General features: G+C 69.4%; 37 protein-coding genes, 1 tRNA gene and 1 riboswitch. Of the genes, 21 read left to right on the forward strand and 17 right to left on the reverse strand.

The annotated features are described in order from the left end of the window. Window positions 1-150 precede the first annotated feature (150 nt). A complete protein-coding gene (locus K9U40_RS06665) occupies window positions 151-1,011 on the forward strand; it encodes an NADPH-dependent oxidoreductase (protein WP_282889429.1) in 861 nt (286 codons plus the stop codon). 17 nt (window positions 1,012-1,028) lie between these two features. Here K9U40_RS06665 and K9U40_RS06670 read toward each other — a convergent pair whose 3' ends face one another. After that, the gene (locus tag K9U40_RS06670) at window positions 1,029-1,961 is read right to left on the reverse strand and encodes a LysR family transcriptional regulator (RefSeq protein WP_282889430.1); all 933 of its coding nucleotides are present in this window, start codon (window positions 1,959-1,961) and stop codon (window positions 1,029-1,031) included. A gap of 66 nt (window positions 1,962-2,027) precedes the next feature. Between K9U40_RS06670 and K9U40_RS06675 the strand changes: the two genes are divergently transcribed. The 7 genes from K9U40_RS06675 (at window position 2,028) to K9U40_RS06705 (ending at window position 9,892) form a co-directional block, all read left to right on the forward strand. Further along, complete coding sequence (locus K9U40_RS06675; protein WP_282889431.1) at window positions 2,028-3,218, forward strand: muconate/chloromuconate family cycloisomerase; 1,191 nt, start codon at window positions 2,028-2,030, stop codon at window positions 3,216-3,218. A gap of 217 nt (window positions 3,219-3,435) precedes the next feature. Continuing rightward, window positions 3,436-4,362 (forward strand): catechol 1,2-dioxygenase, encoded by a 927-nt coding sequence (gene catA / locus K9U40_RS06680; RefSeq protein WP_282889432.1) that lies wholly within the window; start codon window positions 3,436-3,438, stop codon window positions 4,360-4,362. Window positions 4,363-4,453: 91 nt separating this feature from the next. Next, on the forward strand, window positions 4,454-5,842 hold the full coding sequence (gene benA / locus K9U40_RS06685) for a benzoate 1,2-dioxygenase large subunit (protein WP_282889433.1): 1,389 nt from the start codon (window positions 4,454-4,456) through the stop codon (window positions 5,840-5,842). A 60-nt stretch (window positions 5,843-5,902) separates the two neighbouring features. After that, window positions 5,903-6,394 (forward strand): benzoate 1,2-dioxygenase small subunit, encoded by a 492-nt coding sequence (gene benB / locus K9U40_RS06690; protein WP_282889434.1) that lies wholly within the window; start codon window positions 5,903-5,905, stop codon window positions 6,392-6,394. Window positions 6,395-6,407: 13 nt separating this feature from the next. Beyond that, a complete protein-coding gene (gene benC, locus K9U40_RS06695; protein WP_282889435.1) occupies window positions 6,408-7,430 on the forward strand; it encodes a benzoate 1,2-dioxygenase electron transfer component BenC in 1,023 nt (340 codons plus the stop codon). Between the two features lie 164 nt (window positions 7,431-7,594). Continuing rightward, window positions 7,595-8,989 (forward strand): MFS transporter, encoded by a 1,395-nt coding sequence (locus tag K9U40_RS06700; protein WP_282889436.1) that lies wholly within the window; start codon window positions 7,595-7,597, stop codon window positions 8,987-8,989. Between the two features lie 135 nt (window positions 8,990-9,124). Beyond that, on the forward strand, window positions 9,125-9,892 hold the full coding sequence (locus K9U40_RS06705; RefSeq protein WP_282889437.1) for an SDR family NAD(P)-dependent oxidoreductase: 768 nt from the start codon (window positions 9,125-9,127) through the stop codon (window positions 9,890-9,892). A 128-nt stretch (window positions 9,893-10,020) separates the two neighbouring features. Here the strand turns inward: K9U40_RS06705 and K9U40_RS06710 are convergent, their stop codons facing one another. The 8 genes from K9U40_RS06710 to K9U40_RS06745 form a co-directional block, all read right to left on the reverse strand. After that, on the reverse strand, window positions 10,021-10,707 hold the full coding sequence (locus K9U40_RS06710; RefSeq protein WP_282889438.1) for a response regulator transcription factor: 687 nt from the start codon (window positions 10,705-10,707) through the stop codon (window positions 10,021-10,023). Between the two features lie 24 nt (window positions 10,708-10,731). Then, the gene (locus K9U40_RS06715; RefSeq protein WP_282889439.1) at window positions 10,732-13,434 is read right to left on the reverse strand and encodes a sensor histidine kinase; all 2,703 of its coding nucleotides are present in this window, start codon (window positions 13,432-13,434) and stop codon (window positions 10,732-10,734) included. A 155-nt stretch (window positions 13,435-13,589) separates the two neighbouring features. After that, window positions 13,590-14,195, reverse strand: a complete 606-nt coding sequence (locus tag K9U40_RS06720) for a K(+)-transporting ATPase subunit C (RefSeq protein WP_282889440.1) — start codon at window positions 14,193-14,195, stop codon at window positions 13,590-13,592. A gap of 12 nt (window positions 14,196-14,207) precedes the next feature. Then, complete coding sequence (kdpB, locus tag K9U40_RS06725) at window positions 14,208-16,301, reverse strand: potassium-transporting ATPase subunit KdpB (protein ID WP_282889441.1); 2,094 nt, start codon at window positions 16,299-16,301, stop codon at window positions 14,208-14,210. Window positions 16,302-16,325: 24 nt separating this feature from the next. Continuing rightward, entirely contained in the window at window positions 16,326-16,496 is a 171-nt protein-coding gene (locus K9U40_RS06730) for a hypothetical protein (RefSeq protein WP_282889442.1), read from the reverse strand. 1 nt (window position 16,497) lies between these two features. Continuing rightward, complete coding sequence (gene kdpA, locus K9U40_RS06735) at window positions 16,498-18,213, reverse strand: potassium-transporting ATPase subunit KdpA (protein WP_282889443.1); 1,716 nt, start codon at window positions 18,211-18,213, stop codon at window positions 16,498-16,500. A gap of 12 nt (window positions 18,214-18,225) precedes the next feature. Continuing rightward, window positions 18,226-18,315, reverse strand: a complete 90-nt coding sequence (locus tag K9U40_RS06740) for a K(+)-transporting ATPase subunit F (protein ID WP_041575709.1) — start codon at window positions 18,313-18,315, stop codon at window positions 18,226-18,228. Between the two features lie 524 nt (window positions 18,316-18,839). Further along, window positions 18,840-19,886 (reverse strand): threonine aldolase family protein, encoded by a 1,047-nt coding sequence (locus K9U40_RS06745; RefSeq protein WP_282889444.1) that lies wholly within the window; start codon window positions 19,884-19,886, stop codon window positions 18,840-18,842. A gap of 49 nt (window positions 19,887-19,935) precedes the next feature. Continuing rightward, window positions 19,936-20,042, reverse strand: a riboswitch (SAM-I-IV-variant riboswitch). Between the two features lie 119 nt (window positions 20,043-20,161). Here K9U40_RS06745 and K9U40_RS06750 point away from each other — a divergent pair. Beyond that, a complete protein-coding gene (locus K9U40_RS06750) occupies window positions 20,162-21,703 on the forward strand; it encodes an acyl-CoA synthetase (RefSeq protein WP_282889445.1) in 1,542 nt (513 codons plus the stop codon). Between the two features lie 7 nt (window positions 21,704-21,710). Here the strand turns inward: K9U40_RS06750 and K9U40_RS06755 are convergent, their stop codons facing one another. Further along, the gene (locus tag K9U40_RS06755) at window positions 21,711-23,381 is read right to left on the reverse strand and encodes a GMC family oxidoreductase (RefSeq protein ID WP_282889446.1); all 1,671 of its coding nucleotides are present in this window, start codon (window positions 23,379-23,381) and stop codon (window positions 21,711-21,713) included. A gap of 119 nt (window positions 23,382-23,500) precedes the next feature. Between K9U40_RS06755 and K9U40_RS06760 the strand changes: the two genes are divergently transcribed. Beyond that, a complete protein-coding gene (locus K9U40_RS06760; protein WP_282889447.1) occupies window positions 23,501-24,394 on the forward strand; it encodes a LysR family transcriptional regulator in 894 nt (297 codons plus the stop codon). Here K9U40_RS06760 and K9U40_RS06765 read toward each other — a convergent pair. Further along, the gene (locus tag K9U40_RS06765) at window positions 24,381-25,286 is read right to left on the reverse strand and encodes a LysR family transcriptional regulator (protein ID WP_282889448.1); all 906 of its coding nucleotides are present in this window, start codon (window positions 25,284-25,286) and stop codon (window positions 24,381-24,383) included. The genes K9U40_RS06760 and K9U40_RS06765 overlap by 14 nt on opposite strands. Window positions 25,287-25,387: 101 nt before the next feature. Here K9U40_RS06765 and K9U40_RS06770 point away from each other — a divergent pair, with 101 nt between their 5' ends. The 10 genes from K9U40_RS06770 to pbpC all read left to right on the forward strand — a co-directional run bounded on the left by K9U40_RS06770 (window position 25,388) and on the right by pbpC (window position 43,619). Then, the gene (locus tag K9U40_RS06770; protein WP_282889449.1) at window positions 25,388-26,920 is read left to right on the forward strand and encodes a CoA-acylating methylmalonate-semialdehyde dehydrogenase; all 1,533 of its coding nucleotides are present in this window, start codon (window positions 25,388-25,390) and stop codon (window positions 26,918-26,920) included. A gap of 536 nt (window positions 26,921-27,456) precedes the next feature. After that, entirely contained in the window at window positions 27,457-29,175 is a 1,719-nt protein-coding gene (locus K9U40_RS06775) for a SulP family inorganic anion transporter (RefSeq protein WP_282889450.1), read from the forward strand. A gap of 177 nt (window positions 29,176-29,352) precedes the next feature. Continuing rightward, on the forward strand, window positions 29,353-30,336 hold the full coding sequence (locus K9U40_RS06780; protein ID WP_282889451.1) for a phosphate acetyltransferase: 984 nt from the start codon (window positions 29,353-29,355) through the stop codon (window positions 30,334-30,336). Between the two features lie 2 nt (window positions 30,337-30,338). Further along, on the forward strand, window positions 30,339-31,550 hold the full coding sequence (locus tag K9U40_RS06785) for an acetate/propionate family kinase (protein WP_282889452.1): 1,212 nt from the start codon (window positions 30,339-30,341) through the stop codon (window positions 31,548-31,550). Between the two features lie 88 nt (window positions 31,551-31,638). Beyond that, window positions 31,639-33,909, forward strand: a complete 2,271-nt coding sequence (locus tag K9U40_RS06790) for a DUF3141 domain-containing protein (RefSeq protein WP_282889453.1) — start codon at window positions 31,639-31,641, stop codon at window positions 33,907-33,909. Between the two features lie 29 nt (window positions 33,910-33,938). Then, window positions 33,939-34,730, forward strand: coding sequence for an enoyl-ACP reductase FabI (gene fabI, locus K9U40_RS06795; protein WP_282889463.1), 792 nt, complete (start codon window positions 33,939-33,941; stop codon window positions 34,728-34,730). Between the two features lie 127 nt (window positions 34,731-34,857). Next, a complete protein-coding gene (locus tag K9U40_RS06800) occupies window positions 34,858-35,046 on the forward strand; it encodes a hypothetical protein (protein ID WP_282889454.1) in 189 nt (62 codons plus the stop codon). A gap of 179 nt (window positions 35,047-35,225) precedes the next feature. Beyond that, window positions 35,226-35,831 (forward strand): glycosyltransferase, encoded by a 606-nt coding sequence (locus tag K9U40_RS06805; protein WP_282889455.1) that lies wholly within the window; start codon window positions 35,226-35,228, stop codon window positions 35,829-35,831. A gap of 385 nt (window positions 35,832-36,216) precedes the next feature. Continuing rightward, entirely contained in the window at window positions 36,217-41,532 is a 5,316-nt protein-coding gene (locus tag K9U40_RS06810) for an alpha-2-macroglobulin family protein (protein WP_282889456.1), read from the forward strand. Further along, a complete protein-coding gene (pbpC, locus tag K9U40_RS06815; protein ID WP_282889457.1) occupies window positions 41,529-43,619 on the forward strand; it encodes a penicillin-binding protein 1C in 2,091 nt (696 codons plus the stop codon). Before K9U40_RS06810 ends, pbpC begins: the two co-directional genes overlap by 4 nt. 122 nt (window positions 43,620-43,741) lie before the next feature. Here pbpC and K9U40_RS06820 read toward each other — a convergent pair whose 3' ends face one another. Further along, the gene (locus K9U40_RS06820) at window positions 43,742-43,948 is read right to left on the reverse strand and encodes a hypothetical protein (protein ID WP_282889458.1); all 207 of its coding nucleotides are present in this window, start codon (window positions 43,946-43,948) and stop codon (window positions 43,742-43,744) included. A gap of 361 nt (window positions 43,949-44,309) precedes the next feature. Between K9U40_RS06820 and K9U40_RS06825 the strand changes: the two genes are divergently transcribed. Beyond that, window positions 44,310-44,383: transfer RNA gene (locus K9U40_RS06825), tRNA-Gln, on the forward strand. A gap of 59 nt (window positions 44,384-44,442) precedes the next feature. Here K9U40_RS06825 and K9U40_RS06830 read toward each other — a convergent pair. From K9U40_RS06830 to K9U40_RS06850, 5 genes are all read right to left on the reverse strand, one after another. Next, the gene (locus K9U40_RS06830; protein ID WP_282889459.1) at window positions 44,443-45,348 is read right to left on the reverse strand and encodes a tyrosine-type recombinase/integrase; all 906 of its coding nucleotides are present in this window, start codon (window positions 45,346-45,348) and stop codon (window positions 44,443-44,445) included. Between the two features lie 115 nt (window positions 45,349-45,463). After that, window positions 45,464-45,658, reverse strand: coding sequence for a hypothetical protein (locus tag K9U40_RS06835; RefSeq protein WP_282889460.1), 195 nt, complete (start codon window positions 45,656-45,658; stop codon window positions 45,464-45,466). A gap of 10 nt (window positions 45,659-45,668) precedes the next feature. Continuing rightward, a complete protein-coding gene (locus K9U40_RS06840) occupies window positions 45,669-46,004 on the reverse strand; it encodes a DUF2190 family protein (protein WP_282889461.1) in 336 nt (111 codons plus the stop codon). Between the two features lie 2 nt (window positions 46,005-46,006). Next, window positions 46,007-46,219: a phage head-tail joining protein gene (locus K9U40_RS06845; RefSeq protein ID WP_282889462.1), complete on the reverse strand. Its 213-nt coding sequence runs from the start codon at window positions 46,217-46,219 to the stop codon at window positions 46,007-46,009. Between the two features lie 2 nt (window positions 46,220-46,221). Further along, on the reverse strand, window positions 46,222-47,497 hold a 1,276-nt coding region (locus tag K9U40_RS06850; RefSeq protein WP_349239416.1), incomplete at its 5' end, for a Mu-like prophage major head subunit gpT family protein.

The following is a 47,497-nucleotide window of genomic DNA, read 5'->3' on the forward strand; positions in this document are numbered from 1 at the left end:
GCCGGTGGCGGCCGGGGCCTGAGTGTCGGAAGACCGATGCTATCGGTCAAACGGTCTTGCTGCTTACGGTCTGTTGGTTGAAGTCCGGGGCGGGAACGGTTCAGCTTGCAGCACGCTGAACCGTTCCCGCCTCCGCATCATGGAGCTTTCATGTCTGCCACCTTGTCAGAGGTCCGCCCCGCGCCGGCCCCGTCCGCCGATGCCCGCGCTGTGCTGGAAGCCCGCTACGGCGCCGCCGAGGCGCCCGCGCACATCCTCCTCAATGACACCATCGCCGCGCTGCTCGCCCACCGCTCGGTGCGCGCCTTCTCCGACCGCGCCCTGCCGGAGGGGCTGATCGAGACGCTGGCGGCGGCGGCCCAGTCGGCGCCGTCCTCCTCCAACCTCCAGACCTTCAGCGTGGTGGCGGTGGAGAACCCCGCCACCAAGGCGCGCCTTGCCGAGGTGGCGGGCGGGCAGAAGCATGTGGTGGAAGCCCCCCTGGTGCTGGTCTGGCTCGCCGACCTCTCCCGCCTCGAGGAGATCGGCCGCCGCGCCGGGGCACCCACCGATGCCCTGTCCTTCCTCGAAACCCTGTTCGTGGGCATCATTGATGCCGCGCTGGCGGCGCAGAACGCGCTGGTGGCGCTGGAATCCCTCGGGCTGGGCGGAGTCTATCTCGGCGCCCTGCGCAACCGGCCGGAGGTGGTGGCCGAGCTTCTGGGCCTGCCGCCCAACGTGGTCGGTGTGTTCGGCCTCGCCATCGGCTATCCCGACCCGGAGCGCACGGCGGATGTGAAGCCGCGCATGGCCCAGCGCCTTGTGCTGCACCGCGAGCGCTACGACGCCAGCCTGCCCCAGGCGGCGCTGGACCATTACGAGGAGGCGATGAAGGCGTTCCAGCGGGGCCAGAATCTGCCCGAGGTGGGCTGGACCAGCGCCGCCCTCGCCCGCGTGCGCGGGGCTGAGTCCCTGAGCGGGCGCGATCGGATTCCCGAGGTCCTCAAGGCGCTCGGCTTCGGCCTGCGCTGAAGGCGGGCCGGCCCCACTCACGGCGGCAAAAGCCGGTTCTCCGACAGCTGGAGCCAGTCGGGGCGGTCGGCATACATCTCGCGGATCAGCTGCTTGATGGCCTCGATGCGCCCCGACGCGTCATTGGCGCGATAGCTCATGATGATGGGAGAGACCAGCTTCGGGTCGTCGAAATGGCGATAGGCCACGTCGTAGCTGCGCAGCCTTTGGGCGGCGGCGGGCACGATGGTGACGCCGTCGTCCGCCGCCACCAGGCCCAGCGCCATCTGCAGCTCCCGCACCTCGCGGATGGCGCGCGGGCGCACGTTGCGGTCGCCCAGCAGCACCAGCACCTCGTCGGCGAAGCTCGGGCGCGGCTCGGAGGGGTAGAGGACGAGCATCTCGTCCTCGAGCGTCGAGAGCGGCAGCGGGCCCTTCTGTGCAAGCTTGGGATGATCGAGGGGCAGCGCCAGCACCAGGCGTTCCTCGCGCAGGGTGATCCGCTCGATGGCCGGATCGGTGACGCGGACACGTCCGAAGCCCAGGTCGATGCGCCCCTCCTTCAGGGCGGCCACCTGCTGGGTGGAACTCATCTCCTTCAGCTCGATCTCCATGTCCGGCCACAGCCGCCGCATGCGCCGGGTAAGGTCCGGCATGCCGCCATAGAGGGTGGAGGCCACGCACCCCACCACGAACAGGCTGCGGCCGGAACGGCCGAGCTGGCGCGTGGTGTTGCGGATCTGGTCCATGCGGCCGATCATCTGCAACGCCTGCTCGTAGAAGAAGCGCCCCGCCTCGGTGAGCTTCAGCGGCCGCTCCGAGCGGTCGATCAGCTGCACCCCCAGCTCGTCCTCCAGCCCCTGGATCTGCCGGCTCAAGGGCGGCTGGGCGATGTTGAGCCGCTCCGCCGCGCGGGTGAAATTGCGCTCCTGCGCCACGGCCACGAAATAGCGGAGCTGGCGGACGTCCATGATACCCTCGAAGTATAATAGTTGACCAACTCGGTTTTGGATCTGCGCCGTCGCGCGCCGTAGAAAATGGGCATGACGATCCATGCCCCCCTGTCCAGACAAGCCCCGACGATCGAGCGAGTCGAGACATTTCTCGTCGATCTGCCAACGATCCGGCCCCATAAACTGTCGGTGGCGACCATGGAGGGGCAGACCCTGATGCTGGTCCGCCTCCACATGTCCGACGGCATCGTGGGGGTGGGCGAGGGCACCACCATCGCCGGCCTGGCCTACGGCCCGGAAAGCCCTGAAGGTATGAAATTGACGATCGACGCCTATATGGCGCCGGTCCTGCTCGCCGCCGATCCCACGCGGATCCAGGCCACCATGGCCGCCATCGGCCAGGTGGTGAAGGGCAACAACTTCGCCAAGTCGGCGGTGGAGACCGCCCTGTTCGACGCCCAGGGCAAGAGGAGCGGCCTGCCCCTTTCCGAGCTCTTGGGCGGGCGGGTGCGCGAGCGCCTGCCGGTGGCCTGGACGCTGGCCTCCGGCGACACCGCCCGCGACATCGCCGAGGCCGAGGAGATGCTGGCGCGCCGCCGCCACCGCATCTTCAAGCTGAAGATCGGCCGCCACGAGGTGCGCGCGGACGTGGACCACGTGGCCGCCATCAAGGCGGCGCTGGGCGAGCGCGCCAGCGTGCGCGTGGACGTGAACATGGCCTGGAGCGAGAGCGAGGCGGCCTATGGCCTCAAGGCCCTCGCCGACGCCGGCTGCGATCTGGTGGAGCAGCCGGTGGCTTCCGCCGCCGCCCTCGCCCGGCTCACGGCGCGGGGCCTCGTGCCGGTGATGGCGGACGAGATCCTGCAAGGTCCCGCCAGCGCGTTCGAGCTGGCCCGCATGCGCGCCGCCGATGTGTTCGCGGTGAAGATCGAGCAGTCGGGCGGCCTCATCGCCGCCGCGGGCGTGGGCGCCATCGCCGATGCGGCGGGCATCGAGCTTTATGGCGGCACCATGCTGGAGGGCGCAGTGTCCACCATCGCCGCCGCCCACCTGTTTTCCGCCTTCCCCCGCCTCGGCTTCGGCACCGAACTGTTCGGCCCGCTCCTCATCACCGAGGAGATCCTGACCGAGCCCCTCGACTACAGCGACTTCTCGCTGGCGGTGCCCAGGGGGCCGGGCCTCGGCATCACGCTGGACGAGGAGCGCATCGCCCGCTTCCGCCGCGACGGGGCGCGCCGGACCCTTGTGCTCGCCGCAACGAAGACCGGGAGCTGAGCCATGGGCCGCTTCCTTAGAGCGCGATCCGAGCAAATTGAATCAATTTGCTCGGTGAATCGCCCTCTCAATTCAAGAAAGAGAACGCGTTGTCCGATCAGCTTGCGATGCAAGCAGATCGGCGCGTGCTCTAGACCCCCTGCCTGCCCACCCGCCGGCCCGCACGCGCGGGATCGCCAGATCTGACCCAATCCCGAAGAAAATCAGGAGGAAACCCATGAGCAAGACCATCATGAGCCCGGCCCTCATCGACCAGCTCGCCGACCGTGCGGCCGGGCTCGACGTGGCCGGCGGAAACGCCCGGCTGAAGGAAATCGTGCGCCGCCTCACCCGCGACCTCATGGTCGCCATCGACGATCTCGACATCTCCATGGACGAGTTCTGGGCGGGGGTCGCCTATGTCTCCGCCGCCGGCCAGTCCAACGAGCTGGGCCTTATCGTGCCCGGCATCGCGGTGGAGCACTATCTCGACCTGCGCCTCGACGAGGCCGAGCGCCTCGCCGGCCTTGCCAGCGGCACCCAGCGCACCATCGAGGGGCCGCTCTATGTGGCCGGCGCCCCGCTCTCCAAAGGCACCGCGCGCCTCGACGACGGCTCGGACGATGGCGAGGTGCTGTTCGTGCAGGGCCGCGTCACCGGCATCGACGGCAAGCCGGTGGAAGGCGCCATCGTGGACGTGTGGCACGCGAACACCATGGGCAACTATTCCCACTTCGATCCCACCCAGCCGGCCTTCAACCTGCGCCGCCGCATCGAGACCCTGGCGGACGGCACCTACAGCTTCCGCACCATCATGCCCGCGGGCTATGGCTGCCCGCCCGGCTCGGCGAGCCGCCAGCTGATGGAAGGCCTCGGCCGCCATGCGGAGCGCCCGGCGCACGTGCATTTCTTCGTCACCGCGCCCGGCTATCGCAAGCTCACCACCCAGATCAACATCGAGGGTGACCAGTATCTGCACACCGACTTCGCCTTCGGCACCCGCGAGGGGCTGATCCCGGCGGTGCGGCGGGTGTCGGATGCCGCCGAGATCCATGCGCGCGGGCTGAACAAGCCGTTCGCCACCATCGACTTCGACTTCTCCATCGCCCCCGAGGCCCAGGGCGTCGTCGGCACCGAAGTGAGCCGCCCCCGCGCCGCCGCCTGAGGCGCGGATCGTTCAGACCATCCATCGCAACGAATCCCGCAAGGCCCGCCGCGTGGAAGACGGCGGGCCGGTCCGGGAGGGAGAGAACGCCATGAACGCCCATGCCCCGGTCCCCGACAGTGCCGCGCTCGCCGCCCGCCTCGAAGGCGCGGTGGTGGAAGATCCGGCCAAGGGCCTCTATCGCTGCCGCCGCGACATCTTCACCGACCCCGACCTGTTCGAGCTGGAGATGACGCACATCTTCGAGGGCAACTGGATTTACCTCGCCCACGAGAGCCAGATCCCCAATCCGAACGACTATTTCACCACCTTCATCGGCCGCCAGCCCATCGTCATCACCCGCGACCGCAAGGGCGAATTGCACGCTTTGGTCAACGCCTGCTCCCATCGCGGGGCCATGCTGTGCCGGCACAAGCGCGGCAACAAGGCGACCTATACCTGCCCGTTCCACGGCTGGACCTTCTCCAACACCGGCAAGCTCCTGAAGACCAAGGAGCCGGACGGCGCGGGCTATCCCGAGGGCTTCAACACCGAGGGCTCCCACGACCTCACCAAGGTGGCGCGGTTCGAGAATTATCGCGGCTTCCTGTTCGGCTCGCTGAAGGAGGACGTGTTGCCCCTGACGGAGCATCTGGGCGAGGCGGCCAAGATCATCGACATGATCGTGGACCAGTCGCCGGAGGGCCTGGAGGTGCTGCGCGGCAACTCCACCTATGTCTATGACGGCAACTGGAAGGTGCAGGCCGAGAACGGCGCCGACGGCTATCACGTCACCTCCGTGCACTGGAACTATGCGGCCACCGTGAACCAGCGCAAGGCGGCCGCCGCCGCCGCGGCGGGCAAGGACGATGTGCGCGCCATGGATGCGGGCAGCTGGGCCAAGCAGGGCGGTGGCTTCTACTCCTTCGAGCATGGCCACCTGCTGCTGTGGACCCGCTGGGCCAACCCCGAGGACCGGCCGCTCTACGAGCGCCGCGCGGAACTCGCGGAGACGTTCGGCGACGCCATGGCCGACTGGATGATCAGCCGCTCGCGCAATCTGTGCCTCTACCCCAACGTCTATCTGATGGACCAGTTCTCCTCGCAGATCCGGGTATTCCGCCCCATCAGCGTGGATAAGACCGAGGTCACCATCTACTGCATCGCCCCCAGGGGCGAGAGCGCCGAGGCGCGGGCCCGCCGCATCCGCCAGTATGAAGACTTCTTCAACGCCTCCGGCATGGCGACGCCCGACGACCTGGAGGAATTCCGCTCCTGCCAGATGGGCTTCATGGCCACCTCCGCGCCGTGGAACGACCTGTCGCGCGGCGCCGCCCACTGGATCGAGGGGGCGGACGAAGGCGCCGCCGCCATCGGCCTGAAGCCCCTGCTCTCCGGTGCCAAGACCGAGGACGAGGGCCTGTTCGTGGTCCAGCACCGCTACTGGAAGGACACGCTGGCCCGCGCCGTCGCCGCCGCGGATGCCGCCGAGGCACCCTGACAGGCCAATGACTTAACCAGAGACGGCGCGCTTCCAGGAGCCGCCGTCCGGGAGGAACAAATGAACGTGACCCACGAGGCCGTGGCGGCCTTCCTGTATCGCGAAGCCCGCCTGCTCGACGACAAGGACTGGGAGGGCTGGCTCTCCCTCTACGCCCCCGAGGCCGTCTTCTGGATGCCCTCCTGGGACGACAATGACGAGCTGGTGGAAAACCCCCAGACCGAAATCTCGCTCATCTATTACGGGCAGAAGCAGGGGCTCGAGGACCGGGTGTTCCGCATCCGCACCGAGCGCTCGTCCGCCACCAGCCTGCCGGAGCCGCGCACCTCGCACAATCTCACGAACATCGAGATCCTGGAGGAGACCGGCGCCAGCGTGAGCGTGCGCTTCAACTGGTTCACCCTGAGCTTCCGCTACAAGACCACCGACACCTATTTCGGCTCGTCCTTCTACACGCTCGACACCACGGGGAACGACTTCAGGATCACCAACAAAAAGGTGGTCCTGAAGAACGATTACATCCACCAGGTGGTCGATATCTACCACATCTGAGCGGGAGGCGGCGGTGAGCCACAAGATCGCGCTGAGCTTCGAGGACGGGGTCACCCGCTTCATCACCTGCGGCACCGGGGAAACGGTGGCGGACGCCGCCTATCGCTCCGGCATCAACGTGCCGTTCGACTGCCGCGACGGTGCCTGCGGCACCTGCAAAAGCCATTGCGAAAGCGGTGCCTACGACAAGGGCGACTACATCGAGGACGCCCTCACCGAGGACGAGGCAGCGGAGGGCTACGTGCTCACCTGCCAGATGCGGCCGAAGAGCGATTGCGTGGTGAAGATCGCCGCCACCTCCGCCCTGTGCAAGGCGGGCGCCTCCCCCTTCTCCGCGCGCCTGTCCCGGCTGGAGCGGCTTTCGCCCACCACGCTTTCCTTCGCGCTGAAGATCGAGGCGGGGGGTGAATTGTCCTTCCTGCCGGGGCAATATGCCAATCTCGCCCTGCCCGGCACGCGGGAGGTGCGCGCCTATTCCTTCTCCAGCCTGCCGCGGGATGGCGAGGTGGAGTTCCTGGTGCGCAACATTCCCGGCGGGCGCATGTCGTCCTTTCTCGCCGAGCGGGCAAAGGTGGGCGACGCGCTGAGCTTCACCGCGCCCATGGGGTCCTTCTATCTGCGGCCGGTGACGCGGCCGCTGCTGTTCCTGGCCGGCGGCACCGGGCTCGCGCCCTTCCTCGCCATGCTGGACCTCTTGGCGCGCGACGGCCTGAGCGTGCCCGCGCACCTCGTCTATGGCGTCACCTCAGACGCCGACCTGGTGCTGGTGGACCGGCTGGAGGCGTTCGCCGCGCGCCTTGAGGGCTTCACCTTCGCCACCGTCGTCGCCGATGCGGCAAGCGCCCATCCGCGCAAGGGCTATGTGACCCATCACCTTGCGCCCGAGCACCTCAACGGCGGCAATGTGGATGCCTATCTGTGCGGCCCGCCGGCCATGGTGGATGCGGTGCGGCACCATTTCCAGGCTGCGGGGGTGACCCCGGCCGCGTTCCACTACGAGAAATTCTCCCCCGGCGCCGAGGCCAAGGCCGCCTGAGAGGCGCGGCCCGGCGGCGTCCGACTCCGAATGCATGGTCCAGACCCGGCGCCGCGCCTGCGGCACCGGGGCGGGCGCATGCGTGCCATTCGTACCGGCCGCACCGCGGTCCAAAAGCAACACGGCGAAGCCGGCAGCCCCTTGAAACCAGAGAGGAAACAGACATGTCTGCCCCGAGCCACCCCTCCCCAAGCCAAGCTGGCCCAACTCCGGCGGGTCCAAGGTCCGTCAACATCCAGCAGCTCATCGACCAGAGTCCGGTCTCGCGGTTCCAGCTGCTCATCATCGTGCTGTGCTTCATCATCGTCGCCGTGGACGGCTTCGACACGGCGGCGGCGGCCTTCATCGCGCCGGCCATCCGCGCCGAATGGCAGCTCACCCCGGCCATGCTCGGCCCCATGTTCGGCGCCGGCCTGTTCGGCCTCATGGTGGGGGCCCTCGTCATCGGCCCCTTCGCCGACCGGTTCGGGCGCAAGCCGCTGCTGATCTTCTCGGTGTTCTTCTTCGGCCTCGCCTCGCTGGGGGCGGCCTTCTCCCACTCCATCACCGAATTGACCTGGTGGCGGTTCGTCACCGGCCTCGGGCTCGGCGCCGCCATGCCCAGCGCCATCACGCTCACCTCGGAATACTGCCCCGAGCGCAAGCGTTCCTTCCTCGTCACCATCATGTTCTGCGGCTTTACTCTGGGCTCGGCCATGGGCGGCCTGCTCGCGGCGCAGCTGGTGGCGGAACACGGCTGGCGCTCGGTGCTGGTGGTGGGCGGCGTGGTGCCTCTCGTGGTGGCGGTGCTGCTGTGGGTGCTGTTGCCGGAATCCATCCGCTTCCTGGTGCTGAAGGATCCCCGCTCGCCCGCCGCCGCGCGCAACCTCGCCCGCATCGCCCCCGAGGCGAACCTCGCCGGCGCGGTGTTCGTGGGGCCCAAGAAGGCCAAGGGACTGCCGGTGCAGCAATTGTTCTCGCGCAACCTCGTGGGCGGCACGCTCTTGTTGTGGCTCGCCTTCTTCATGAGCCTGCTGGTCTATTATCTGCTCACCAACTGGCTGCCCACCTTCATCAACTCCGGCGGCGCCTCGATCCAGCAGGCGGCGCTGATCACCATGATGCTCCAGCTCGGCGGCACCCTCGGCGGCGTGGTGCTGGGCCTGTTCATGGACAAGGTGAACCCCCATACGCTGCTCGCCAGCGCCTATGTGGGCGGGGGCCTGTGCGTCACGGCCATCGGCAATTCCACCGGGGTGCCGGGTCTGTTGCCGGTGGCGGTGTTCGGCGCCGGCTTCTGCATCGCCGGCTCGCAGATCGGCATCAACGCGCTGGCGGCGGCCTATTATCCCACCGCGAGCCGGGCCACCGGCGTCAGCTGGGCCAACGGCATCGGCCGGTCCGGCTCGGTGGTGGGCTCCATGGTGGGCGGCCTGCTGCTGTCCTTCCACTGGGGTTTCGAGACCATCTTCGCCATCGCCGCGGCGCCCGCGCTGGTGGCGGGCCTCGCCATCTTCCTGAAGGGCCGGCTCCAGTCCGGGGGCGCGCTGGAAGCGGCGCCCGTGGCCCAGGAGGGCTGACCTCTCGATCCTCTCACGGTCGGCCGGGCGGCTACGCTCTCACGGGCGGGGCCGCCCGGTGCCGTTCCGGGAGGGCGCGCGATCCGTGCGCATGTGGGATGATCCGCCGCGCGAATCGCGGGGAGGAACGCGGGAATGGCGGCGGATCTCGATCTGTCCGGGAAAGTGGCCCTGGTGACGGGGGCGGCCAGTGGCATCGGCCTTGCGGCGGCCCAGGCCCTGGCGCGGCAGGGCGCCCATGTGGTGCTGGCCGACCGCGACGGCGCCGCGGCTGAGGCGGCGGCACAGATGCTGAGGACACAGGACGCGGGCGCCTCCGGCCTGCCCTGCGACGTGACCGACGAGGCGGCGGTGGCGGACGCGGTGGCATCGGTCCTCGCCGCCCATGGCCGCGTGGACATCCTCGTCAACAATGCCGGCCTCTCCATCCGCAAGGGTATCGCCGAGCTGGCCCTGGCGGACTGGGAGCGCGTGTTCGCGGTGAATGTCACCGGTGCCTTTCTCAGCACCCGTGCGGTGGTGCCGGCCATGCGGGCGCAGGGTGCGGGCGCCATCGTCAACATCGCCTCCATCATGGGGCTGTCGGGCGGCGGGCCCTATCCCAACCCGGCCTATCAGGCCAGCAAGGGCGCCATCGTGAACCTCACCCGCGCGCTGGCGGTGGAACTGGCCCCGGCGGGAATCCGGGTGAATGCGGTGGCGCCCACCTGGGTGCGCACGCCCTTCATCGAGCCCTTGATGAACGATCCGGCGAAGCTCGCCGAAATCGAGGCGCTGATGCCCATGGGCCGCATCGCCGAGCCGGAGGAGGTGGCCGACGCGGTGCTGTTCCTCGCGAGCCCCATGGCGTCCATGATCACCGGCCACATCCTGCCGGTGGACGGCGGCTTCCTCTGCCAGTAGGCCGGTCAGTCCGCGCGGCCATCCCGCTCCGCCTTCGCCCGCCGGGCGGCGGCGAGGGCGTTGGAACAGACCCGAAGCACGTTCAGTATGCGATGCGGCAGCGCGGTTCGGCAAAGGCGCGGAGCGGGTCAATCGGGCTCGGCGAGACGGTAGCCGACGCCGGTCTCGGTGCGGATGTAGCGCGGCTGCTCCGGGTTGTCCTCCAGCTTCTGCCGCAGCTGGCGCACATAGACCCGCAGATACTGCACGTCATAGGCCTGCCCCCAGACCCGTTGCAGGATGAAGGCGTGGGTGAGCACCCGTCCTGCATGCTGCACCAGAAGCCGCAGGATCTCGTATTCCTTGGGTGAGAGCTTCACCTCCCGGTCCTTGAGCCGGACGATGCGGCGCACCAGGTCCACGCAGAGGTCGCCCACCTTGAACAGGGGCTTTTCCCCCTGCTGCTGAAGACGGTGGCGCAGCGCGACGCGCAGGCGCGCGATCAGCTCGTTCATGCCGAAGGGCTTGGTCACGTAGTCGTCGGCCCCGCCCTCCAGCGCCTCGACGATGCCGGCCTCGTCGGTGCGGCTCGACAGGATCACCACGGGGACATCCAGGCCCTCGGCGCGCCAGCGCGCCAGCAGGTCGCGGCCGGGCATGTCGGGCAGGCCGAGGTCGAGGATGACGAGGTCTGGCCGGGCCTCGGCGGCGCGGGCGATGGCTTCGGCGGCGGTGGCCGCGCTGGTCACGTCGTAGCCCTGGGTGGACAGCCCGGCATTGAGCAGCTTGCGGATGGCCGGTTCGTCATCCACCACGAGGAGTTTCACGCCGTTCATTTCGGGTCTCTCATCGTGCGCGCTTCATGGTAGCGCCTTCGGCTCGCTGGCCTGAAGCGGCACCGGCATGCGGATGGTGAAGGCGGCGCCGGTGCAGCCGGGGCGCGGTTCGGCGGTGAGGGTGCCCCCCATGGCCTCGAGGAAGCCGCGGCTGATGCCGAGCCCGAGGCCGGTGCCGGCCCGCACCTGGTCGCCCTTGCGGACGCGATAGAATTTGTCGAACACGCGCTCGCGGTCCTCCTCGGCGATGCCCGGCCCCTCATCCATCACGCGGAGCGTGACGAAGGCGCCGTCGGACCAGCTCTCGATGCGCACCAGCGAACCCTCCGGCGCATATTTGGCCGCGTTGTCGAGGAGGTTGAACAGGGCCTGCTCGAACAGCACGGGATCAATGCACAGCATGGGCAGGTCCGGGGCGAGGTCGATCTCCATCCGGTGATGCCGGAGGATGGATTGCGCCCGGGTGAGCGCGCTGCCCACCACCTCGCTGATGTCGCACAGGCCGGCATTGGGCATGATGGCCCCGGACTCGAGCCGCGTCATGTCCAGGAGGTTGGCGATGAAGCGATTGAGCCGCTCCGACTCTTCCTCGATGGTGGAGAGCAGCTCGGAGCGCGCCTCCTCGGTGAGCGCGAGGGAGAAGCTGCGCAGCGTGCCCGCCGCGCCCATGATGGAGGCGAGCGGCGTCTTCAGGTCGTGGGAGATGGAGGTGAGCAGCGCCGTGCGCAGCCGGTCGGTGGCGGCATCCAGCCGGGCTTTCTCCACGTCCGCCACGAGGTTCACCCGCTCGACGGCGAGGGCGGCCTGGTCCGCCAGCGCATCCACGAGGCGCCGCTGCTCGGGCGTGAGCAGCGGTCCCTCCTTGTCGCGGTCGATGCCGATGACGCCCACGGCGCCGCGCCCGGTCTGCATGGGCATGAACAGGCGTTTCGCCCCCGGCAGGGTGTCGGCGCCGCGTCCGGCCCAGCGGTTGTGCTCGAAGGCCCAGCGGGCGGCGGCAAGATCGGCGGCGTCGATGGCATCTTCCGGCGGGTAGGCGGCCTTGACCGCCAGCGTGTCGCCGTCCGGCAGCACGATCACCACCCGCACGTTCAGCATGGAGGCGATCTGGAAGGCGGTGGCCCACAGCAGGTCGTCGAGGGTGCCCGCGCCCGCGAGCTTCCGGGAGAAGAGGTAGAGATCCTCCGCCGTCTTCGCCCGCGCCCGCGCGGCCAGCGCCTGGGCGCGCACCCGCGCCGTGAGGTTCGAGGCGATGATGGCGACCACCAGGAAGAAGAACAGCGCGACCACGTTCTCCGGATCGGTGATGGTGAAGGTATAGAGCGGCGGGATGAAGAAGAAATTGAACGCCAGCATGCCGGTGACGGAGGCGACCAGCGCCGGCGCCAGCCCGTGGCGTACCGCGCTCACCAGCACGGCGGTGAGGAAGACCAGGGCGATGTTCTGGAGCGCGAGGATCTTCTGGAGGCCGAAGCCCACCAGCGTCGCGAGCGTGACGATCAGGAGGCTGGCGAGATAGGGCCGCGCATCCAGTCGGCTGCCTGATGGTGTGGTGGTGGCGCGGCTCGCCGGCGGCGTCTCCTTCTCTCCGGCGATGACATGGACCGAGATGTTGCCGGAGCGGCGCACCAGGTCGTGCACCACCGAGCCGTGGAGGATCTCGAACCAGCGCGAGCGGTCCGACTTGCCGATGACGATATGGGTCACGTTGGCGGAGCGGGCATAGGCGAGCACGTCGTCGGCGATGCGGGTGCCGCCGGGGATGGTCACGGCCTCTCCGCCCATGCGCTCCGCCAGCCTCAGGAAGTCGGCGACGCGGTCGCGCTCGGCGGTGTCGAGCCTCAGCGCACGCGCGCTCTCCACGTAGAGCGCCACCCAGGGCGCCCGCAGCCGGTCGGCGAGGCGCTTGGCGTAGCGCACCAGCGCGGCGCTGCGCGGGTCCTCGCTGAGGCAGACCAGCACCCGCTCCCCCGCCGCCCACGGGCCCGATATGGCATGGGCGCGCATGTGGGAGAGCAATTGCTCGTCCACCCGCTCGGCGGTGCGGCGCAGGGCCAGTTCGCGCAGGGCGGTGAGGTTGCCGGGGGAGAAATAGTTGTCCACCGCCCGCCGCGCCGTCTCGGGCACGTAGACCTTGCCCTCCTTCAGGCGCTGGAGGAGGTCGCCGGGCGTGATGTCGATGACCTCGATGTCGTCGGCGCGGTCGATGATGGCGTCGGGCACCGTCTCGCGCACCCGCACGCGGGTGATCTGCGCCACCACGTCGTTGAGGCTCTCCACATGCTGGATGTTGAGCGTGGTGTAGACGTCGATGCCCGCCGCCAGCAATTCCTCCACGTCCATGTAGCGCTTGGCGTGGCGGCTCTCGGGGGCGTTGGTGTGGGCCAACTCGTCCACCAGCACGAGCGACGGACGGCGGGCCAGGATGGCGTCGAGGTCCATTTCCTCGATCATCCGCCCCTTGTAGGCGACGCGCCGGCGCGGGATCACCTCGAGGTCGGCGACCAGCGCCTCGGTCTCGCGCCGGCCGTGGGTCTCGACGATGCCCACCACCACGTCCGTGCCCTCGTTCCGGCGCGCATGGCCGGAGGCGAGCATCTCGTAGGTCTTGCCGACGCCCGGCGCGGCCCCGAGGAAAACCTTCAGGCGGCCGCGCGTTTCCCGCTCGGCCGCCGCGAGCAGGGCATCGGGCGAAGGCCGCAGGTCTGCGGCACGGTCGTCGGGCATGGCCTCCTCCTGGATCCGGGCGGCATCCGCCCGGATCCGTTGCCTATACCATCGGCCCCGGTTGTCGGCCGGTGCCGAGCGGGTTCGCTCAAGCGCCGCGCGGGCTTGGCCAAAGGCCCGTGAGCCAAACTCACGGGCCTTTGGCTACCGGTCTGTCACTGCGGGGGCGCCTTGTCGAGCGCGAGGTTCAGGGCCAGCACGTTCACACGCGGTTCGCCGAGGAGGCCGAGGGTGCGGTCCTCCATGGTCTCCACCACCAGCCGGCGCACCACGCCCTCGTTGAGGCCGCGCGCCTTGGCGACGCGCGGCACCTGGAACAGGGCCGCCTCGGGCGAGATGTGGGGGTCGAGACCGCTGCCGGAGGTGGTGACCAGGTCCACGGGCACCGGGTCGCGGGGATTTTCGGTCCGGAGGGCGTCGAGGTCCGCCTTCACCCGGTCGGCCAGGGCCGGATTGGTGGGGCCGAGGTTCGAGCCCATGGAGTTCGCCGCATTGTAGGGCAGGGCCACGGTCTTGGTGGCGTCGGCAGGATCGGCGCCGGTGGTGGCGGAGGGCCGGCCGTGGAAATAGCGCTCCGAGGCGAAGTTCTGGCCGATGAGCGCCGATCCGATCACGGTCCCGTCGCGGGTGATGAGGCTGCCGGCGGCCTGCCGCGGGAAGAGAGCCTGCGCCGCCCCGGTCATGGCGAGCGGGTAGGCGAGGCCGGTGAGCGCCGTCAGGGCGATGAGCACGACGAACGCGGGGCGAAGTTCCTTCAGCATGATGGTGTGTCCTCAGACGAGGTGAAGGGCCGTGACCGCAAGGTCGATGGCCTTGATGCCGACGAACGGCACCAGGATGCCGCCGAGGCCGTAGATCAGGAGATTGCGCTTCAGCAGCGCCGCCGCCCCGATGGGCCGGAAGGCGACGCCCTTCAGCGCCAGAGGGATGAGGGCGATGATGATGAGCGCGTTGAAGATGATGGCGGAGAGGATGGCGCTCTGGGGCGAGGCGAGCTCCATCACGTTCAGCGCGCCGAGCTGCGGATAGAAGGCCACGAACATGGCGGGGATGATGGCGAAATATTTCGCCACGTCGTTGGCGATGGAGAAGGTGGTGAGGGAGCCGCGCGTCATCAGCAGCGCCTTGCCGATCTCCACGATCTCGATGAGCTTGGTGGGGTCGCTGTCGAGGTCCACCATGTTGCCGGCCTCGCGGGCGGCCACCGTGCCGGTGTTCATGGCCACCCCCACGTCGGCCTGGGCCAGCGCCGGGGCGTCGTTGGTGCCGTCGCCGCACATGGCCACCAGCTTGCCCTTGGCCTGCTCGTCGCGGATCAGCTGCAGCTTGGCCTCCGGGGTCGCCTCGGCGAGGAAGTCGTCCACGCCCGCCTCGGCGGCGATGGCCGCGGCGGTGAGCGGGTTGTCGCCGGTGATCATCACCGTGCGGATGCCCATGCGCCGGAGCTCCGCGAAGCGCTCGCGGATGCCGCCCTTCACGATGTCCTTCAGGTGGATGACGCCGAGCAGGCGCCCGTCGCGGGCCACGGCCAGCGGCGTGCCGCCCGCCTTGGCGATCTCCTCCGACAGGACGGTGATCTCGCGGATGGACTCCTGGCTCACCAGCGTCCGCACGTTCTGCACCGCCCCCGAGGCCGTCACCGTGCTGCCGCCGGCCTGCACGTGAGCGAGGATCGCGTCCACCGCGCCCTTGCGGATGGACGAGCCGTCCACGTCCACGCCGCTCATGCGGGTGTGGGCGGTGAAGGGGACGAAATGGGCGTGCAGCATGCCCATGTCGCGGCCCCTGATGCCGTATTTCTCCTTGGCCAGCACCACGATGGAGCGGCCTTCCGGGGTCTCGTCGGCCAGCGAGGCGAGCTGGGCGGCATCCGCCAGCTCCTGCTCGCCCACCCCGCGCACCGGGCGGAAGGCCGCGGCCTGCCGGTTGCCGAGCGTGATGGTCCCGGTCTTGTCGAGGAGCAGGGTGTCCACGTCGCCCGCCGCCTCCACCGCCCGGCCCGACATGGCGAGCACATTGAAGCGCACCAGGCGGTCCATGCCGGCGATGCCGATGGCCGAGAGCAGCGCGCCGATGGTGGTGGGGATGAGGGTGACGAACAGCGCCACCAGCACCACCACGGAGATGGTCCCGCCCGCATAGAACGCAAAGCTGGGGATCGTCGCGGTGGCGAAGATGAAGATGAGCGTCATGCCCGCCAGCAGGATGTTGAGGGCGATCTCGTTGGGCGTCTTCTGCCGCTCGGCGCCTTCCACCAGGGCGATCATGCGGTCGAGGAAGGTCGCGCCCGCCGCCGCCGTGATGCGCACCTTGAGGTGATCGGAGACCACGGTGGTGCCGCCGGTGACGGCGGAGCGGTCCCCGCCGGATTCGCGGATCACCGGGGCGCTCTCGCCGGTGATGGCGGCCTCGTTCACCGAGGCGACGCCTTCCACCACCTCGCCGTCGGAGGGGATGACGTCGCCGGCCTCCACCAGCACCACGTCGCCCACCTTCAGCGAGGTGCCGGGCACGCTGCGCCACGCCTCTCCGTCGCCGGTGAGGAGCTTGGCCTGGGTCTCGGTGCGGGTGCGGCGGAGCGATTCCGCCTGCGCCTTGCCGCGCCCTTCCGCCACCGCCTCGGCGAAGTTGGCGAACAGCACGGTGAACCACAGCCACAGGATGATCTGGAAGGTGAAGCCGAGGCCGGCGTCGCCCGCCGCGAGGTCGCGCATGAACAGCACGGTGGTGAGCAGCGCCACCACCTCCACCACGAACATCACCGGGTTCCTCACCATCGCGCGCGGGTCGAGCTTGCGGAAGGAGGCGCCGATGGCGGGCACGAGGATGGCGGGGTCGAGAAGGCTCTGCGAATGGGATCTGGCCATGGAGGCACTCCCGGGAAAAAGGTGTCAGTGGGTTGCGATGTTCAGCGCCAGCGCGATGACGGCCTGGATGGCGGCCGCAAGCACGAGGGCGGCGACGGACGCGATCAGGATGAGCTCGGAGGCCGAGAACGGCAGGCGGCGCTCCTTGGGCTCCCGCCCGGCGCGCGGCCGGGCGGGGGAGGGGCGGTTTTCCATGTCAGCCTCCCGCGCCGAAGCTCTGCCCGGCCGCCGCCGCGAGATGCTCGACGATGGGGCCCAGCGACAAAGCCGGGAAGAAGGTGAGCCCGCCCACGATCAGGATGACGCCCACCAGAAGGCCCACGAACAGGCCGCCGGTGGTGGGGAAGGTGCCCGCCGAGGCCGGCACGGTCTTCTTCGCCGCCAGCGCCCCCGCCAGCGCCATGGCCGGCACGATCATGAGGAAGCGGCCGACGAACATGGAGGAGGCGAGCGTCAGGTTGTAGAAGAAGGTGTTGCCGGTGAGCCCGCCGAAGGCCGAGCCGTTGTTCGCGGTGGCCGAGGTGAAGGCGTAGAGGATCTCCGAGAAGCCGTGTGGCCCCGGATTGGCGATGGAGGCCACCGCCGAGGGCAGCACCGTGGCCACCGCCGTCCAGCCCAGCATCATCAGGGGCAGGATGAGGATGGCGAGCATGGCCATCTTGACTTCCTTGGCCTCGATCTTCTTGCCCACATATTCCGGCGTGCGGCCCACCATGAGGCCGGCCACGAACATGGTGATCACTACGAACAGCAGCATGCCGTACATGCCCGCGCCCACGCCGCCGACGATGATCTCGCCGAGCTCCATGTTGATGAGCGGGATCATGCCGCCGAGCGCGGTGAAGCTGTCGTGCATGGCGTTCACCGCCCCGCAGGACGCCGCGGTGGTGATGACGGCGAACAAAGCGGAGGCGACGATGCCGAAGCGCACCTCCTTGCCCTCCATGTTGCCGCCGGAGAGGCCCAGCGCGTTGAGCGCCGGCGTGCCGGCAGCCTCGGCCCAGTAGGTCACGCCGACGCCGGCGACGAACAGGACGCCCATGGCGGCGAGGATCGCCCAGCCCTGCTTCTCGTTGCCCACCATGCGGCCGAACACGTTGGTGAGCGCCGCGCCCAGCGCGAAGATGGCGACCATCTGCGCGAAGTTGGAGAGCGCGGTGGGGTTCTCGAACGGATGGGTGGCATTGGCATTGAAGAAGCCGCCGCCATTGGTGCCGAGCATCTTGATGGCCACCTGCGAGGCCACGGGGCCCAGCGCAAGGGTCTGCTTGCCGCCTTCCAGGGTGGTGGCATCCACATAGGGGCCGAGGGTCTGGGGCATGCCCTGCCACACCAGGAACAGGGTCAGGACCACGCAGATGGGCAGCAGCACGTAGAGGGTGCAGCGGGTGATATCCACCCAGAAATTGCCCACCGTCTGCGCCGAGGCGCGGGAGAAGCCGCGGATCAGCGCCATGGCCAGCACGATGCCGGTGGCGGCGGAGAGGAAGTTCTGGTGGGTGAGGCCCAGCATCTGCACGAGGTAGCTCATCGTGCTTTCACCACCGTAATTCTGCCAGTTGGTGTTGGTGATGAAGCTGATGGACGTGTTGAAGGCGAGGTCCGGCGCCACCGCCGCCATGCCCTGCGGATTGAAGGGCAGGAGATCCTGCATCCGCATGAGGGCGTAGAGCAGGAGGAAGCCGCCGGCGTGAAACAGTAGCATGGCGATCGTATAGGTGAGCCAGTGCTGTTCCCGTGTCGCGTCCACGCCGCCGAGGCGGTAGACGAGCCGCTCCACGGGCGCGAGGACGGGGGAGAGCAAAGTGCGTTCGCCCGCGAACACGCGGGTCATGTAGCCGCCGAGCGGCCGCGCCAGCACGAGCACGACGAGGCAGAACAGGGCGATCTGGATCAGGCCGTTGGGTGTCATGGGAAGATGTCCTCAGAACCGCTCGGGATTGAGGAGCGCGAAGGTGAGGTAGAAGAGCAGGCCCGCGGTCACAAGGCCGCCGAGCGCATAGTCAAAGACCATGGAATGTCTCCCTGGGGCGCGCGATTGCCCCGGATTTCGGCGCGATCAGAGCCGCTCGCAGAGGTGGCCGTAGCCGATGGCGACGGCGAAGAAGCCGAGGCCGAGGGCAAGCATCAGAAGGTCCAGCATGACTTTGGTTTTCCGGTCCGTTCCATGTTTCGGGGAGGGCGCGGCGCCAGTCGGCGCAGCGCTCGCCTCACGGGCCTGAAGCTGGCGTGATCGGGATCAAGATTCGAGAGGGATGCCGCAGGGGCGGCATAGGAATCTCATAAAGATCGCGGGGCGCGGTCCGCCTTCTCCGCGCCGGCCGCAGCCTCTGCACGCGTCGGCGCATCCTGCCTTCCCCAAGCGCCGTCGCGCCCGTCACGGGCCGCCCCTCGGGCCCCGTCCCCCGACCGCGGACGACGGCGTTCCGCTCACGCAGGCGGAGGCGCGGGCCGTCGCCGTGCCCTCGATGCCGCGCGGTGGAGCTTCTCGACCGCCAGCGTGACGCGCGAACGGCTCGCCGCCGCCATGGAGATGCTCTATGCGCCCCCGGCTGCCGCGCTCGCCGCCTTCAGGTCGGCGACGAGGCGAGCGATGTGCGCGGGGTCGGCGTCCCAGCCGAACATGAAGCGGGCGGCGCCGCCAATGAAGGTGTAGAAGCGCCAGCCCCGCGACCTCAGGTCCGCCAGCACCTCGGCGGGAGCGCGCACGAAGACCGCGTTGGCCTCCACCTCGAACAGCACCTCAACCCCCGGCACGCCGGCGATGTCGGCGGCGAAGGCCCGGGCGCAGGCATTGCCGTGGCGCGCATTCCTCAGCCACGCCCCGCTTTCGATCAGCCCCGCCCAGGGCGCGGAGATGAAACGCATCTTGGAGGCGAGCTGGCCGGCCTGCTTGCAGCGATAGTCGAAATCCCGCGCCAAAGCAGGATCGAAGAACACGATGGCCTCGCCCACCGCCATGCCGTTCTTGGTGCCGCCGAAGCACAGCACATCCACGCCCGCCTGCCAGGTGATCTCGGCCGGGCTCGCATCCAGCGCCGCGCAGGCATTGGCGAAGCGCGCGCCGTCCATGTGCAGCCTCAGCCCCAGTTCGCGGCAGGCGGCGGAGATGGCCCTGATTTCCTCGATCGCATAGACCAGCCCGGTCTCGGTGGATTGGGTGATGGTGACGGCGCCGGGCTTGGGAAAATGAAGGTCCGAGCGGGATGTGGCGAGGGCGCGGATGGCGTCGGGCGTCAGCTTGCCGTCGGGTGCCGGCGCGGTGAGCAGCTTCGAGCCGTTGGAGAAGAATTCGGGCGCGCCGCATTCGTCGGTCTCCACATGGGCCGAGGCCGAGCAGATGACGCTGTGATAGGACTGGCACAGGCTTGCCAGCGCCAGCGCGTTGGCCGCCGTGCCGTTGAAGACGAAGAACACCTCGCAGGCCGTCCCGAACAGGGTGCGCAGGGCCTTTGAGGCGCGCTCGGTCCACGGGTCGTCGCCATAGGCCGGCACATGGCCGCGATTGGCCTCGTCCAGGGCGGCCCAGGCTTCCGGGCAGATGCCGGCATAATTGTCGCTGGCGAAGTGCTGGGGATTGGTCACGCGGCAATGTCCTTTTCCTGAACCAACGGGCAGGAGCGGAGCGACGCGTGGCTTCATCCCGTGTTGCCGGCAAGGCCACATCCCCCCTTCCGGGAGCCACCACCTTGCCCGGGAGCAGGTTGGTGCCGGGCGCCGCCCGAACTCTTGATGCTGGGACATGGGGTATCGCGGGCGGTGGTAAAATTCAAGCACCCTTGCTCGGGCCGGCGCTGTCTGGCCATTCAGGCTCAAGCTGGTCCATCATCGGCGCCATGAAATCGAGCCTGAGCGAAGCCATGTCCGATGCCTCCGGTGCTGCCCTTCACCGCGGCGCCCCGTGTCCCTTCAACCTTGCCCGCTACTGCCTCGACCAGGGCGCCGAAGCGGACAAGCCCGCCTTGCTGGTGGCCGACGGGCCGAAGGGGCGCATCGTCGAGACCTTCACCTATGGCGAAATGCGCGCGGCCGTGGCGCGCATGGCCGGCGGCTTTAATGGCTATGGCCTGCCGCGCGGGGCGCGGGTGCTGCTGCGGGTCGGCAACACCTCCCAGTTCCCCCTGCTGTTCTTCGGCGCCATCGCGGCGGGGCTCGCGCCCATCCCCACCTCCACCATGCTCACGGAGCACGAGGTGGACCTGATCCTCGCCGATTCCGGCGCGCTTCTGGTGGTGGGTGACGGCTCCGGCGCCATGCCCACCCATCCCGGCGCGGCGCGGGTGCTCGGGCCGGCCGAGATCGCCGAACTTGAACGTGCCGATCCTGCCGAAGTTTCCGATACAAAGGCGGAAGATCTCGCCTTCCTCGTCTACACCTCGGGCACCAGCGGGCGGCCGAAGGGCGTCGCCCATGCCCAGCGCGTGGTGCTGGGCCGAAGGCCCATGCGGGAGGGCTGGCTCGGGCTTGCGGCGACAGACCTGCTGTTTCACGCCGGCGCCTTCAACTGGACCTACACGCTGGGCGCCGGGCTCATGGACCCGTGGTCGGCGGGCGCCACCAGCATCGTCCATCTCGGCGAGCGGCCGCCCGAGGCGTGGCCGGAGCTTCTGGAGGCCACCGGCGCCACCCTGTTCGCCGCCGTGCCCGGTCTCTACCGGCGCATCCTGAAATACGGCGCCGTCACGCCCCGCCGCTTCCCGTCGCTGCGCCACGGTCTGACGGCAGGCGAAGCGCTGAAGCCGACGCTCCATCGCGCCTGGATCAAGGCCACAGGACGCCCGCTCTACGAGGCGCTCGGGATGAGCGAGATTTCCACCTACATCTCCTCCGGCCCGCTCGTGCCCACGCGCCCCGGCAGCCCCGGCAAGCCGCAGGCGGGCCGGCGCGTGTGCGCGCTGCCACCGGATGCGGCGGCGGATGCGGCCGACCAGCCCCTGCCGGCGGGGGAGACAGGCATCCTCGCGGTCCATCGCTCCGATCCCGGCCTGATGCTCGGCTATTGGGGGCTGCCTGAGGAGACCGCGGCGGCGATGCGCGGGGACTGGTTCCTCACCGGCGACCTCGCCCGCTTCGATGACGATGGCTACCTTTGGTACGAGGGCCGCGCCGACGACCAGATGAACGCCTTCGGCTACCGCGTGGCGCCGGAGGAGGTGGAGCGGGCGCTCGCCGACCATCCGTCCGTCGCCGAGGTGGCGGTGGTGGAGGCGAAGTCGGGCGACGTCTCGGTCATCACCGCCTTTGTCGTGCTCAACGAGGGAGCGACCGGCGATCCCGACGCGCTCGGCCGGCACGCGGCCTGCGATCTTGCCGAATACAAGCGCCCGCGCGCCTATGTCTTCGTGCCGGAGCTGCCGCACACGCCCTCTGGCAAGGTGCTGCGCCGTGCGCTCAGGACGTGAGGGAGGCTTACGCCGCCGCGGTGGCGGTCGACGCGCCCAGAGCGGCATCCTCGATGGCGAGGCGGGCGCCCTTCTCCGCGATCATGGCGGTGGGGGTGTTGGTGTTGCCGGAGGTGATGGTGGGCATCACCGAGGCGTCGATGACGCGCAGCCCCTCGATGCCGTAGAAGCGCAACCGCTCGTCCACCACCGCCATGGGATCGTCCGGGCGGCCCATCTTGGCCGTGCCCACGGGGTGGAAGATGGTGGTGCCGATGTCGCCCGCCGCCCTGGCCAGCGCGGCGTCGTCCTCGCCCACCGAGGGGCCGGGCAGGTATTCCTCCGGCCGGTAGGGGGCGAGGGCCTGCTGGCGCATGAGGCGGCGGGTGACGCGGATGGCGTCCGCCGCCACCTGCCGGTCCTCGTCGGTGGAGAGATAGTTGGGAGCGATCTGCGGCGCGGCGTCCAGCGCCGGGGAGGTGAGGCGCACCACGCCGCGTGAGGTTGGCCTGAGGTTGCAGGCCGCCACCGTGATGGCCGGGAAGCGGTGCAGCGGCTCGCCGAACTTGTCGAGGGAGAGCGGCTGCACGTGGAACTGGATGTTGGCCCGCTCCTGGCGCGGGTCGGAGCGGGTGAAGATGCCGAGCTGGGACGGCGCCATGGTGAGCGGCCCGCGCCGGCGCAGGGCATAGTCCACGCCCATCAGCGCGCGGCGGGGCAGGGAATAATAGGTTTCGTTCAGGGTGCGGATGCCGGAGACCTTGTAGATGGCCCGCTGCTGCAGGTGATCCTGAAGGTTTCGGCCCACCCCCGGCCGGTCGCGCACGGTCTCGATGCCGAGCGCGGAGAGCCATTCGCCGGGGCCGATGCCGGAGCGGTGCAGCACCTGCGTGGAGCCGATGGAGCCGGCGGAAAGGATGACCTCGCCGCGGGTGCGGGCCTCCACCAAGCGGCCGTTCTGCATGTAGCGCACGCCCACCGCCCGGCCGTTCTCGATGACGAGCCGGTCCACCAGCACCCCGGTTTCCAGCCGCAGGTTGGGGCGGGACAAAGCGGGTTTCAGGAAGCCGCGGGCCGAGGACCAGCGCCGGCCGCGCTTCTGGTTCACGTGGAAATAGCCGACGCCCTCATTGTCGCCGGTGTTGAAATCGGGCACCGAGCGAATGCCCATCTCCCCCGCCGCCTGCGCCACCTTGTCGAGCACGTCCCAGGCGATGCGCGGCGCCTCGATGCGCCAGCCGCCGCCGCTGCCGTGGATGTCGCTGGCGCCGAGGAAATGATCTTCCAGCGACTTGAAGGCGGGCAGCACATCGTCCCAGCCCCAGCCGGCAAGGCCCAGCTGGCGCCAGTGGTTGTAGTCCGCCGCCTGGCCGCGCATGGAGATCATGGCGTTGATGGCGGAGCAGCCGCCGATGACCTTGCCGCGCGGATAGGCGAGCGAGCGCCCGTTCAGCCCCGGCTCGGGGTCGGTCCGGAACATCCAGTCCGCGCGCGGATTGCCGATGGCGAACAGGTAGCCCACCGGAATGTGGAACCAGATCCAGTTGTCGTGCCCGCCGGCTTCCAGGATCAGCACGCGCCTCTTCGCATCCGCCGACAGCCGGTTGGCGACGATGCAGCCGGCGGTGCCGGCGCCCACGACGATATAGTCGTAATCCCCCTCCAGCCGTTCGGCGGCCTTTTCGGTCTGGCGCTGCATCTGGCGTTCCTCCTCGCGCTGGGTTTTGCCTTGATCCCAGCTTGCAGATTTGCACTCAAGGCCGATAAAATCGGATCCATTCTGCAAAATTGCAGCAATTGGTGACGGATCTCGCGGCCATGGATTGGGACGACCTGCGCATCTTCCTCCAGCTGGCGCGCACCGGCCGGATGGCGGGGGCGGGGCGCGCTCTGGGACTCGACGATACCACGGTGGGCCGCCGCGTCGCGCGGCTGGAAAGGCAAGTGGGCGCGGCGCTCGTCGCCCGTGCCGGCCGCCGCACCGTCATCACCGAGCAGGGCCAGAAGCTGGCCCAGGCGGCGGAGGAGATGGAATCCATCGTCCTGCGCAAGATCGTCGGTCTGGGCGAGGCTGGCATGCAGGTCGCGGGGCGGGTGCGCATCGGCGCGCCGGAGGGGCTGGGCGTGGGCTATCTCGCCTCTCGCCTCGCGGCACTATCGGCGGAAAATCCGAAGCTGGAGACGGAGCTGGTCGCCCTGCCGCGCGCCTATTCGCTGGCGAGCCGCGAGGTGGACATCGCCATCACCCTCGACCGGCCCATCGCCGGGCAGCTGAGCGTGAAGAAGCTCACGGATTACACCCTCGAACTCTATGGCACGCAGGCCTATTTCGACCGCAGGGGCCGGCCCGGCACGGCGGCGGAGCTTCAGGGCCATGTCTTCGCCGGCTACATCCCGGAACTGCTCTTCACCCGCGCGCTGGATTTTTCCACCCTGGAGGCGGGGGTGGAGGTGACGCCCGTGATCCGCTCCACCAGCGTCATCGCGCAGGTGAATGCGGTGCTGAGCGGGGCGGCACTGGGCGTGCTGCCGGCTTTTCTCGCCGCCGCCCATCCCGAGCTTCAGGTGCTGCTGAAGGGCGCTTTCCGCCTCACCCGCAGCTATTGGGTTTCGGTGCATGACGATCTCAAGCACCTCAACCGGGTGCGGGCGGTGCTGGAAGCGATCACTACCACCATCCGCGCCGACCGCGCCGTCTTCATGGGACGATGAAGCGGTGGCGCTCCTCGCGGAAGCGCCGGGTGAGGACCTCCCGCAGCACCGCGATGCGTCGCACCTGCGCCGTATCCGGATGGGCGAGGAGAAAATAGGAGCGGCGAAAGCCGATGCCGGGCAGGACCCGCACCAGCGCATCCGGGCCTTGCGCCTCCAGATGCCGGCCGGCGGCGAAATCGTGCAGCACGCCGATGCCGGCCCCCGCGCGCACCGCCTCCATCTGGCCCATGACGCTGGCGCAGCGGAACCGGCTGCGCCCGTGCTTCTCCAGAACGCCCGAATAATCCAGCGCCGAGGCGTAGGCGAGGTCCTCCACCCCCGTCACCACCACATGGCCGGCGAGGTCTTCCACCGTGGCCGGGGTGCCGTGGCGCTCCAGATAGGCGCGGGCGGCGTAGACGGAGAGCGTGTAGTCGATGAGCCGGGACACCAGCAGCCGGCCTTCGGTCGGCCGGTCGAGCACGATGGCAAGGTCCGCCTCCCGCCGCGACAAAGAGAAGGTGCGCGGCAGGGGCACCAGCTCCACCACCAGATCCGGATAAAGGGCCGCCAGCGCCCCCAGCTCCGCGGCGAGGAAATAATTGCCGAGGCCATCCGGCGCACCGATGCGCACGGTGCCGGAGACATCCGCCGCTGCCTCGCGGAAGCCTTCCGCGATGCCGAGCATCTCCGCTTCCACCCGCTCCGCCGCCGGCAAGAGCCGCTCGCCGGCCTGCGTGGGCACGCAGCCGGCGGGGCGGCGGTCGAACAGGGGGGCGCTGAGAGCCTCTTCCAACGCATCGAGCCGGCGGGCCACGGTGGCATGGTTGAGCCCCAGCCGCCGCCCCGCCGCCAGAAGCTGCCCATGCCGCGCCACGGCGAGGAAGACCCGCAGATGGTCCCAATCCATGCTTCAAAATCCGCACAATAGATATTAAAATGATAGCATTGATGAGCGTCTTTTGAAGTGGGAAGACGAGGTATCCCTGCCGCTTCAAGAGGCCCAGACCTATGCCGCTCGCCGCCGTCGCCCAGCCTGTTTCAGGCCCCGTCGCCATCCCGCATTTCATTGCCGGTCGTCAGGTGCCCGGCACCAGCGGCTGCACCGCGCCGGTGTTCAATCCGGCCACGGGCGTGCAGTCGGGCGAGGTGGCGCTGGCCTCCGAGGCGGAGGTGCGCGCGGCGGTGGAGGCGGCCAATGCCGCCGCGCCCGGCTGGGCGGCCACCACGCCGCTGCGCCGCGCCCGTATCCTGAACGCCTTCCTGCGCATCCTCGAAGAGCGCATCGACACCTTGGCGGAAGTCATCTCCGCCGAGCATGGCAAGGTGTTCTCCGACGCCAAAGGCGAGATCCAGCGCGGCATGGAGGTGGTGGAATTCGCCACCGGCGCGCCGCAGTTGCTCAAGGGCGAGATCACCGAGGACGTGGGCACCCGCGTGGACAGCCACGCCGTGCGCCAGCCGCTGGGGGTGGTGGCCGGCATCACCCCGTTCAACTTCCCGGCCATGGTGCCCATGTGGATGTTCCCGGTGGCGCTGGCCTGCGGCAACTGCTTCATTCTGAAGCCGTCCGAGCGCGATCCCTCGGCCTCCCTGCTGCTCGCCGAATGGCTGAAGGAAGCCGGCCTGCCGGACGGCGTCTTCACCGTGGTGCAGGGCGACAAGGTGGCCGTGGACGCGCTGTTGCACGATCCGGGCGTGGAGGCCATCAGCTTCGTCGGCTCCACCCCCATCGCCCGCTATATCTACGAGACGGCGGCGCGCACCGGAAAGCGCTGCCAGGCGCTGGGCGGCGCCAAGAACCACATGATCATCATGCCCGACGCGGACATGGACCAGGCCGTGGACGCGCTCATGGGCGCCGCCTATGGCTCGGCCGGCGAGCGCTGCATGGCGGTCTCGGTGGCCGTGCCGGTGGGCGAGGGCACCGCCGAGGCGCTGATGGAGAAACTGGAGCCGCGGGTGCGCGCGCTCAAGGTGGGTCCCGGCACCGATCCCGAGGCGGAGATGGGCCCGCTGGTGACGAAGCAGCACCTCGACAAGGTGTCCGGTTATGTGGATCAGGGCGTCGCGGAAGGCGCGAAGCTGGTGGTGGACGGGCGCGGCCTCAAGCTCCAGGGCTATGAGGGCGGCTACTTCATCGGCGGCACCCTGTTCGACCATGTCACGCCGGAAATGCGCATCTACAGGGAGGAGATCTTCGGACCCGTCCTCGCCGTGGTGCGCGCCGACAGCTACGCCACGGCGGCGCGCCTCATCAACACCCACGAGTTCGGCAACGGCACCGCCATCTTCACCCGCGACGGCGATGCCGCCCGCGAGTTCGCGCATCAGATCAAGGTGGGCATGGTGGGCATCAATGTGCCGATCCCGGTGCCCATGGCGTTCCACTCCTTCGGCGGCTGGAAGGCCTCCCTGTTCGGCGACCACCACATGCACGGGCCGGAGGGCGTGCGCTTCTATACGCGCCTGAAGACCATCACCACCCGTTGGCCCACTGGCATCCGCGCCGGCGCGGACTTCGTGATGCCCACCATGAAGTGAGCGGACGGGACGAGCCGCGCGCGGCCCCTCCCGCATTCCATCCGGCCTCGGGCCGGGCCTTTTCCCTTGCCGGTGGTCTTGCCCGAGCCGAGGAAGCCCGGCCGCCAGGGAAATCCGGAGCGTCCTCAGTTTGGGGGATGCGGCGGCTTCGGCTCTGGCGAAAGATGATCCCGCGCTGCACGAGACCTTCCGGGCAGCGTCGGCCGGGCCGCTTTCCCCGCACGCGGTCCGGCCGGGATTTTCCTCCAGGTTGCCTTATGCCCTGCGCGTCAGCGCGGGGCGCTCCTTTTGGAACAGCGCCCTCTAAACCAATGGAAGAGAACACGTTATCCGATCGGATTGCGATGCAACCTGATCGGCGCGTGCTCTCGTGGATCCACGAATTGTGGTTGGATCTGCTCGGAACCGATGCGTTCCACCGGTCTCGGTCAAACCGATAGCCGGCTATCAGGCCCGGCGATTCTGGTCTAATTTTTGACGGTATATGCCCGCCCCGAATCCCGGAGCGTGCGCGGTTTAAGGCGAGGAGCGGGATCGTGCGTGAAGGCCTCAGGCGCTGGGCCCCCGGGCTTGCCGCCCTCCTCGCCTATCGCCGGGGGGATCTCGGCCCCGACCTCCGAGCGGGGCTCGCGGTGGCGGCGGTGGCGATACCGGTCGGCATCGCCTATGCCGAGCTTGCCGGCTTCCCTCCGGAGGTTGGGCTTTATTCCTCCGTCTTCCCCCTTGTTGCCTATGCCATCTTCGGCTCGTCGCGCCAGCTGGTGCTGGGACCCGATGCGGCCACCTGCGCCGTCATCGCCGCCGCCGTGGCGCCGCTGGCGGCCGGCGACGGGGCGGCCTATGCGGCGCTGTCGGCCCAATTGGCCCTGCTCACCGGCATCTTCTGCATCCTCGCGCGGTTCCTGCGCCTCGGCGTGCTGGCCGATTTCCTCTCCAGGCCCATCCTCGTCGGCTTCATGAACGGCATCGCCATCACCATCGTGCTGGGCCAGCTTGCCAAGATCACGGGGATCGAGGGCACGGGCGGTCATGTCCTGCATGCAACCTTCAACCTTGTCCTGCGTCTCGGCGAGACCCATCCACCGACCTTGCTCATTGCACTTGGCGCGTTCGGCCTCATGATCGCGGGTGGGCGGCTTATCCCGGTCTTTCCGGCGGCGGTGCTGGCCATGGCCGGCGCTGCGCTGGCGGTGTTCCTGCTCGGTCTCGACCTCTTTGGGGTGAAGACGCTGGGCGTGGTGCCGGCGGGACTCCCCGGCGTCATGCTGGTGCAGCTTGATCCGGAGGCGCTGGCCGCCCTGTTGCCGGCCGCAGGCGGCCTTGCCCTGGTGAGCTTCACCAGCATGATGCTCGCGTCCCGCTCCTTCGCCTCGAAGAACGGCTACGAGGTGGACCCGGACAAGGACTTCGCCGCGCTCGGCGCCGCCAACGTGATCTCGGCCCTGACCCACGGCTTCGCCATCAGCGGTGCGGACTCGCGCACCGCCATGGCGGACGCCGCCGGAGGGCGCACCCACGCCACCGCCCTGTTCGCGGCCCTCGCGGTGGCGCTGGTGCTGCTCTTCCTGACCGCGCCGCTGCGCTACGTGCCGGTGGCGGCGTTGGGCGCGGTGCTGGTGATGGCGGGCCTCTCGCTGGTGGACCTTTCAACCCTGCGTCTCATCGCCCGGGCCGACCGGGCCGAGGCGGCGATCTCCATTCTCGCCACGCTGGGGGTGGTGATGCTGGGGGCGACGCAAGGCATTCTCGTCGCCGTGGTGCTGGCCCTGCTGCGATTCCTGCACATCAGCGCCCGGCCGCGGGTGGAAATTCTCGGCCGGGTGGCCGGCATGCCCGGCTTCCATTCCCTGTCGCGGCACCAGAGCGCGACGGCGCCTCACGGCCTTGTCATCTTCCGCTTCAACGGCCCGCTCGTGTTCTTCAATGCCGGCCATTTCCGCCATGCGCTCCTGGCCGCGACCAGCGCTGAAGCGGGGGCGCCGAAAGCGGTCATCCTCGATCTGCTGCCGGTGACGGAGGTGGACGTGACGGGCCTTTTCACCCTCAAGGAGGTATCCGACACTCTGCGTCAGCACGGCATCGCCTTCGTCGGCGCGGGCCGGCAGACCGAATGGCGCAACTGGATGGTCGCCCACGGTTTCAGCCCCGATGTCATGGCGATCCACCCCACCTTGCGCCATGCCGTCGAGGCGCTCGCTGCGGCCGATACGGATGGCACGGCTTTTGGTGAACAGCACACTTCGCAAGTGTCATAAATCGGATGATTGATTTGTGTCATGGAAGACGAGAGCCTGAATTCGGCATAGCCTTCGACACGAAATCGGCCTGAACTTATCCCGGTAGGGGCCTTCTCCTCCGCGTGTGGCGCGATGATCGCCGGGGGAGGAGAGATTGAGCCGCGGGCACCGGTGGGACGAGAGGGAGAAACCTTGATGCCGGCCTCCATCACCCTCGAGCCTTTGATGCCTCACGCCCAGGCGCCGCGCCATGAAAAGTACGAGCGCCTGATCGCGGCGGCCCAGGCCCTGCCGAGGCTGAGGGTCGCGGTGGCCCATCCGTGCGACGGCGTCTCCCTGGGCGCGGCGGTGGAAGCGGCGGAGCTTGGCCTCATCGAGCCCATCTTCGTCGGTCCCCCGGCCAAGATCGCGGCCGCGGCGGACGCCGCCAGGCTGGACATTTCCGCCGTGCGGCAGGTGAACGCCGCCCACAGCCATGACGCTGCCGCCAAGGCCGTGGAACTGGTGCGCTGCGGCGAGGCTGACGCCCTGATGAAGGGGAGCCTTCATACCGACGAGCTGATGGGGGCCGTGGTGGCCCGCGACACCGGCCTGCGCACCGCGCGGCGCATCAGCCACTGTTTTGTCATGGATGTGCCCAGCCATCCGGACGCGCTGATCATCACCGATGCGGCCATCAACATCGCGCCGTCGCTGGACGACAAGTGTCACATTGTCCAGAACGCCATTGATCTGGCCCGCGCGCTCAAGTTCGAGGAGCCGCGTGTCGCCGTGCTTTCGGCCATGGAGACGGTGAACCCCAACGTGCCCTCCACCATCGAGGCGGCGGCCCTCTGCAAGATGGCGGACCGGGGCCAGATCACCGGCGGCATCGTGGATGGGCCGCTGGCCCTCGACAATGCCATCGACCTCGGCTCGGCGGCCATCAAGCACATCACCTCGCCGGTGGCGGGCCGCGCCAACATCCTGGTGGTGCCGGACCTGGAGGCCGGCAACATGCTGGCGAAAAGCCTCACCTTCCTGGCCGGCGCCGATGCCGCCGGCATCGTGCTCGGGGCGCGCGTTCCCATCATCCTGACCAGCCGGGCGGATTCCAAGACCACGCGGCTCGCCTCCTGCGCGGTGGCCGCATTGCTCGCCGATGCCCAGCGGGCGGCGGCCAAGGCGGTGGAGGTCTGAGCGTGGCGAAGGTGCAGCTTGTCCTCAATGCCGGCTCCTCCAGCCTCAAGTTCCAGGTCTTCCTGGACGATGGCGCGGATGTGCCCAACCGCCTCTATCGCGGACTGTTCGAGGGGCTCGGCACGGATCCGCATTTCAAGGTGAAGGATCATGACGGGGCGGTGGTCGGCGAGCAGCGCTGGCCTCACGATGCCGCCTACGGCTTCGAGGAGGCGCTGGCCTACCTCTCCGACTGGCTCGCCGCCCATCGCGGCGGTCATCAGCTGGCCGCCGTGGGCCATCGCGTGGTCCATGGCGGGCCGAACTACACCCATGCGGTGCGCCTGACGCCGGCGATCATCGCCGAGCTGGACACCCTCTCCCCGCTCGCGCCGCTGCACCAGCCGCGCAGCCTTGAGCCCATCCGCATCATTGCAAGGCGGGTGCCGGGCCTGCCGCAGGTGGCGGCCTTCGACACCGCCTTCCACCGCACCCAGCCGGAGATTGCCCAGCTCTTCGCCATTCCCCAGTCGCTGACGGATGCGGGGGTGAAGCGCTACGGCTTCCACGGCCTGTCCTATGCCTATCTCGCGACCCAGTTTCCGAAGGTTGACGAGCGCCTGGTCCACGGCAGGGTGGTGGCCGCTCATCTCGGCTCGGGCGCGAGCCTCGGCGCCTATGCGGCCTCGAAGAGCGTCGCCACCACCATGGGGTTTTCAGCCCTCGACGGGCTGGTGATGGGCACGCGCTGCGGCACCATCGACGCGGGGGTGGTGTTCTATCTCCAGCGTGAACTGGGCATGAGCGCGCCGGAGGCCGAGCATTTCCTCTATACGAAATGCGGCCTGCTCGGCGTCTCCGGCATCTCCAACGACATGCGCGACCTGCGCGAGAAGGCCGGGGCGGAGCCGGGGGCGCAGCGCGCCATCGACCTGTTCGTCTATCGCATCAACCGGGAGTTCGGCTCCCTGGTGGCGGCGCTGGGCGGTATCGACGCCCTGGTCTTCACCGCCGGCATCGGCGAGAACGATGCCGCCACCCGCGCCGAGGTGATCGAGGCCGCCCGCTGGGCCGGGTTCGAGCTGGACCCGGAAGCCAACCGCTCGGGCGCGGCACGCATTACCACGGGCAGTGGACCGCAGGCCTATGTGATCCCCACCGATGAGGAATGGACCATCGTGCGCGAGATGCGCGCGGTGCTGGCATCGGAACAGGACCGCCTGCCCGCCCTCTGAACTTTGAAGAACGAGCCCCGCGTGAACTTGTGACCGGAAGTGCCCCGGCGGTTTCGATGACACGCGGCGACGCTGGAAGGAGGCGCACATGCATCCGATGGACATGATGAAGGTGTACGGCCGGATGGCGGAGATCTACCGCCTGCGCCTTGGCGAGGCGGTCTCGGCCTATGGCGAGGCCATGCGGGGCGCAGCGAGCGCGTTCGCGGCCGCCGGCCGGCCTCAGGATCCCGTTTCGGCGTGGCGCGACACGGTCTCCTACACCTTCGACGCGGCCCAGCGCTCCCTCATCTTCTGGGACACCATGCGCCAGCGCGGCAACAACTGGATTGCCCACGAGAAGGCCGGCAAGCCGCCGCTGCTCGCCTTCGACTATGAGACGATCGCCGATGCGCGCACCTTCGCGCGCCCCGCCAACTATGCCCTGGTGCGCATCCTGCCCCCGGAGGGGGTGACGCTTGATCCCGACAAGCGGCCGTTCCTGATCATAGATCCGCGCGCCGGCCACGGGCCGGGCATCGGCGGCTTCAAGGCGGATTCGGAGGTCGGCTTCGCGCTGAAGGCCGGACACCCGGTCTATATGGTCATCTTCTTCCCCGAGCCCATGCCGGGGCAGACGCTGGCGGACGTGTCGCTGGCGGAGGCCGAGTTCGTGCGCATCGTGTGCGAGCGCCATCCCACCCGCGGCAAGCCGGTGGTGATGGGCAATTGCCAGGGCGGCTGGGCCGCCATGCTGGTGGCCTCCCTCGATCCGGACAATGTGGGTCCCATCGTGGTGAATGGCGCGCCCATGTCCTACTGGGCCGGCAACGACGCCGAGAACCCCATGCGCTATGCCGGCGGCGTGCTCGGCGGCGCGTGGACGGCTTCGCTCGCCGCGGACCTCGGCGGCGGCCTCTTCGACGGCGCCTATCTGGTGGACAATTTCGAGTATCTGAACCCGGCCAACACCTATTTCGGCAAGTATTACAACCTCTATTCCCGCATTGATACGGAGCCGCCGCGCTTCCTGGAGTTCGAGCGCTGGTGGGGCGGTTACTTCCTGATGAACCGGGAAGAGATCAAGTGGATCGTCGAGAACCTGTTCGTCGGCAACAGGCTGGCCGCCGGCAAGGCGGAGTGGGCGCCGGGCAAGACCTTCGACCTGAGGGCGGTGCGCTCGCCCATCATCGTCTTCGCCTCGCTGGGCGACAACATCACCCCGCCGCAGCAGGCCATCAACTGGGTGGCCGACCTCTATCCTACCACCCAGGCCCTCAAGGATGCCGGGCAGGTGGTGGTGGGCCTGATGCACCAGAGCGTCGGCCATCTCGGCATCTTCGTGTCCGGCGCGGTGGCCAAGCGCGAGCATGCGCAGATCGTGGACCTCATCGAATATGTGGAGGCGCTGTCCCCCGGCCTTTATGGCATGACCATCGAGGAGGATCATTCCGGCGGCGTGGTGAAGTATGACGTGACGCTCACCGAGCGCCGGGTGGAAGACCTCGCCATCCTGCAGAAGTACAGCCGCAAGGACGAGATCCCCTTCGAGGCGGTGGCGAACGTCTCCGAGGTCAATGCACGAGCCTATGAGAGCTTCGTCCATCCCGTCATCTCCGCCGTGGTGACGCCGGAGATGGGGCGGACGATGCGGGCCTTGCACCCGCTGCGGGCGGTGCGCTGGGGGCTTTCCGATCTCAATCCGGTCCTTGCCGCCCTGGCTCCGCTCGCCGAATTTGCCCGCGGCCAGCGCACGCCGCGCAATGAGGATGGCCCGCACGTTGCCGCCGAGCGCTTCATGGCCACCGCCATCACCGCCGGCTTCGACCTTTACCGGCAGCTGCGCGACGCGACGGTGGAGACGGAGTTCTTCCGCCTCTACGGCACCCTCGCCATGGTGGACCCGGACCTCACCGCTCCGGCGACGCCCGCCATCGTGGAGCAGTCGCCGGTGGAAGTGGCCGCAGCGCTCGCCGCCATGCGCGAGGGCGGCTTCACCGACGCGGCGGTGCGCGTGGCGCTGCTCGCGCAGAAGCGCGGCGGCGGGCGCCAGCGCCTCTCCACCCTGAAGCAGATCCGCGAACTGGTCGGGCGGGAGGTGGGGCTCCTCGCTCTGCCGGCCGACGATGCCCAGGCGGTGATCCGGCGGCAGTCCATCATCGTCGAGCATGCGCCCGACGAGGCGCTCGCCACCCTGCCGGCGCTGCTTCCGACGCCCGAGGCGCGCGCCCACCTCCTGACTCTGCTCGACCGGCTGCTGGCGAACATCGCCTTCGGGCCGCAGGTGACCGATTTCATGGCCGACGTGAAGCGCGTGGTGGCCGAGGGTGATGAGGTCCGGATCATTCCTTTTCCTTCCTATGCGGGGCAGGCTGTATGAGCGCGCAGGACACGGTGACCGGTCAGACCATGCCGCAGGCCGACTGGGACCTGCTCGGCACGGCGTTGAAGGGCCGCAAGGCGCTGGTGCTGGGCATCGCCAATGAGCATTCCATCGCCTATGGCTGCGCGCGGGTGTTCCGCCGGCTCGGCGCGGAGCTGGCGGTGACCTATCTCAACGAGAAGGCGCGGCCCCATGTGGAGCCGCTGGCGCAGGAGCTGGGCGCCAGCATCTTCGCCCCCTGCGACGTGAGCCGCGAGGGCGAGCTTGAAGCCGTCTTCGCCCGTATTGCTCAGGAGTGGGGCGGCCTCGACACCGCGCTGCATTCCATCGCCTTCGCGCCCAAGGATGACCTTCAGGGCCGGCTGGTGGATTCATCGGCCGAAGGCTTCAAGGTGGCCATGGACATTTCCTGCCACTCCTTCATCCGCATGGCGCGGCTCGCCGAGCCGCTGATGACGGGCGGGGGCACGCTCATGGCCATGAGCTATCACGGCGCCGACAAGGTGGTGCCGAACTACAATCTCATGGGTCCGGTAAAGGCGGCGCTGGAGAGCACGGTGCGCTATCTCGCCTATGAACTGGGCCAGAAGGACATCCGCGTCCATGCCGTCTCGCCCGGTCCGCTGAAGACCCGCGCCGCCTCGGGCCTGAAGGATTTCGACGTTCTCCTGTCGGAAGCGACCCAGCGCGCGCCCATCGGCGAGCTGGTGGACATCGACGACGTGGGCCTCACCACGGCCTTCCTCGCCACCCCCTTCGCGCGCCGGCTGACCGGCATGACCGTCTATGTGGACGGCGGCCTCTCCATCATGGCGTGATATGGCTGGGCTGGCCTGCACCGGTTCCGGGCGGCCTGCCGCGCTGCGGCGCCTCGTCTTGATCACCGTCCCCAAGACGCTCATAATGACCTGATTGCTCAGGCCATTTTGCGTTGGGGTCGTTACCATGCCTTTGAGGGAAGAGGATATTCAGCCCGGCAAGTGCTACAAGACGAAGGGCATCGAGAACTACAAGGTGATCGCGATGACCCGCGGCATCGTCACCTACCAGACCTGGACCTCGCCGCTGCGGATCAATGTGGGCGTCAAGCAATTCGCGGACGCGGTCTACAAGGAAGTGCCCTGCCCGAAATAGCGCGGGCTTAAGCGAGGCACCGTCGCCGGGCCCCGGCCTGCGCGCTTCAGGTGTCCGGACGTGGTGTCCGAGGGAGGCGCGTCAATCCGCATAGCGTTCGTCCGCAACAAGCGCCGCTTTAGGTGCATTGCGGCATCGACGGCGCGCGGATGCGGCGGTATAGCTGGCGGGAACGCTCAATGAGAACGTTTCCCGTGCTGTCCGTCGTCATTGCAACGCACAATTCCGAGCGCCAGCTCGTTCCGGTCCTGTCGGCGCTCGTCCAGGGGGTGACGGCGGGCGTGCTGCGTGATGTCACGCTGGTGGATTGCGGTTCCACGGACGGAACCGCCACCATCGCCGATGCCGCCGGCTGCGCCTTCATCAGTTCCGTGACCGACGTGGGCGTTCGGCTGCGACAGGGCGCCGCCCAGTCGCGCGGGCGCTGGCTGCTGTTCCTGTCGGACTGCTCCATTCTGGAGGAGGGCTGGGCGCGGGAGGTGATGACCTTCACCGAGACCTGCGAGCGCCGCGGGCAGGCCGAGCGCATCGCCGCCACCTTCCGCCTTGCGGTGGACGGTTACGGGATTGGCCCGCGTCTCGGCGAGGCCATGGCGGTGGCCCGGCTCGCGCTGTTCGGGCTGCCGACGCCCGGCCAGGGGCTTCTCATCTCCCGCAAATACTACGAGCGGCTCGGCGGCCATCCTGCCGGCGTCAGGGCGGAGCGGCGTCTGATGGCGCGGATCGGCCGGCGCCGCATCCATCTGCTGCGCCCCCACGTGCTGATGCCGGCGAAGGACGCCTGAGCCCCTCGGCCCCGCTGCCGCGGAAATAACCTGGCGTTCTTCAAACACCCCCTTGGCGAGGCGTCCGGGTTGCGCATAGATGGCGATGCGGGGTCGGGCCAGCTTCTCTTGGGGAAGCGGGCACCGGTCGGTCATTTCTCGTAAGGGGGCCGGTCGAACGATCAGCGGGCTTCGGAGCCGGATCCGTCGAGGTCGAACAGGCCTGCACGGTGGATCCGTCTCCCACTTCAGGACAGGGCCGGGTTTGCCGATCGGGTTGCCGTGCAATCCGCGGCGACCGTGCTTCGGCGACCGACCGGGCGCGACGCCTGATCGGTCTCCCGCCTGAGGGCCGCGGCGCACGCCTCGCCTCCCACAACGGTGCTGCGCACCGAGGGAGCGGTCCATGGACCTTCGCCGTCTTTTCCTGCGCCGGGATTCTTTGCGCCGTCGCCTGGTGACATTCAGCCGCATCGCCTGCCTTGCCGTCGCGGTTTCGAGCCCGGCGACGCTGGCCTTCGGGCAGGTGACGCGCCCGCCGGCTCCGGTGCAGGGTGGCGCGCCTTCGGCCCAGCCGCAGCCGCCCGTGCCGCCGCGCCCCGCCAGCCTCAAGACGTTCCAGCGTTCCGACCTCGTCAGCGCCGCCCGCCGCTATGAGCGCGTGCTGCGCCGCGAGGGCACCTTACCCACCCAGCCCCTCGACAGGGTGCGCCGCGACGCCGCCCAGGCGTTCCAGCGCAACGACGCTCGCGCCGCCGCCGATCTCTATGCGGGCCTCGCGCTCGCCCAGGCGCAGGATGCGGGGGTGTGGCTGCGCCTCGCCCGCTCGCTGGCTGCCATCAAGCCGAATGACGACGAGGACGCCTCCGCCTTCATCGACAATGCCATGGGCGCCGCCTTCATCGCCTATCGCCGGGCGCAGACCCGCGCGGAGGAGGGCGAGGCGCTGTCCTTCATCGGCCATATCTATGCCGATCGGCGCCTGTGGAATGCCGCCATCGACACCATGAAGACGGCCATCGACCTGCGCGACAACCCCGCCGACCGCAGCTTCCTCGACAAGCTGAAGGAGGAGCACGGCTTCCGGCTGGTGGACTATTCGGTGGAATCCGACGCCGCCGCCCCGCGCGCCTGCGTGCAGTTCTCCGAGGATCTGGTCGCGGGCACCGATTTCGCCGCCTTCGTGCAGGTGGGGGGGCTCGACAAGCCGGCCATCACCGGCGAGGCGCGGCAGATCTGCGTCGAGGGACTGAAGCACGGCGAGCGCTACACGCTGGCGGTGCGGCCCGGCATTCCGTCCGTCACCGGCGAGCGTCTGCGCAAGGCCACCGAACTCACCCTCTATGTGCGCGACCGGTCGCCCACGGTGCGCTTCACCGGCCGCAACTACGTGCTGCCGCGCACCGGCCAGAAGGGCATTCCGCTGGTTTCGGTGAACACCAGCGCGGTGAAGGTGGACATCCTGCGCATCGGCGACCGGGGGCTCGTGCCCACCGCCATCCAGGGCGAGTTCCGGCAGGGCATCGAGGCCTATGCCCGCGAGCAGCTCGCCGACGGCAGCGCCATCGCCGTCTATTCCGGCGTGCTGGAGGTGGACAACCCGCTGAATGCCGATGTCACCACCGCCGTGCCGATCACCGAGGCGGTGGGGCGGCTCGAGCCCGGCGTCTATGTGATGACCGCCGAGCCGGAGAAGACCGCGGACGACGACTATTCCACCCGGGCGACCCAGTGGTTCATCGTGTCCGACCTCGGCCTCACCGCCCTGTCGGGGCAGGACGGCGTGCACGTGCTCCTGCGCTCGCTCGGCAGCGCGGAGCCGGTGACGGGGGCGGAGGTGCGCCTCGTCGCCCGCTCCAACGAGGTGCTGGGCACCGCGAAGAGCGACGCCAACGGCTATGTGCGCTTCGATGCCGGTCTCTCCCGCGGGCCCGCCGGCCTCGGCCCGGAAGTGGTGACCGCGCGCACGGAGGGCGGCGACTACGCCTTCCTGTCGCTGAAGGAGACCGCCTTCGACCTCACCGACCGCGGCGTGTCCGGCCGCGACGCGCCGGAAGGGCTCGACGCCTTCCTCGCCACCGAGCGCGGCGTCTATCGCTCCGGCGAGACGGTGCACCTCACCGTGCTGCTGCGGGACGCGCAGGGCAATGCCGCCACCGGTGTGCCCCTGACCCTCCAGCTCTACCGGCCCGACGGCGTCGCCGACCGCCGCCTCGTGGTGGCGGACCAGGGCGCGGGCGGGCGCACGGCGGACTTCGCGCTGCTGACGGGCGCCATGACCGGCACCTGGCGGGCCAAGGCGCTGACCGACCCCAAGGCGCCGGCCGTGGGCGAGGTGACCTTCCTGGTGGAAGACTACGTGCCCGATCGGGTGGAGTTCGACCTCTCCGCCCGCGAGACGCGCCTGCCGCGCAACAAGCCGGCCGAGGTGCTGGTGGACGGGCGCTTCCTGTTCGGCGCCCCCGCGTCCGGCCTCGACGTGGAGGCGGAGAGCGAGCTACGCGCCGCCGCCGAGCGCCCCGGCTTTGCCGGCTATCGCTTCGGCAATGGGGATGACCAGGTGCTGGCCGAGCGTCAGCCTCTGGCGGATGCGCCCCAGACCGACGCGCGCGGTCGCGCCAGCCTGCGCCTGGTCGCCTCCGAGTTGCCGCGCACGGCGCGGCCGCTGGAGATTGAAGCCTTCGTGCGCCTCGTGGAGGCGGGCGGCCGCGCGGTCCAGCGCACCATCGTGCTGCCGGTGGCGCCGGCGGGCAGCCAGATCGGCGTGAAGCCGCTGTTCGCCGACCGGGTGCGGGAAGGGGAGGTGGCCAATTTCGACGTGGTGGTCGCCGGCACCGACGACAAGCTCCTCGCCGCCCCCGGCCTCTCCTGGAAACTGTCGCGCATCGAGACGCGCTACCAGTGGTATCGCGTCAGCGGCTCGTGGGACTATGAGCCGGTGAAGACCGTGACCCGCGTGGCGGAAGGCCGGCTCGACACCAGGACGGATGGGCCGGCGCGTCTCTCCATGCCCACCGAGTATGGCCGCTACCGCCTCGACATCATCGGCGACGGCCTGCCGCTCACGAGCCTTGGCTTCGAGGCGGGCTTTGCCGGCGAGGGCAGTGCCGACACCCCCGACCGGCTGGAACTGACGCTGGACCGCTCCGCCTACGCCACCGGCGATACGCTGGATGCCACGATCACCGCCCGCGCCGCCGGCACCGCAAGCGTGCTGGTGCTCAACGAGGGCCTTCTGGAGCAGAAATTCCTGAAGGTTTCCCCCGGCGCCAACAAGGTGAGCTTCAAGGTGGGGGCGGGCTGGGGGCCGGGGGCCTATGTGGTGGCGTTCATGCATCGCCCCCTCGACGTTGCGGCGAGCCGCATGCCCGGCCGCGCCATCGGCCTCTCCTGGTTCTCGGTGAACAAGGAGGCGCGCACCCTGAAGGTGGAGCTCTCCCCGCCTGCCGAGATGCGCCCCAGCACCACCCTCTCCGTGCCGGTGCGCGTCGGCGGCCTCGCGGCGGGCGAGAAGGCCTATGTGACGGTGGCGGCGGTGGATGTGGGCATCCTCAACCTCACCGGCTACAAGCCGCCGGCGCCGGAGGCGGTGGTGTTCGGCCAGCGCCGGCTGGCGTCCGATATCCGCGATTTCTACGGCGCGCTCATCGACGGCATGCAGGGCGCCGCCGGCCGCCTGCGCTCGGGCGGCGACGGCGGCGAGGAGGGGCTGCTGGCGAGCCCGCCGAACGGCCCGCCGCTGGCGCTGTTCTCCGGCCTCGTGGAGGTGGGGGCGGACGGCACCGCCACCGTCGCCTTCCCCATCCCCGCCTTCGACGGCACCGCGCGGGTGATGGCCATCGCCTGGAGCGCGGGCAAGCTCGGCCACGCCTCGGCCGACGTGGTGGTGCGCGACAAGGTGGTGATGCTCGCCACCCTGCCGCGCTTCCTAGCCTCGGGCGACCGCTCCAGCCTGAACCTCGACCTTACCAATGTGGAGGCGCCGGAGGGCGAGTATCGCCTTGATGTCGCCGCCACCGGTGCCGCCGCCGTCACCCAGCCCCCAGGGCCGGTGACGCTGGCGGCGAAGCAGCGCCAGTCCCTGCGGCTCGCGCTGGAGGGCAGGGCGGTGGGGCCCGCCACCGTCACCGCGCGGTTGACGGGGCAGGGGCTCGACATCACCCGCAGCTTCGAGATGAACGTGCGCCCGGCCTATCCGGACATCGAGCGGCGCACCGTGCGCACCCTCGCGCCAGGGGAGAGCATCACGCTTTCGCGCGACCTTCTCGCCGACCTCCTGCCCGGAACGGGGAGCGTGGCGGTGAGCGTGACGCCCTCCAGCACCATCGACGTGCCGGCCCTGCTCGCCGCCCTCGACCGCTATCCCTATGGCTGCACCGAGCAGATCACCAGCCGGGCGCTGCCGCTTTTGTCCTACAACGAACTGAGCGTGCTGGCGGGGCGTGCGACCGATCCGGAGGCGGACCAGCGCATCCGCGACGCCATCGTGCGGGTGATGGCACGGCAGGGTTCGGACGGCTCCTTCGGCCTGTGGTCGGCGGGTGGCTCCGACACCTGGCTCGATGCCTATGTGGTGGATTTCCTCAGCCGCGCCAAGGAGAAGGGCTTCGCCGTGCCGGACGTGGCTTTCTCGATGGCCCTCGACCGGTTGCGCAACGTGGTCAACCTCGCCGGCGCCGACATGCGCGCGGAGACGGAGAACCTCGCTTACGCGCTCTATGTGCTGGCCCGCAACGGCCGCGCGCCGCTGGGCGACCTGCGCTATCTCGCCGACACAAGGCTGAAGGACCTCGGCACTCCGCTCGCCAAGGGGCAGGTGGGCGCGGCGCTGGCGCTGCTCGGCGATCGGACCCGGGCGGAACGGGCCTTCAACGTGGCCATAGAGGGTCTGCCGGCCAATCCGGGGGCTCCGGTGGCGGGCCGGGCCGATTTCGGCTCGGTGCTGCGCGATGCGGCGGCCCTCACCGTGCTCGCCCGCGAGGCGGGGCTGGAGAAGCTGGCCGACGTGGCCCTCGCCCGCGTGGACGCGGCGCGGGTGCGCACCGAGCGCACCTCCACGCAGGAAAACGCCTGGCTGCTGCTGGCCGCCCGCACGCTCGCGGCCAGCGCCGCCAATATGGGGCTGGAGGTGGATGGCGCCCTGGTGCGCGGCCCGTTCGGCCGCAAGCTCTCCCGCGCCGACCTGGAGCGCGGGCCTGTGACCTTGCGCAATGCCGGCGCCGAGGCGGTGAAGGTGGTGATCGGCATCAATGGCGCGCCGGTTGCGCCGGAGCCGCCGGTGGCGAAGGGCTTCACCCTTGAGCGACGCTACTTCACCCTCGACGGCAAGGCTGCCGATCCCTCCAGGGCGGTGCAGAACCAGCGCTTCGCGGTGGTGCTCTCGTTCAGCGAGACCCAGAGCGCGCTGGCCGACGTGCTGCTGGTGGACTATCTGCCCGCCGGCTTCGAGATCGAGAATCCGAGCCTCGTCCAGGGCGGCGACGGCGGCTTCACCTGGCTCGACGAGACCAGCGAGGCGGGCCATGTGGAGTTCCGCGACGACCGTTTCGTCGCTTCGGTCACCCGGCAGGAGGGCGACGGCGCCTTCGTGGTCGCCTACACGGTGCGGGCGGTGTCGCCGGGGCGCTATGCCCATCCGCCCGCGATGGTGGAGGACATGTACCGTCCCGACCGCTTCGCCCGCACCGCCGCCGGCACCCTGGAGGTGTTGCCCGCCCGATGAACGCGACCGGACCATCCGAGCCATTGCCCGCCGCCCCCGCCCGCCGCCGGCTGCGGCGGGTGGCGGCCGGCCTTGCGCTGGGGGTGGGGCTGCTGGCGGGTGGCGCGGTGACGGGGCTGCATCATCTGCGCGCCAACGCTCCGCCTGCGCCGCAGGTGAAGGTCTCCGCCGAGGTGGTGGATCGCGAGGGCCGGCTGCTGCGGCCCTTCGCGCTGCCCGATGGCCGCTGGCGCCTCGCCGCCACGGTTGAGGACGTGGACCCGCGCCTCATCACCATGATCCTCGGCTATGAAGACCGCCGGTTCGAGCAACACGGCGGCGTTGATGCCCTGGCGCTGCTGCGGGCGGCGGGGCAAGCGGCGGGATCGCGGCGGGTGGTCTCCGGCGGCTCGACGCTCACCATGCAGGTGGCGCGCCTCACCCTGCCGCCGCGCCCGCGCACGCTTGCCGCCAAGCTCGCCCAGATGCGCCGGGCGCTGGAGCTGGAGGCGCATCTGTCCAAGCCCGAGATCCTCGGCCTCTACCTGACGCTTGCGCCCTATGGCGGTAATATCGAAGGGGTGCGGGCCGCGGCGCTGACCTATTTCGGCAAGGAGCCGCGCCGGCTCACCCTTGGCGAGGCGGCGCTGCTGGTGGCCCTGCCGCAGGCGCCTGAACTGCGCCGGCCCGACCGCTCCCCCGCCCGGGCCCGGGCGGCGCGCGATCGGGTGCTGGACCGGCTCCTGTCCCAGGGCGTGCTGGCCGCCGACGAGGTGCGGGTGGCCAAGGCCGAGCCGGTGCCCACGGCGCGTCGCGCCTTGCCCCAGCTGGCGCCGCATCTTGCCGAGCAGATGGTGGCGGAGCGGCCCGACCTCTCGCGCCACCTCTCCACCCTCGACGCGCCCCTGCAGGAGAAGCTGGAAGACCTGGTGCGCGAGCGCACGCGGGCGCTGGGCCGCGGGCTGTCATCGGCCATGGTGGTGATGGACAATGCGAGCGCCGAGGTGCGGGCCTATGTGGCCTCGGCGGATTTCCTCGACAGGGAGCGCGCCGGCGCGGTGGACCTCGCCCGCGCCGTGCGCTCGCCGGGCTCGACCCTGAAGCCCTTCATCTACGCCCTCGCCTTCGAGGACGGCATCGCCCATCCCGAAACGCTGATCGAGGATCGGCCCGCCCGCTTCGGCGGCTGGCGGCCGGAGAATTTCGACCGCGGCTTCCAGGGCACGTTGTCGGTACGCAAGGCACTGCAACTGTCGCTGAACGTGCCGGCGGTGCGGCTGCTGGATGCGGTGGGGCCGCAGCGCCTCGCCACCCGCCTTCAGCAGGCCGGGGCACGGCTTGAGCTGCCGCCGGGCGCGGCGCCGGCCCTGCCCATGGGGCTTGGCGGCGTGGGCATCCGCCTCGTGGACCTCACCATGCTCTATGGCGCGCTGGCGCGGGGCGGCGAGGCGCATCCCCTGGTGTTCCGCCGCGACGGCGGCGCGGTGGCGGCGCCGCGCCGGTCCCTGCTCGTGGATCAGGTGGCGGCCTGGTATGTGGGCCAGTGCCTGCTGGGAACCCCTGCACCGGAAAATGCGCTGACCGGGCGCATCGCCTTCAAGACCGGCACCTCCTACGGCTATCGCGACAGCTGGGCCATGGGCTTCGACGGGCGGCGCACCGTGGGCGTCTGGGTGGGGCGGCCGGACGGGCAGGCGGTGCCCGACCTCACCGGCCGTGCGGCGGCGGCGCCGCTTTTGTTCGATGCCTTTGCCCGCATCGTCCGGACCCCGGCGGGGCTTGGCCCGGCGCCGCGCGGCGCGCTCATGGCGGGCAATGCGCGATTGCCGCCACCACAGCGCCATTTCGGCCGGACCCGGCAGGAGCAGCCGTTGCAGGTGGTCTATCCGCCGGACGGCGCGCGGGTTTCCGGCGCCGAGGCGGAGACGCTCGCGCTCAAGGTGGATGGCGGGTCTTTCCCGCTCACCCTGCTGATGGACGGCCGCCCGGTGGCGCGGGTGGAGGACCGGCGCACCCTGTTCTGGACGCCGCAGGGCCGCGGCTTTGCCCGCCTCACCGTGATCGACGCGGACGGGCTTTCCGACAGCGTGACGGTGCGGGTCGAATAGGGCGAGGCTGTTGAAAAAGAAAGTCCCGCGCCACCTTGCGGTGGGCGGGACAGGCACTGGGAGGAAACGCGGAAGATGTCACGCTCCGGGCAAATAAGCCCGGAAACCAGAAGCGGAAAAGTTCAGAGGCCGCGCACGACCAGCTGGGCGATCTCGTCGCGCGTGCAGCCGAGCTTCGCCAGCTCGCTGTTGGACATGCGGCGCAGCTGCTCGTAGCGCGCGGCCATCTGGCGGGCTTCGACGATGGCGGCTCCAACCTTGGAAACAGCGGCGCCCATGCGCCCGAACAGCCCGAATTCACGGGTAGGAGTGGCAGTGATCGTGGCCATTTTCGCCTCCGCTTGGAGAGTGGCTCCAAATTCAATGCCCACAACATAATCGAGGCGCGTGCATTGCAATAGAGCGGATTGTGCATGGCACCAATGCGGATACCGTATACCATGCGGGTCGCAGGCCCAGTGGATGAACCGAAACGGATGGTACCCATCCGTTTCGAAAAGTTGACCCACCAGATCAAAGAGTTGTGGTTCGGCCTGCGCGCGACAGATGGGTTCCATCTGTCGCGGTCGAACCGCTAGGCTGTGGACGACGCAAAAGCCTATTGAACCGGGGCGGAGAATTGCGTATAGACCCCACCTGCCTTTCGGGGCACGCATCCTCCGTCGCCCCGGCGACCTATGGAGGACGCGTTGGGGGATAGTTCAACGGTAGAACCGCGGACTCTGACTCCGTTAATCTAGGTTCGAATCCTAGTCCCCCAGCCACTTGATATTGCTTCGCTTTTCCCACTTTCTGAGCAGAACAAAGAGCGCCGGTCGGGCGCTCAGTCGGGAAGTTTTGTTCTCGTTTCGAGCTTCCGGATCGCGCTCTCGGCCAAGGCCGGATCGCGGGCGAGGTAGTTCGCATCGAGGATTGAACGCGCGTCTCGGAGGCTGTGGCCGGTGAGCGTCGCGATCTGCGCCTCGGTGCAGCCGGCGAGCGCCAGCCGCGTCACGGCGGTGCCACGGAGGTCGTTGAATGTGAGGCCGGTGATGCCGGCCCTGGCGACGGCTTTGCGCCACGAGACGCGGAAGCCGTCCGGTGTCCATGGCTTGCCCTCAAGGGTCACCAGCACGATGGGGCTGCGCCGCTCGGTGGTGTCGAGGAGCTTCTTGAGGGGCGCGCCGACGGGGATCACGACTCGCGTTCCGGTCTTCTGCTGTCGGAGGCGGATCTTCTCGCCGTCATAGGCGGACCATGGCAGCGCGAGCAGGTCGCCCTGCCGCTGCCCCGTCCATAGGGCGAGCATGAATGCTAAGCGCAGGTGCGCGGGCGCTTGTTTCAGGAACTGCGCCTCGTCATCCGGCGTCCATACGTTCTCGGCACGGGAGCCTCGGTAGAGGCGCCCGCCTCGGGTGCAGGGGTTGGCAACCACGAGCCCGCGGTCGTGGGCCCAGGACAGAACGCGCGCGAGAACGGACCAAGCATAGTCGGCCTGCCGGCGGGATTGCAGGGCCATGCGGTCGCGCCATTCTAAGAAGATCGCGCGCGTGCGCCGGTCGTCGAGGGCGGCGAGGGGAAAGTCGATGAACTCCGCCTCGATTTTCTTGATCTGTTTCACGTAATCGGCGCGAGTGCGCGCTGCGAGTTGGCGAAAATCGTCGCTTTGCTGGTAGCCCGACAGAACCGAAAGCATCACCCCTGCCGGCGCTGGCCGCTTGGCGGTGACGGCTTCGTTATAGGCGGCCATGAATTCCGCATCGCCCGGTTTGCCTGGCAGACGGGGGCCGCCCTTCCAGGCGTACCAATAGGTTTTCGGCGTCCCGTCGGCGAGACGCTTGGTCTTGGAGTTGATGCCCTTCAGCCTAACGCGAGCCACGGCGCGCCATCCAGTTATCGAGAGGTGAGGCCGCCGGGGGCGCTGCGTCCTCGGCGGTCACGACAGTGATTTTTCCGTTGGGATCGATCTCGACGCGCATCACCTTCACGCCAGCCGAAGCCACGCCTTTGACGGCTCGGGCGATATCGGCCTGCTTGAAGGTGAGGGCGCGCCGGGCCATGTCTTCCCCCTCAGATCGCCACGCCGTTGAGGCGCACGCGGACGGTGGCGGCGGGGATGGCGGTGGCGCGGGTCGCCACGCCGATGAGGGTGTTGCCGGCGGCCACGTCGGTCACGGCCTTGGCGGCGGTGGACCAATAGGCCTTATCGCCAGCCGCGAAGTCGATGCCGGCGGCCTTGGGCAGGTCGAAGACGCCGCGGGTCACCAGTTCGACATCTGCGCCGGCTGCGGCGCTGGCGGCGGCCACGCCGAACAGGCTGCCGATGAGGGTGCCGTCGCCGGAGGCGAGGCCCCCGGCCGGCGCGGTGAAGGTGACGGTGTTACCGAGCTGCACGAAATTGCGCATGGTCAGACGCCTTTCGAGGAGAAGATGCGGACGGTGTGGACACGGCCCGTGGTGAGGGCCGCGATCTGGCGTTCGAGGTCGGCGATGGCGCCGGCGAGCTCGGAGTCCGAGCGAAAGGTAACCTCGCGTTCGCCCTCGCGGATCTTGAGGGCACCCCCCGCGCGCGTGGCGCGGAGGGCCTCGAGGCGGGTCTGCAGGTCGGAGAGGCTGGCCATGGTCAGGCTGCTCCGGCGTTGCGATACCAGCCGCGCCAGTCGATGAAGGCGCAACCGAAGTCGAGGCGCACGCGGGTCTCGACACCGTCCACGTCGAAGCCGGCGCGGCTTTCGATCTGCGGCCCGCCCTCTCCCGCGAGATGCGCGTAGACCAGGCCGTCGACGGTCGGGTCCACCACGTACCATGCATTGCCAGCGAGCCGGGGCTCGACCACCAGCGTGAGCCGGATGGGCTGCACGTCCGACACTTGCGTGGGCTGGATCGCGGCGAGCAGCTTCTCGGCCGCGGTCTCCAGCGCCGGCCCGACGACGAGGTACTTCGGCACGACGCTGATGAGGAAGCCCGCGTCGTCAGTCTGAGCCCGCATGGCGAGGCGCGCCTCGCTGAGGGTCGCCTCGTCCGGGGCCTCGCCGCTGCCGCTGGCGAAGTTGTCGTGCATGGTGTGGAACAGCGCGACGGCATCGGCCATCGTCGGCCCCGCGCCGGCATTGGACACCAGCAGGGTTCCGAGCTGATCGGCCTCGAAGCGCGCCGCGGCGGCGCCGAGCTTGGCGGGGATGTCCGCCAGCGCGCCGATGTCGTCGTTGACCAACGCCTGGCGGGAGATGCCGAACACCTTGCCGTAGGTCGCGAGCGTCACGCTCTCGCCCGCGTGGTCGAAGGAGCCTCGCTTGAACTCGCCGCTCTCGTTGACCTTCTCGAGGTCCGAAATCCCGGACGTGCGGATGAAGGTGCGGGCCCGGAAGTCCGGCAAAGATACCTCGCGCGCCAGGGGCTTGAGGCCGGAGGCCGCAGCCTTGTAGGAGGCCGTGAGCACGCGGCCCTGAGTGTCCGACAGCGCAAGGGCGAAGTCGGAGGTGGAGTGCAGGGCGCGCGTCACCACCGCGCTGGCGCCCAGGCCGGTGACGGGGAGGCCGGCATTTCGCAGGCAGTCGCGTGCCATTTCGGGCAGCGAAAGGCCGACGAACGCGCGGGCAGGGGCGGAGGGCTGGTGCGCTGGGTCGATCCGGCACAGCAGAGCTTCGCCCATCGCCGCGGCGCGCACGGCGGGATCGTCGAGGGTCGGCGCCGTGGTGGTGCGGATCTGCCCCGTCGGAGCGGAGCGGGCACGCATGGCGTCGAAGGCGGCAGCGCGCGCCGCCTCGGTGGTCGCGTTGGCGTCGATCTGGCTGTCGATCCAGCCCTGATCAAGGCCGGCCACCGTGGCGATGGAACGGATCTCCAAATTGACGGCGGCCCGGTCCGCGGACGCCGTGGGGGTGGGGGCCGCCGCGGCG

The sequence above is a fragment of the Xanthobacter autotrophicus genome, from assembly GCF_030015065.1.
Lineage (GTDB): Bacteria > Pseudomonadota > Alphaproteobacteria > Rhizobiales > Xanthobacteraceae > Xanthobacter > Xanthobacter autotrophicus_D.

Coding starts and splice junctions, on each gene's coding strand:
- K9U40_RS06770 (WP_282889449.1), top strand. CDS start 25,388: ATGCCGCTCGCCGCCGTCGCCCAGCCTGTTTCAGGCCCCGTCGCCATC.
- catA (WP_282889432.1), top strand. CDS start 3,436: ATGAGCAAGACCATCATGAGCCCGGCCCTCATCGACCAGCTCGCCGAC.
- K9U40_RS06790 (WP_282889453.1), top strand. CDS start 31,639: ATGCATCCGATGGACATGATGAAGGTGTACGGCCGGATGGCGGAGATC.
- K9U40_RS06715 (WP_282889439.1), bottom strand. CDS start 13,434: ATGCCCGACGACCGTGCCGCAGACCTGCGGCCTTCGCCCGATGCCCTG.
- kdpB (WP_282889441.1), bottom strand. CDS start 16,301: ATGGCCAGATCCCATTCGCAGAGCCTTCTCGACCCCGCCATCCTCGTG.
- K9U40_RS06800 (WP_282889454.1), top strand. CDS start 34,858: ATGCCTTTGAGGGAAGAGGATATTCAGCCCGGCAAGTGCTACAAGACG.
- K9U40_RS06710 (WP_282889438.1), bottom strand. CDS start 10,707: ATGAACGGCGTGAAACTCCTCGTGGTGGATGACGAACCGGCCATCCGC.
- K9U40_RS06700 (WP_282889436.1), top strand. CDS start 7,595: ATGTCTGCCCCGAGCCACCCCTCCCCAAGCCAAGCTGGCCCAACTCCG.
- K9U40_RS06755 (WP_282889446.1), bottom strand. CDS start 23,381: ATGCAGCGCCAGACCGAAAAGGCCGCCGAACGGCTGGAGGGGGATTAC.
- benB (WP_282889434.1), top strand. CDS start 5,903: ATGAACGTGACCCACGAGGCCGTGGCGGCCTTCCTGTATCGCGAAGCC.
- K9U40_RS06750 (WP_282889445.1), top strand. CDS start 20,162: ATGTCCGATGCCTCCGGTGCTGCCCTTCACCGCGGCGCCCCGTGTCCC.
- K9U40_RS06740 (WP_041575709.1), bottom strand. CDS start 18,315: ATGGTCTTTGACTATGCGCTCGGCGGCCTTGTGACCGCGGGCCTGCTC.
- K9U40_RS06845 (WP_282889462.1), bottom strand. CDS start 46,219: ATGGCCAGCCTCTCCGACCTGCAGACCCGCCTCGAGGCCCTCCGCGCC.
- benA (WP_282889433.1), top strand. CDS start 4,454: ATGAACGCCCATGCCCCGGTCCCCGACAGTGCCGCGCTCGCCGCCCGC.
- K9U40_RS06665 (WP_282889429.1), top strand. CDS start 151: ATGTCTGCCACCTTGTCAGAGGTCCGCCCCGCGCCGGCCCCGTCCGCC.
- K9U40_RS06730 (WP_282889442.1), bottom strand. CDS start 16,496: ATGGAAAACCGCCCCTCCCCCGCCCGGCCGCGCGCCGGGCGGGAGCCC.
- K9U40_RS06765 (WP_282889448.1), bottom strand. CDS start 25,286: ATGGATTGGGACCATCTGCGGGTCTTCCTCGCCGTGGCGCGGCATGGG.
- K9U40_RS06780 (WP_282889451.1), top strand. CDS start 29,353: ATGCCGGCCTCCATCACCCTCGAGCCTTTGATGCCTCACGCCCAGGCG.
- K9U40_RS06810 (WP_282889456.1), top strand. CDS start 36,217: ATGGACCTTCGCCGTCTTTTCCTGCGCCGGGATTCTTTGCGCCGTCGC.
- fabI (WP_282889463.1), top strand. CDS start 33,939: ATGCCGCAGGCCGACTGGGACCTGCTCGGCACGGCGTTGAAGGGCCGC.
- K9U40_RS06805 (WP_282889455.1), top strand. CDS start 35,226: ATGAGAACGTTTCCCGTGCTGTCCGTCGTCATTGCAACGCACAATTCC.
- K9U40_RS06760 (WP_282889447.1), top strand. CDS start 23,501: ATGGATTGGGACGACCTGCGCATCTTCCTCCAGCTGGCGCGCACCGGC.
- pbpC (WP_282889457.1), top strand. CDS start 41,529: ATGAACGCGACCGGACCATCCGAGCCATTGCCCGCCGCCCCCGCCCGC.
- K9U40_RS06675 (WP_282889431.1), top strand. CDS start 2,028: ATGGGCATGACGATCCATGCCCCCCTGTCCAGACAAGCCCCGACGATC.
- K9U40_RS06830 (WP_282889459.1), bottom strand. CDS start 45,348: ATGGCCGCCTATAACGAAGCCGTCACCGCCAAGCGGCCAGCGCCGGCA.
- K9U40_RS06705 (WP_282889437.1), top strand. CDS start 9,125: ATGGCGGCGGATCTCGATCTGTCCGGGAAAGTGGCCCTGGTGACGGGG.
- K9U40_RS06820 (WP_282889458.1), bottom strand. CDS start 43,948: ATGGCCACGATCACTGCCACTCCTACCCGTGAATTCGGGCTGTTCGGG.
- K9U40_RS06720 (WP_282889440.1), bottom strand. CDS start 14,195: ATGCTGAAGGAACTTCGCCCCGCGTTCGTCGTGCTCATCGCCCTGACG.
- K9U40_RS06840 (WP_282889461.1), bottom strand. CDS start 46,004: ATGCGCAATTTCGTGCAGCTCGGTAACACCGTCACCTTCACCGCGCCG.
- K9U40_RS06670 (WP_282889430.1), bottom strand. CDS start 1,961: ATGGACGTCCGCCAGCTCCGCTATTTCGTGGCCGTGGCGCAGGAGCGC.
- K9U40_RS06835 (WP_282889460.1), bottom strand. CDS start 45,658: ATGGCCCGGCGCGCCCTCACCTTCAAGCAGGCCGATATCGCCCGAGCC.
- kdpA (WP_282889443.1), bottom strand. CDS start 18,213: ATGACACCCAACGGCCTGATCCAGATCGCCCTGTTCTGCCTCGTCGTG.